This is a genomic window from Streptomonospora sp. PA3 (assembly GCF_009728995.1).
Lineage (GTDB): Bacteria > Actinomycetota > Actinomycetes > Streptosporangiales > Streptosporangiaceae > Streptomonospora.
The window spans coordinates 458415-515518 of the sequence record NZ_VTZW01000008.1 but is presented as its reverse complement, the minus strand read 5'-3'; the positions used below and the strand labels follow the sequence as shown (position 1 = coordinate 515518).

The following is a 57104-nucleotide window of genomic DNA, read 5'->3' as shown; positions in this document are numbered from 1 at the left end:
CGGTAGGATCCAACTTCACGCGCATATGCACGTGCAGAATCATGCGGCGTTTGCGCGTGCATCTCTGTCGTTCCGGCGGAGTGGAGCGGCCGATCGCACGTGCGCTCCCCGCCGGACCGCCGCTCGCTGAACGGCTCAGTCTCGCTTAAGGAGGATCACCATGACCGACCCGAAGCCCGCCGCCGGCCCCGATGAGCCGATTCGGCCTTCCTTCCTGGCCGGCGCCGTGCAGGTGCGGCTCGTCATCCTCGTCGTCATCGTCCTCACCGCCGGAGTCGCAGGCGCCGGGGTCTGCGGAGCGGCCAGACGGCGCTACGGGCGCGCGGGCTCGCGCGGGCGCCATCGGCGCTCATAGCCGGCGCCCGGCAGGGGCGGGTACGGCCCCGCGTTCGGAGCGGCGGAGAATTCCGATGGCGGCGTGTTCGAGCGGAAAACGATCATCCATGCTTCGCGAACCGATAGGACCGTCCGATGATCGTTTCGCGGGGCTGCTGATAATAGAGATGCGGAGAACGGTGGATACCGTTCTGCGTTCCCCGTCGTCTGATTCATGGCATTCCTGTGGCCGGGTGTGGGTAGACCTGCATGAATGCGGCCGTTTCCGGCCATTGATGCCATTCCGCTTTCGAGTTCGTCCCTGCCACCCCGTATATTTCGGTCCACGCGGTTGCACTGCGGTGTCCGTAACCCGCGCGGATGTCCGAGGCGGGGCAGGAGGGCGGAAGCATGTCGGCTCCCGGGCCAGACGGGACAAGCGACGGGACGCTCCTGGGGAGCCTGGAAAAGCTCCTGAAACGCGTCTACACGGTGGTCCATGAAGTGGCCGTCTTCACCCTGGTCCTCCTCGGCGGCGGGCTGCTCGACCTCCATGCCGACGGTTCCACGGAGTACGCGCCACTGCTGACGGGAGTAGGCGCCGGGGTGTTCCTCGTGTGGCTGCTGTCTGGCCTGTGGGCGTGGGCCCTGGCCGGTACACCGACCCCGGCCGCCAAAAAGTTGCGCACTCGTGCGTCGGAAACTCCTCCTACAGGCACGCCGTGGCAGCGGCTGCGCGCCTACATTCGGAGGTTCCGCGTCAGGGAGGAGACGTCGAAGCTGCAGAAGCGGCTGCGGTACGGGCTCGCCTCCTCCCTCGCCCTCGTTCTCCTGGCCGGCATCGCGTTCCAGACCTTCGCCGCTCCCTGCGACCCGCCCGCCGAGGTCGTCGTCGCCACCACCCCCGACGGAGAGCCCGCGGTCGAGGCCGCCGCTGCCGCGTTCGCCCACAAGCGCGCCGAGGACTCCGACGGGCTCGGGCGCGACTGCCGCTCGGTCCGGATGGTCGTCTACGCCGTCGCCGACGGCCAGCGCATGCGCGACGCGCTGGTGGGCGCCTGGGACACCGGCCTGGGGCCGCTGCCGCACGTGTGGATCCCCGGTTCCACGGCCGAGGCCCTGCTGGTGGAGGACGCCCTGGCGGAGCAGGGGCAGCAGGCGGCGTCCACCGTCTCGGCGCCGCCCGAGCCGCCGAGCGCGGGCGGCGGCTCCGGCTCGGCGGACGCGGCGGGCGCGCAGACCGGCGACACATCCCGGCCCCCCGTCATGCAGGTAACCGACATCGAGGTGGGGGAGTGGACCCGCCTGACACCGCTCGTCCTCGCGCTGCCCAGCGGTATGGCCGAACGGCTCACCGGGGGCGACGCCGACGAGGTGGAGATGGACGACCCCTACGCCCGCCTGCGCGAGGAGTTCGGCCGGGGAGTCCGCGTGGTCCGCACCGACCCCCGCGACTCCGTCTCCTCGATGCTGCACACCGCCTTCCTGTACCACAGCCGGGGCGCCATCACCCAGAACGGCGAGGTCGTCGACGAGGCCCGGGCCGCCCGGGTCGAGGCCGAGCTGGAGCTGGGCGCCGCCGCGCAGAGCGGGGGAGACCTCGTCTGCGAGGTCGCCCGCAGCGCCGGCGAGGGCGTCCCCGTCGCCGCGCTGACCACCGAGGCGGCCGTCTACGAGACGTTCGTCGCCGGTCGTTGGCGCACCACCTGCCCCGGCGAGGAGGACGCCCGCGACGAGATCGCCGCCCTGTACTCGCCCGAGCTGCCGGTGCTGGACCACCCCTTCGTGCGGATCTCGGGTGTGAGCGCGACCGTGGACGGGGGAGCGACCCGGCCGGTCACCGAGTCCGCCGCGGTCGACGGCGAGGTGGACCGCTTCGCGGACTTCCTCACCGGACTGCGCGACTCCCCCGACGCCTTCACCCCGCTGTTCCGCAACGACGACTCGCGGCCCACGCCGATCGGCGTCTACCAGGGCTACCGCGACGACCAGGGCAACGGCCGCGTCGCCGCGCGCCTGGACGACGCGCCCGAGACCATCCCCAACGCCCTGGGCGAACCGGGCGTGTGGAGCGCGAAGGCCGCGGCCGTGACCGAGCTCTACACCCGGGCCCAGGGCGGCACGGTGCTGCTCGCGCTCGACACCTCGACCTCGATGGACATCCCGCACCGCAAGTTCGCCACCGCCGTCGACGAGGCGGCCGAGCTGGCGGCGGCGGTGGGGACCGAGGACGCGCTGGGGCTCTGGGCGTTCCCCAAGGGGTCGGCTCCCTCGGCCGCCGACGCCGCCGCCGTCGTGGAGCTGGACCGGTCGGGCGGCGACGGCGACCGGTTCGCCGATGCGCTGGCGGGCCTCGCTCCGGTCAAGGAGTCCACGCCGCTGCGCTCGGTCATCGCCGACGGCGCCGATGCGCTGCAGGAGTGGTCGCAGGGCGCGGAGGCGGCGGGCGGCGACCGGCCGCCGCCCGCCCCCGTGCTCGTGGTGGTCACCGACGGAGTGGGCGAACCCGCGGACGGAGGGCTGGGCATCGCGGAGATGCGGCGGCGGCTGGACGGGACCGACGTGCGGGTGCGGGTGCTGGCCGTGGGCGACGAGACCCGCCGGTGGGGCCGTTCGGACCCCTGCGAGGTCGGCGGCATTCCCGAGCTGACCGAGCACGACCGCATCGAGTGCGTGCCGGCCGAGCTGGACAAGCCGGGCGAGGCGGCCGTGGGGCTGCTGGACGAGGCGCGGAGGGCGTGATGGCTGCACGAGGGGAGCCGCCGGCCGAGGACGGCGGGCGTGCGGAGAACGCCGGGCCGCCGGACGGCGACGCGCCGGCGGCCGCCGCACCGCGGGCGGAAACCGCGGCGCAGGGGAGCGGCGGGCGGCAGGAAGGCGGCGGTCAGCCACAGGCCAGCGGGAACCGGGACGGCGGCGAGCGCAACGACAGCAGAGGCAACGGCGCGGGCGGGAGCGGTTCCGTCACCGTCACCGGCTCCGATGCCGCTTCCGCCTCCGCCGGATCCGCCGACCGGCTGACGCGCCTGCTCCGCCTGGAGGGCCGCAAGGAGCGCGTCGCCGTCGCGACCGCGATCACCGCCGCGCTCGCTCTGGTCGCCGCCCTGCTGGCCACCGACGGGCTGGGCGCCGAGACCGAGACCATCACCCTGGTCACCGGCGAGGACGTCACGGGCGCCGGCCTGTACCAGCAGTTGGTCGACGAGTGGAACGCCACGCGGGAGGACGGCGAGGTGCGCGCCGAGCTCATCGAGATCTCCGGCGGCGCCGACCTGGTGCGCGCGGAGCTGCTGCGCTGGAGCCGGACCGACGGCTTCTCCTACGACATCCTCAACATCGACAACCAGTGGACGGCCGAGTTCGCGAGCAACGGCTGGATCGAGCCGCTGCCCGACGCGGCGGGCATGGACGGCGTGCTGGCCCCCTCCGCCGAGGCGGTCACCTACGACGGCACGCGCTGGGCCAAGCCCTTCATCGCCGACGTCGGACTGCTCTACTACCGCGCGGACCTGCTGGAGGAGGAAGAGCTGGTCGGCGGTTGGGCCGACGCGCTGGCGCTGCTGAGCGAGACCGCCCGCGCCGAGGACGTCGACTACGGCTACAGCGCCCAGTTCGCCCCTTACGAAGGGCTCACCGTCAACGCGCTGGAGATCACCTACGGCATGCGCGGCAGCGGCGGCGACGACGAGCCGCCGGTGGAGTTCTCCGGCGGCTCCGGACGCGCCGCGGTCGACCTGATGGCCGGCGCGCTGGCCGACGGCACCGTGCACCCGGGCGTGCTGGCCGACGGCGCCACCGAGTACGACAGCTTCCGCCACTTCGTCGACGGCGAGGTGGTGGCCATGCGCAGCTGGCCGGGCTGGTACGACCAGCTCGCCCGCGACCCGGCCGTGGAGCCCGCGGGCGCCGGCGCCCCCGCCTCCGAACCGGAGGAGGCGGGCGCCGCGGCCGACGCGGGCGAGGGCTCGGAGGTCATCGAGTTCGGGGTGGCGCCGCTGCCCAGCGAGAGCGTGCTGGGCGGGCAGAGCCTCGCGGTCAGCAGCCGGTCGGAGCACCCCGAGGCCGCCTGGGACCTCATCGCCCACCTGACCTCCGCCGACCAGCAGCGCCGCCTCTTCTACTGCGGCGGCTACCCGCCCGTGCTGGAGGCGGCCTACACCGGCCCGGTCGCGGGGGAGTGCCCCGAGGCCCTGACCCCGGAGAACGCCCCCGCCGCCCCCACCGTGGAGAGCCGCCGCGGCGAGGAGTACTCCCGCCTCCTGCTGGCGGAGGTCGGCAACGCCCACCACCGCCCCACCAGCCCCTACTACGCCCGCTACAGCAGCGTGCTCCACACCGAACTGAACAGGCTCCTGCGCGAGTCGGAGGGCGAACTCGCCGACGCCGACCTGGCGGGCCTGGGATCCCGCCTCACCGAGGCGCTGCAAGGCCGCTGACCGGCATCACAGCAGAGCCTCCAGCGCCTCCAACGCCGCATCGCGCATGCTCGACGGGGCGGTTCACCCGGGGCGGGGCCCCATCCGCTGACGGTGGGGCCGCAACGCAGTGTCTGGGGGTTCGCTCTCCCGATGGCCGGTTAGTCCTTTGCGTCAAGGAGGTGGCTGCCGATGAGCGACGATGCGCGGCGGGCCGCGGAATCCGACCGGGACGAGGATGTCGAGCGGTCCCTTTCGGGGCTGCGGTTGCTGGCCGAGGCGGGCACGGTGCTCGGGAGCAGTCTGGACCCCGAGGACGTGCTGCACCGGCTCGCCCGGCTGATGGTGCCCGCGCTGGCCGACTGGTGCGTGGCCAACTACGTGAGCGAGCACGTACGGCGAGTGGCCGTGGTGCACCGCGATCCGAACGTGGAGGCGCCGACCTCCCTTCTGGGGACGCTGCCCGACCCCGACCCACTTGCCTCGACCCCGCTCGAACGGATGCTGGCCGGAGAAGGGCCGCTGGTGTTCACCGAGACCTCCGAGGCCACCAGCGCCCTCGGCCGCGCCCACCGGGAGCTGACCGAGGCCCTGGGCACCTGCACCGAGATCCTGGTCCCACTGCGAGCGCGCAGGCGCGTGCTGGGCGGGCTGGTACTGGTGCGGACCACCCGGGACCGCCCCGTGACCGACGACGAACTGGTCCTGCTGGAGGACCTGGCACATCGCGCCGGGCTGGCCCTGGACAACGCCCGGCTCTACTCCGCCCAGCGCGACGCCGCGCAGAACTTCCAGCGCGCCCTGCTGCCCGACCTGCCGTTCCTGGAGCACGTCCAGCTCGCCGCCAGGTATGCGCCCGCCCAGGAGGGCGTCGAGGTCGGCGGCGACTGGTACGACGCCTTCATACTGCCCGACGGCGCGGTGACCCTCACCGTCGGCGACGTCAGCGGGCACGACCTGAGCGCCGCCGTGCAGATGTCCAAGCTGCAGAGCATGCTGCGCACGCTGGCCTGGGAGCACCAGGAGCCGCCGAGCGCGATCATGCGCCGCCTCGACGGGCTGCTGGAGTACTTCTCGGCGCACACGGCCACCGCCGTCTACGGCCGTCTCGAACGAGACTCCGCCGGCGGCCCGCTCGTGTTCCACTGGGCCAACGCAGGGCACTTCCCGCCGCTGCTGATCACCGCGGAGGGGACCACCCGGTTCCTGCCGCACGGGGAGGACGTCCTGCTGGGCGTCGGCGTCGACTGGGAGCGCGACGACGCCCGTGCGAAACTGCCTTCCGGAGCCACGCTGCTGCTCTACACCGACGGCCTGGTGGAGCGCCGCGGCGAGGACGTCGACCGCGGTATGGTCCGCCTGCGCCAGCAGGCCGCCCTGTTCGCGGGGGAGCCGCCGGCGGACCTCTGCGACGGCCTGCTCTCCCAGATGTCCGACTCCTCCGAGGACGACGTCGTCCTCCTCGCCGTGCGCGCCCCCTGATGCGGCGCCTTCATCCCACCGGCGCGGCACCCGGGGTGTCCGGGCGGCGCCGGCTCTGCGACTCGCCGGATGTGATGGTTTTAACGTGCTAAGCTCGGGGTCCCGATCCCCGGACGGCGGCCGTCCCGCCCGATGCGGGCCCCGACCGCGGACGGCCGGAGAAGAGGTAGGGTGCCGGACCAGCAGAGCCCAGGAGGGGCCGCCGAACCCAACCGGCGCCCCACTATGGGCGACGTCGCCGCCCGGGTGGGCGTATCCCGGCAGCTGGTGTCGCTGGTCATGCGCGATGCGGCCGGCCCCAGCGACGAGACGCGGCGCCGCGTGCGCGCGGCGGCCGAGGAGCTCGGCTACCGGCCGCACACCGCCGCGCAGCTGCTGCGCCGCTCCCGCAGCCGGCGGATCGGCGTGCTGTTCGACATGGACCAGCCGCACAACGTGGAACTCGTCGAGGGCCTCTACGCCTGCGCCCAGGACGTCGGCTACGGCATCACCCTCAGCGCCGACGTCCCCTGCCGCGAGGAGCGGCAGGCGATCGAGGAGCTGCTCGGGCTGCGCAGCGAGGCGCTGATCCTCACCGGCCCCTCCTCCGGCGCCTCACCCGAACTGGAGAAGGCCGCCGAGCAGGTCCCCGTCGTCCAGGTGAGCCGCAGCGCCCCGGTGCCGGGCGCCGACCTGGTGCGCACCGCCGAGGCGCCGGGCATGAGCCGGGCGATCGGCTACCTCGCCGACCTGGGACACCGCGACATCGTGCACGTCGACGGCGGCGCGGCGCTGGAGGCCGAGGAGCGCCGGCGCGGCTACCGCGACGCGATGCGCCGGCACGGGCTCGCCGCTCACGCCCGGGAGCTGCCCGGCGCGTTCACCGAGGAGTCGGGCGCCCGCGCCGCGCGCGAGCTGCTTGCCGGCGGCCCGCTGCCCACCGCGGTGGTCACCGCCAACGACCGCTGCGCCCGCGGGCTGCTCGACGTCTTCGTGCGCGCCGGCGTGCGCGTGCCCGACGACGTGTCGGTGATCGGCTACGACGACAGCAGGCTGGCCCATCTGTCGTTCCTGGATCTGACCTCGGTGCGCCAGGACCCCGCCCAGCTCGCCGAGCTGGCCGTGCAGGCGGTGATCGAACGCCTCGACGAAGGACGCGCCCGCGCCAAGGAGTTCGTCATCACCCCGACCCTGACGGTGCGGGGGACGTCCGGCCCGGCGCGGGCGGGGGAGTAGCGCGCCCCTGTGCGCGGATGCTGTGGCGGGCCGCGGCCGTCAGCCGATGCGCTCGCCGTAGACGTTCTCGACCGCCATCTCGACGAGCACCCTGCGGTCGGCGACCATGACCGAGCGGTACTCCTCCCAGTCCGGGTGCTCGCCGGCGGCCCGGCGGTAGTACTCGACCAGCGCCTCCACCTCGGGGCCCCGGGGATCGGTGCCGGGGCCGACCAGCCGCACCGTCCCCTCGGCGGTGGCCCACGCCCGGCCGTCGGCGCTGGTCACCTCCAGCGCGGCGCGCGGGTCGCGGCGCAGGTTCGCGGTCTTGGCGCGGCCTTCGGTCGTCGAGACGTAGAGGAGGCCGCCGGGCCGGTCGTAGAAGGGCGTGACCGGGGACAGCTGGGGCCGGCCGTCGGCCTTGATCGTCGCCAGGACGCCGAGGCGGCTCTCGGCGAGCAGGTCGTGCGGGCTGAATGCGGTGTCGGTCGTCATACTCGGCACCAATCGTGCTGCGGCGCGGGCTATTCCCGTCCTGTTCGGTCGGCCCAGGAGGGCCGGCCGCGGACGGCACGTATCGCATCGGTGGGTTCCTGGGAAGCGGCGCCGCTGTTGTTGTTGAACACGCCGATGTCCGGTTTTTGTGGTCGGTCACCGCAGGTGGTTGCGGCGATGGGGCTGGATTGCGCGTAGCGCTGTGTGCCGGCTTGCCGCCGAGCGGCGGTGCGCCTTTGCGTCGACGGCCTGCCGCCGGTGGCGCGGCTTCGCATGGCAGGTTGCGCGTGCGCTCGGCGGCAAGCTGCGCCCGCGCTTCGCGGGGCGCGCCCATTGCCGCAGCCTCGGTGGTGGCTGTCGTGGGTGGTGCTCGGTGGGTTCCTGGGAAGCGGCGCCGCTGTTGTTGTTGAACACGCCGACGTGCAGTTTGAGTGGTCGGTCACCGTAGGTGGTTGCGGCGATGGGGCTGGATTGCGCGTAGCGCTGTGTGCCGGCTTGCCGCCGAGCGGCGGTGCGCCTTTGCGTCGACGGCCTGCCGCCGGTGGCGCGGCTTCGCATGGCAGGTTGCGCGTGCGCTCGGCGGGCCCGTGACCGACATCATCGCCGCCTGGGCGAATCTCTTCGCCGTCGCTGTTGGCACGTGCTAGGTCGGCGTGGTTGTCTGGAACACGGACGTGGGATGACCCGCCGTATGCGGAGTCGGGGCGCGGTGCGGGCCCGCACCGCCGGCCGTCCCGGCCCGCCGTCCACGTGCATCCGACCAGCACCGCCCCCGCACACCCCACCTCCAGCCGGCGGCGCCACAGCCGCGCGAACCCGACGCCAGCGAAAGGCTTAGCCCACCCATGCGTCTCGCCCTGCTCGCCATGGCCCTCGGAGCCTTCGGCTTCGGCACCACCGAGTTCGTCATCATGGGCCTGCTGCCCGAGGTCTCCGCGGACCTGGACGTGTCGGTCTCGGCGGCCGGCAACCTCATCGCCGGCTACGCCATCGGCGTCGTCGTCGGCGCCCCGCTGCTCACGATCGTCAGCACCCGGCTGCCGCGCCGCACCGCCCTGGTGCTGTTCATGGGCGTCTTCGCCGTCGGCAACCTGCTCGCGGCCCTCGCCCCGGAGTTCGGCGCGGTACTCGGATTCCGGGTGCTCACCGGGCTGCCGCACGGCGCCTACTTCGGCGCCGCGGCCGTGGCCGCCGCGCAGCTCGCCGAACCGGGGCGGCGGGCGCGCAACGTCGCCCGCGTGTTCCTCGGCCTGACCATCGCCAACGTCGTCGGCGTGCCCGTGGGCACCTGGCTCGGCCAGGAGCTGGGCTGGCGCGCGACCTTCGGCGTCGTCGCCCTCATCGGGGTCGCGGCCATGGCGGGGATCGCGTTCTGCGTGCCCAAGCTGCCCAAGCCCCAGGGGGTGCGCCTGCGCCACGAACTGGCCGGGCTGGCCAACCGGCAGGTCGTCCTCGGCCTGCTGACGGTGGTGCTCGGCTGCTCCGGGGTGTTCGCGGTCTACACCTACATCGCGCCCACGATGAAGGAGCTGGCGGGCTACTCCGAGGCGGGCGTGACGGGCGTGCTGGCCCTGTTCGGGATCGGCATGACGGCGGGCTCGCTGATCGGCGGCCGGATCGCCGACCGCGCCCTGCGCCCCTCGGTCTACGGGACGCTGGCGTCCCTGGCGCTGGTGCTGCTGCTGTTCTCCTTCGCGGCGCGCAACCCCTGGACCGCGGCGATCGGCGTCGTCGCGCTGGGCGTGGCCACCTTCGCGACCTGCACGGTCATCCAGGTCTTCCTGATGGCCAAGGCCGCGCGCGCACCCACTCTGACCTCGGCGTCCAACCACGCCGCGTTCAACCTCGCCAACGCCATCGGGGCCTGGATCGGCGGCGCCGTCATCGGCGCGGGCTTCGGCTACACCGCGCCCGCCCTGGCCGGGGCGGCGATGGCCTTCGTCGGCGTGTCCATCGCCCTCGCGGCCGGCTACCTCGACCGCGCCCGCCCGCCGCACACCGCATCCGGGCAGCACCCGCAGCCGGCCGAGGCGCCAGCCGAGCCCGCCGGGATCGGAGCCGGCCCCGCCCGCTGACCGGGCCCTGCCGGGGCGGCCGCCGGAGGCTCAACCGAGGAGGTCTTCGACCGCGGCGCGCGCTTCCCGGGCCGGGGCGGTGTCCCCGGTGATGCCGGCGGTCACGACAGCCCCCTCGGCGAGGAGGAACACCGGCTCGACCGCCGGACTCCCGGTCGCGGCCACCCATCCCGCGATCTGGTCGTGGAAGGCCCGCTTGTGCGAGCGGACCTCGTCGAGAACCGCGGGAGAGGACGAGCCCAGTTCCCCGTAGGCGTTGATCCAGGCGCAGCCGCGGAATCCCGGTTGGGCGAACCACCGGCCGAGCCAGTCGAAGACCGCCAGGACCCTGGCGCGCGGGTCGTCGAACCGTTCCACATACTCGGTCAGGCTGCCCCGCCACCGCCGGTCGCGCCGCCGCAGCATCGCGACGACGAGGTCCTCCTTGGTTGCGAACAAGGAGTAGATCCGCTTCAGCGGCAGACCGGTGGTCGAACGGATCTCGTCCATCCCGACCGCCCGCACGCCCCGCTCGTAGAAGAGCGACTCCGCGGCGTCCAGCAGGACATCGCGGTCCTGACGGTGCTGCTCCGCGCTGATCGGGGCCGGCATCGGGGACTCCTTGACATCGAGAACGACCGTTCTCTAGCGTAGCCCCACTTGTCGAGAACGCCCGTTCTCCACCGTGGGAGGCTGCCATGCCCGAGTCCCGACCGCCTTGCCCGCCGTTCGACGAGCAGGCCGCGCTGCGCAAGGTCCAGGCCGCCGAGGACGCATGGAACACCCGCGACCCCGAGCGCGTCGCCCTGGCCTATACGCCCGACTCGGTCTGGCGGAACCGCGACCGCTTCATCGCCGGGCGCGAGGAGATCGTGGCGTTTCTGACCGCCAAATGGGAGCGGGAGCTGGACTATGCGCTGCGCAAGAGCCTGTGGAGCTTCCACGGCAACCGCATCGCCGTCCGCTTCCAGTACGAGTGCCACGACGCCGCCGGCCAGTGGTGGCGCAGCTACGGCAACGAACTCTGGGAGTTCGACGACAACGGCCTGATGCGGCGCCGGGAGGCGAGCATCAACGACGTCGCCATCACCGAAGGCGACCGGCGGATCTTCGGGCCGCGGCCCGAGAGCGAGCACGGCGTCGACATACCTCTGCGGTGAGCGGACGGCGCTGCGCCCTCCGCCGTTGGGCGCAGCAGTACCGCCGCGCCCACCTGCGCGGGCGTATCCGGAGGACACGGCCGACCGGATCGGCGATGGCCTCGCATGGTCGCCGGTGCCGCCGACCTCCGGTCGCCGACCGCGGCTGCGGCCGACGCGGTCGGGTCAGCCGCCCGGCATCATGGGCGGCTGCGGCTGCGGTTCGGGCACCTGGAAGTAGGCTCCACCCGAGACCAGGACCAGCAGGGCACCCACGGCGACGGTCGCGGAGGCCGCCCACCGCGCCCAGGGCCGGGTGGCGGAGTCGGCGAGCGCCAGGCTGACCAGCCCGGACGCCACGGCCAGGAGTGCGACCGCGCCCTCGGCGATCATCATCCCGCCGATCATGCCCTCCTGGCTCTGGGCCATGAGGCTCGGCACGATCTCGGTGAACCGCACGCCCGCCAGCAGTCCGCCGATGAGCATCAGGCCGATGATGGAGAAGGTCTCGGCGGAGACGATCCCGCCCGGTGCGGGTGCGAGGCCGTGCGCCTGTTCATCGGAGCCGGCGCCGTCGTCGTGCGCGTGGTATTCGCCCTCGGTGGGGCCGTGTTCGGGTTCGGCGAGGTCGGGTCCCGGAGCCGCGGACTGCTCAGGAGCAGCCGTCGTCGCGCCCCGGTCGTCCTCAGAGTTGGTAGTCATCACCTTCACCGTATGCGCCGCGAAGTGACGTGCGCGTAAGCGAGCCGCTACCGGACCGTGTTGTCCGGTCGTCGCGGCCCGGACGGCTGCGGCCAGAGGGATTGGCCGGAACGCGTGAAAAACCGCCACCGAAGCCGCGGCGACGGCTGCGCCTCGCGGTGACTCGCGCACCGCGGCCCAGGCCCCCTGCCGCACCCCGCCCGGCCGCCCGACCTGCCGGGCCCCGAAGACCGGCGGGGAATGTCTCACCCCCGTGGCACAGTCGTCACCGTCCGGCCGGGAACGGGCGGCCGGGCTTGTGGTGGGGCCTGTCGGCGGGGGACGGAACCGCCGGCAGGCCGCGCGTCGGATCCGGGCCCGTCCTCGCCGGCCGCCTACCCGACGTCCTTGGCGTCGCGGCGCACGGCCGCCTTGCGGCCCTTGATGGTGGTGTTCTTCAGCGCCGAGATGACGTCGTCGGCGGCCGCCTCGGGCACCTCGACCAGCGAGAACCGCTCGGCGATCTCGATGTGGCCGATGTCGCGGCCGCGCAGCTCCGACTCGCCGGTGATCGCGCCCACCAGGTCCTGCGGCCGCACCTTCGCGCCGCGGCCCGCGCCGATGAACAGCCTCGTCATGCCTCCGGCGGTCCTGCGCCCGCCGCGCTGCTGACCGTCGCGCTCGCCCCGCTGGGGGCGCTTGCCGCCGTCGCCGCGGGCGCGCCCCTTGTCCTTCTGCTCCGGCTTGATGCTGACCTCGGGGATCTCCTCCTCGTCCTCGACCGCGCCGGAGGCCTCGTGGGCGAGCTTGACCGCCGCCAGCGCCACCTCCATCACGTCGAACTCGTCGGCCAGCGTCTCGACCACCACCCGGAAGTGCTCGCGGTCGTCCTCGGCGTCGTCGTCGAGCAGCGACTCGCGCAGCGCCGCGCTGGTCAGCTCCAGGCGCCGCGCCCGGATGTCGGCGATGGTGGGGATCTTCTCGACCGTGATCGTGTAGTCGGTGGCCCGCCGGATGCTCTTGAGCATGCGGTGCTCGCGCGGCTCCACCAGCGTGATGGCGACCCCCTCGCGCCCCGCGCGGCCCACCCGTCCGATGCGGTGCACGTAGGAGTCCGGCGCCGAGGGGACGTTGTAGTTGACCACGTGCGAGAGGTGCTCGATGTCCAGGCCGCGGGCGGCGACGTCGGTGGCCACGACCAGGTCGGTGGTGCCGCTGCGCAGCCGCCCCAGCGTGCGGTCGCGCTGCTCCTGGCTCATCCCGCCGTGCAGCGCCTCGGCGCGGTGGCCGCGCCCGTTGAGCGCCTCGGTGAGCTGGTCGACCTCCTCGCGGGTGCGGCAGAAGACGATGGCGGCCGTGGGCGACTCCACGTCCAGCAGCCGCCCGATGGCGGCGGGCTTGTGCGCGCGGGGCACGACGTAGGCGGTCTGGCGCACCAGCGGCGCCTCGTCCACGTCGCGGGTCTCGCGGGCGATCTGGATGCGCACCGGGTCGGTGAGGTTGCCGCTGGCCATCCGCTCGATGCGCGGGGGCATGGTCGCCGAGAACAGCACGGTCTGGCAGTCGTCGGGGATCTCCTCCAGGATCGCCTCGATGTCCTCGGCGAAGCCCATGTCGAACATCTCGTCGGCCTCGTCCAGCACCGTCATTGTCAACCCGGCCAGGTCGAGCGTGCCCCGTCCCAGGTGGTCCAGCGCCCGCCCGGGGGTGGCCACGACCACGTCGACGCCGCGCTCCAGGCTGCGGATCTGGCGGCCGATGGGCTGCCCGCCGTAGACGGGCAGCACGCGCACGCCCAGATCGCGGCCGTAGCGGTGCACGGCCTCGCAGACCTGGACGGCCAGCTCGCGGGTGGGCACCAGCACCAGGGCCATCGGGGTCGAGCCCTCGGGCTGCTCGCCCTGCTCGGCCATGCGCTGCAGGATCGGCAGCGCGAAGGCGGCGGTCTTGCCGGTGCCCGTGGCCGCCTGGCCGAGCAGGTCGCGCCCCTCGACCAGGTGCGGGATGGCCTCGCGCTGGATGGGGGTGGGCTCCTCGTAGCCCAGCCGGGCGAGCGCGTCGAGAAGCTCCTCACGCAGCGGCAGTTCGGCGAAGCCGGGCGCGGCGTCGGTGGCGGGTGTGGCCATGGCGGGACTCCTCGTGCGGGACATACGGCGTGGACGGGGCTCGGGCGGCAGACGCCCCCAGGGGATTTTCCCACTTCCCCGACGTTGTGCGGACCTGGGACGGACGCGCGCAGCGGTGCGATCGCCCTCATCGCCCCGCTAACCGCGGCGGCGGCCGGCTACGCGTCGGAGGGATCGGACCGGGCTCCGGCGGGCAGGGCGGCGGCGCGGCAGAAGCGCAGGAACTCCTCGGCGCGGCGGTTCAGCCGCACCGCGCGCGGCCAGGCCAGCAGCACCGCCTCGGCGCGCACCGGCTCGGCGATCTCCTTGACGGCCACGCGGTACCCCTCGTAGGTGCGGTCGTTGGCGGGGCGCTGCACCAGGACCGAGTAGCCCATCCCGCGCCCCACCAGCGCGCGGGCGACCTCATAGCTGCTGGGCCGGTACCGCACGCGCGGCACCACCCCGAAGCCGTGCAGGAGCCCGAGCGCGTGGTGGGAGCTGGGCGCGGCGTCCAGCAGCACCATGGGCTCCTCGGCCACCTCGTGCAGCGACACGGCGGGGCGGTCGGCCAGCGGATGGCCGGCGGGCAGCAGGATGTGCGGGCGCACGGTGAACAGTTCGGCGCGCTCGATCTCCGGTAGCACGTCCATGCTGTAGATGACCGCCAGGTCCAGTTCGCCGCTGAGCAGCCGCCGCTGGAGCACGTCCTGGGTGTCTTCGGCGAAGTCCACGGTCAGCTCCGGGTGCAGCGCGGAGAACCCCTGCAGCAGCGGCGGCAGCAGCGTGGGGGCCAGGGTCACATAGCACCCCAGCGACAGCACCCCGGTCAGCGAGCCGGTGGCGGCGCCGGCCTCGCCCTCCAGGTCCTCGGCCTGGCGCAGCAGCTGCCGGGCGCGGTGCAGCACCTGGGTCCCGGTGGGGGTGAGCGTGATGCCGTGGGACTTGCGCCGCACGCACAGCTGCACCTTCAGCGCGCGCTCCAGGTCGTTGAGCGCCAGCGACACCGCCGGCTGGGAGATGTGCAGCCGCTGGGCGGCCTCGCTGATCGTGCCGGCCTCGGCGATGGCCACGAAGTAGGCGAGCTGGCGCAGGGAGAACCGCGGAGGGCTTATAAGTTCCGCCAATCTGTCTCCCAAGTTTCCCATGCTTTACCAATGCAGTGATCGCGATCACCCTAGAGGAGAAGCGGTGGTCCATCCCACACCGGGGTGCGTGCGCGGGGCCGCCCGCCGGTCCGGGTGCCCCGGCGCGCCGCCGCCTCCGCCGGTGTCCGATCGGCTCCAATCGGACCGTGCGCACCCGCCCGGGCCCGCCCGCCACCGCCGCGACCACGCCGACCGCACCGCCGCCGCAACCGCACAAGGAGACACCCGATGGCAGCCAAACCCTTCGCGTCCTCGGCCGACCTCGGCGAGAAGCAGCAGACCCTGGAGGTGCTCGCCGACGGCGTCTACGCGCTGACCGCCGAGGGCGACCCCAACATCGGCGCGATCGAGGGCGAGGACTTCCTGGTCTGCTTCGAGGCCCTCGCCACGCCCACCGCCGCCCGCGAATGGCTGGCGCGGCTGCGCGAGCACACCGACAAGCCCGTGCGCTACCTGGTGCTCTCCCACTACCACGCCGTGCGGGTGCTGGGCGCCAGCGCCTTCGGCGCCGACGTCATCGTGGCCCACGAGAAGACCCGCGACCTCATCGCCGAACGCGGCGAGGCCGACTGGGCCAGCGAGTTCGGCCGCATGCCGCGCCTGGCCAAGGACCCCGACTCGGTGCCCGGCCTGACCTGGCCCACCCTCACCTTCTCCGACCGCGCCGTCATCGAGCTCGGCGGCGACCGCGGGCAGCTGGTGCTGCAGTACCTGGGCCGCGGACACACCGAGGGCGACATCGTCGCCTGGCTGCCCAAGCACCGCATCCTCTTCGCCGGCGACCTGGTCGAGGCCGAGGCGGCGCTCTACACCGGCGACGCCTTCCACCGCGACTGGGCCGGCCCCACCCTCGACGGCGTCGCCGCGCTCGGCGCCGAAGCCCTCATCGGCGGGCGCGGCCCCGTGACGCACGGCCGCCCGGCGGTCGAGGCCGCGATCGCCCAGACCCGCGACTTCCTGCAGACGATGATCGACGAGGTCGGCGCCGTGCACGCGCGCGGCGGCACCCTCAAGGAGGCGTTCGCCGCCGCCCACGCCTCCCTCGTCGACGGCTACGGCCACTGGCCCATCTTCGAGCACTGCCTGCCCTTCGACGTCTCGCGGCTGTGGGACGAGCTGTCGGGGATCGAGCGCCCCGTCGTCTGGACCGCCGAACGCGACCGCGAGGTCTGGGACCGGCTGCAGGGCTGAGGACCCGGCCCCGACGCGAGCGAACGGAGGCGCCATGCCGACCCCACCCGTCCCGCCCCCTGCGGCACCCGCCGACTCCGGCGCCGATGCGGCCATGGATCCCGTGCTGGTGCTGGGCGCCGGCCCCGTGGGCCAGACCGCCGCGCTGCTGCTGGCGCGCTGGGGCCTGCCGGTGACCGTCGTCGACGCCCGGCCCCGGCGCGACGCCGTCGGATCCAAGGCCATCTGCCAGCAGCGCGACGTCCTCGACGTCTGGGCGCACCTGGGCGCCGGCGCGATCGCCGAGGAGGGGCTGACCTGGGACACCGCGCGCACCTTCTACCGCGACCGCGAGCTGTTCAGCGTCCGGCTGCGCGACCGCGGCGCCTCGCCGCTGCCGCCGTTCGTCAACCTCTCCCAGTCGCGCACCGAGCACATCCTCGACGAGCGCATGGCCGCCGCCGGACTGGGCGTGCGCTGGAACCACGAGGTCACCGCCATCGACCAGGACGCCTCGGGGGTGCGGGTGCGCTGCGCGACCCCCGCGGGCCCCGTCGAGCTGCGCGGCTCCTACGCGGTGGCGTGCCTGGGTGCGCACGGGCAGGTGGCGCGCGAGGCGGTGGGCTCGGGATTCCCCGGCGACAGCTTCGCCGACCGGTTCCTCATCTGCGACATCCGAGCCGACCTGCCCGGCTGGGAGCGCGAGCGGCGGTTCTACTTCGACCCCGAGTGGAACCCGGGCCGCCAGATCCTCATCCACCCCTGCCCCGACTCGGTCTACCGCATCGACTGGCAGGTGCCGCCCGACTTCGACCTGGAGCGCGAGCAGGCCCGCGGCGGCCTGGACCGGCGCATCCGCCAGATCATCGGCGAGCGCCCCTACGAGATCGTGTGGTGCTCGGTCTACCGCTTCCACACCCGCGTGGCCGAGACCATGGGCGCCGGTCGGGTGCTGCTGGCGGGCGACTGCGCGCACCTGGTGGCGCCCTTCGGCGCCCGCGGCCTCAACTCCGGGGTGCACGACGCAGAGAACGCGGCGTGGAAGATCGCCTTCACCGCCAAGGGGTGGGCCGGGCCGGAGCTGGTCGCGACCTACTCGCCGGAGCGGCTGGCCGCCGCGCACGACAACGCCGAGATCACCAGCGCCACCATGCGCTTCCTGGTGCCCCACACCGACAGCGAGCACGCCCACCGCACCCGCGTGCTGCAGAGCGCCCTGTCCGATCCGGCCGCCGCGGCCCAGGTCGACTCCGGCCGGCTGTTCGAGGCGTTCTACTACACCGACTCGGCGCTGACCACCCCCTGCCCGGGCCGCCCCTTCCCCGGCCGCCCGCCGCGCGGCGAGCCGCCGGTGCCCTGCCCGGGCGTGCTCGTGCCCGACGTCCCCGTCCGCGTGGAAGGGCGGCCCGAGACCACCCGGCTGCGCGCCCTCGCGCGCGAGGGGGTCACGCTGATCGCCTCCACCGCCCGCGGTGCCGAGAACGCCCGCGCCGCCGCGCAGCGCGCCACCCGCGCCCCCGTCACCGCGCTCGTACTGGAGCGGGCCGACACCGCCGGCGCGCTGGCCGCGGCGCTGGACGCCCGTCCGGGCGAGGTGTGGCTGCTGCGGCCAGACGCCCACATCGCCGCGGTCCTCGGCGAGGACGACCCGGCGGCCGTCGCCGCGGCCGTCGAGACCTGCCTGGGCGGCGCCGCACCCGCCGCCGGGTACATCCCGCAACCAGGAAAGGAGCAGGACGGTGGCGTACTACCGACAGGTGGGTGAGGTCCCGCCCACGCGGCACACCCAGCACCGCACACCCGAGGGCGGCCTCTACTACGAGGAGCTGATGGGCGAGGAGGGGTTCTCCTCGGACTCCTCCCTGCTCTACCACCGCAACATCCCTTCGGCGATCGCCGACGCCCGCCCCTGGCAGGTGCCCGACCAGACCCGCACGCCCAACGCACCGCTCATCCCGCGCCACCTGAAGCTGCACAGCCTCTTCGGCGAGGAGTGGAAGTCCGCCGACGCCGTCACCGGGCGCCGCCTGATCCTGGGCAACGACGACGTGCGCATCGGCTACGTGGTCGCCGGGCAGCCCTCGGAGCTGTACCGCAACGCCATCGGCGACGAGTGCGTGTACGTGGAGTCGGGCCGCGCAACCGTGGAGACCGTGTTCGGGGCGCTCCAGGTCGGCGAGGGCGACTACGTGATCGTGCCGCGCGCCACCACCCACCGGTGGGTGCCCGAGGGCGGCGAGCCGCTGCGCGCCTATGCGATCGAGGCCAACAGCCACATCAGCCCGCCCAAGCGCTACCTCTCCCGCTTCGGCCAGTTCCTGGAGCACGCCCCCTACTGCGAGCGCGACCTGCGCGGGCCGCAGGGGCCGCTGCTGGCCGAGGGCAGCGGCGTCGACGTGCTGATCAAGCACCGCGGCAGCGGCCCCGGCGGCGTGGCGGGCACCCGCTACACCTATCCGGCCCACCCCTTCGACGTGGTGGGCTGGGACGGCTGCCTCTACCCGTACGCCTTCAACGTGGCGAACTTCCAGCCGATAACCGGGCGCGTGCACCAGCCGCCGCCGGTGCACCAGGTCTTCGAGGGGCACAACTTCGTGATCTGCAACTTCGTGCCCCGCAAGGTCGACTACCACCCGCTGTCGATCCCGGTGCCCTACTACCACTCCAACGTCGACTCCGACGAGGTCATGTTCTACTGCGGCGGCGACTACGAGGCGCGCAAGGGCTCGGGGATCGGGCCGGGCTCGGTGTCGCTGCACCCGGGCGGGCACTCCCACGGCCCCCAGCCCGGCGCCTACGAGGCCAGCGTGGGCGTGCAGGAGTTCCACGAGCTGGCGGTCATGGTCGACACATTCCGCCCCCTGGAGCTGGGCGAGGGCGGGCAGGCCGCCGAGGACCCGGGTTACGCCTGGACGTGGGCCGGCGGCAGGGGGCAGCCGTGACGCCCTCCCCGCCGCCCGGAGCCGGGGGTGCGCGCCCCGCCCCGGGCGCGCCCTCCGCTGCGGCAGGGGCGGCCGTGCCCCCGCTGTTTGCCGCCCTGCTGGACGACGCCGCCCTGTTCCCGCCGGGCGAGGCGCCGATGGACGAGGCCGTCGTCGCGCACCTGCGCTATCGGTCGGGCCCGCAGGCGCCGCTGACCGGCCCGTTCGTCGTGGCGGCCGCCCGCCTGGCGGACCTGGGGGAGGCGCTGCGCGAGGCCGGCGCCGCGCGGCTGGAGGTGTCGGTGACCGTGCCCGCGGGCCCCGGCGGTGTGGGGCCGGCATTGGAGGAGGCGGCGCGCCTGCCCGGCCTCGACCCCGTCGCGGTGGAGGTCGCCGCCGGTACCGCCGACGACGGCGCGCAGGCCGCCGCGGGCGTGGCGCGCGCCGCCGCAGCGCTGGAGCAACACCTGCCCGAGCGCGCGGCCGGATTCGTCGAACTGCCGCGCGGCGCAGACCCGCGCCGGAGCCTGGACGCGCTCGCCGGCACCGCCTACCGGGCCAAGCTGCGCACCGGAGGCATGCGCGCCGACGCCTTCCCCGGCGAGGCGGAGCTGGCCGCGGCCCTGTGCGCGGCCGCCGAGCGCGGGCGGGGGTTCAAGTGCACCGCGGGACTGCACAACGCCGTCCGCCACACCGGCGCCGAGACCGGGTTCGAGCACCACGGGTTCCTCAACGTGCTGCTGGCGGTCCACGCCGTGCAGCAGGGCGCGGACGTGCGGGAGGCCGCCGCCGTGCTGGCGGACCGCGACGGCGCCCGGCTCGCCGCCCGGGCGGCCGCGCTGCCGGGCCAGGCGGCCCGCGCCGTCCGCGCGCTGTTCGCCTCCTTCGGCACCTGCAGTGTGCTGGAACCGCTGGGCGACCTCGCCGCGCTCGGCCTGCTCTCGCCCGCCGTGCTCGAATGACCCTCCGTTCCCCCGCCGCGCCGGCCGCCCCGCCGGGCGCGGCGCCGCCCGCCTCCCCGTGCCCCTCGACCGAGAGGATCCTGCTACCGTGCGCGTTCCCCAGACCTGGCTGGACATCTCCGCCGACGACCCCTTCGGCCCGGCCGCCCTGCCCTACGGCGTCTTCAGCACCGCCGACGGCCGCCCGCCGCGCGTCGGCGTCGCCGTGGGCCCGTGGGTGCTGGACCTGGCGGCGGCCGCCTACGCACTCGACGCGCCCTTCGCCGAGGCGGCCGACGCGGCCGTGCTCAACCCGCTGATGGCGGCGGGACCGCAGACCTGGCGGCGGGTGCGCTCGACGCTGACGGCATGGCTGAGCGACCCCGCCTACGAGGACGTGCTGCGCCCGCACCTGGTCGAGCGGTCGGGGGTGCGCCTGCACCTGCCCTTCGAAGTGGGCGATTACGTCGACTTCTACTCCTCCGAGCACCACGCGGCCAACGTCGGACGCATACTGCGGCCCGGCCAGCCGCCGCTGACCCCCAACTGGAAGCACCTGCCCATCGGCTACCACGGCCGGTCGGGGACCGTGGTCGTCTCCGGCACCGAGGTCGTGCGGCCCATGGGCCAGCGCCGCCCGCCGTCGGCGCAGGAGCCGGAGTTCGGGCCGTCGGCGCGGCTGGACATCGAGGCCGAGGTCGGGTTCGTCGTGGGGCCGCCGAAGCCGCCGGGCGGCCGGGTGGCGGTGGCCGACTTCGCCGAGCGCGTCTTCGGCGTCTTCCTCGTCAACGACTGGTCCGCGCGCGACCTCCAGGCCTGGGAGAACGCGCCGCTGGGCCCGTTTCTGAGCAAGTCCTTCGCCACGTCGGTCTCGCCGTGGGTGGTGCCGCTGGACGCCCTGGAGGCCGCGCGGGTGCAGCCGCCCGAGCGCGACCCCGAGCCGCTGGAGTACCTGCGCGACGCCGAAGGCGAGCCGTGGGGGCTGGACCTGCGGCTGGAGGTGCGGATCAACGGCCACATCGTCTCGCGGCCGCCCTTCAGGACCATGTACTGGACGCCGGCCCAGCAGTTGGCGCACCTGACCGTCAACGGCGCATCGCTGCGCACCGGCGACATGTACGCGTCGGGGACCGTCAGCGGCCCCGGCGCCGACGAGCGCGGCTCGCTCATCGAGCTGTCGTGGAACGGCGCCGAGCCGCTGGAGCTGCCCGACGGCAGCACCCGCACGTTCCTGCAGGACGGCGACACCGCCGCCATCACGGCGACCGCGCCGGGGCCGGGCGGCGCCGTGATCGGGTTCGGCGAGGTCTCCGGCCGCGTCCTGCCCGCCCAGGGCTGAATCCCGGGAAACGCGGCGGGGCCGGGGCGCGTGCGCTCGGCGCCGCGCCCCGGCCCTCGTCGGCGACCGGGGTCAGCCCAGGTCGTAGACGCGGACGTAGTCGATCTTCATCCGCTGGGGGAACTGCGTGCCGGCGTCGGGGGCCCCGGGCCAGGAGCCGCCCACGGCCACGTTCAGGATCATGAAGAACGGGTGGTCGTAGACCCAGGGGTTGCCGCGCGTGTCGGCGGGGGTGAAGGTCTGGTAGGCCACGCCGTCGACGAACCAGGTGATGCTCTGCGGGCTCCACTCGACCGCGAAGGTGTGGAAGGTGTCGGCGAACGCCCAGCCCTGCGGGTGGTAGTAGGAGCCGGTGATGGGGTTGCCGCCGGAGTATCCGGGGCCGTGCAGCGACCCGTGCACGTCGGCGGGCTTGCTGCCGATGTTCTCCATGATGTCGATCTCGCCGCAGGCGGGCCAGCCGACCTGGCCGATGTCGTTGCCCAGCATCCAGAACGCGGGCCAGATCCCCTGGCCGGTGGGGATCTGGATGCGGGCCTCGAACCGGCCGTAGGCGTGCTCGAACTTGCCGGCGGTGTTCATCCGGCCCGAGGTGTACTGGCACCGGCCGTAGTGGCACTGGTAGTCGCCGGGGTTGCCCTTGCGGGCGGTGATGACCATGTTGCCGTTGCCGTCGTGGGCGAGGTTGTCGCGGCGGTTGGTGTAGTACTGCAGCTCTCCGTTGCCGCCGCCGTCGCCGTTGACCTCGACGTTCCATTTCGCGGAGTCCGGCGCGGTGCCGGCGGGCCGGTTGAACTCGTCGCGCCAGATCAGCGTGGCCGCGTTGGCGGCCGCGGCGGAGTTCCCGGCGGCGGCGTTCTGGGCCGCGGCGGGCCGGGCCGCGGCGGTTCCGGCGCCCTCGGGGGTGTTCAGGGCGAACAGCCCGGCCGCGGCCGTGGCGGCGGCGCAGGCGACGGCCGCCGCGCTCAGCAGGCGGCCGCGCCGGCGCCGGTTCGGGCGGGGGGTTCGGATACTCATCGGCAAACCGATCCGGGCACCGGCAGGCCCGCGCGCGGCCGCGAGGCCGCAGCGGGGTGACACGGGCCGGCCGGCGCCCTTGTCGACAGGGGGCAGGGGGCGGCCCGCTCCGATAGGGGAGCGATCCGCTCGCCAAGACGCGGACCGGCGCGGAGCGGGCCTGACGTGCACATCACTGAAATGCACGCGAATGTCACCCTATGTAGTTGAAAAGGAACCTTACTAAAGCGGGAGGTACCCCGCAAGGGGGAATCGGGAGCGGCGGGGAGAGGAGTCCTTCGCGAACCACTCCGGGCCGGGCGCCACAAAGGTTGCGGCAATGGGGCGGGTTGCTCGAAGCGCCGCGCTACGCGAACCGCACCCGTGGCCGCGACTCCCAGCCGTAATGCCCGCGGGTTCCTTGATGGCCCTGCGTGCTGCGGACGCACACAGGGCTTGTCAGGCGCTCGGGCGCATGCCCGCGCAGGCGACCTCGGCGAGGCGGCGCTTGGCGGCTCCGTCGTCGCCGGGATGGGAGGCCCGGGAGAGGCAGCCCAGCAGGAGCGCCATGACGTCCTCGGTCTCCAGGTCGGCGCGTACGGCTCCGGCCTCCTGGGCGCCGGCCAGCAGGCGGCTGAGCGCTCCGACGACGTCGTAATCGGGATCGGCGGCGATGGCGGCCTTGTCGAAGTCCGCGCCGCTCAGCGCGTCGCTGAGCCCGCGGTCCATCGCCCCTTCCTGTACCACGAAGGCGAAGTAGGCGAAGAACGCCTCGCCGGGCTCCTCGCTTTCGATGAGCGCCCGGGCGCGCTGCACGTACCGGCGCAGGCGCTTGAGCAGGATCGCCTGGAACAGGTCCTGCTTGGTGGGGAAGTGGCGGCTGACGGTACCGGTGCCCACGCCCGCGCGGCGCGCGATCTCGTGGACGGGCACCGACAGCCCTTCGGCGGCGAAGACCTCCTGGGCCACCTGCAGCACCCGCTCGCGGTTGCGCCGCGCGTCAGCGCGCAGCCGCCGCTCCTCCGGCTCCTTCGGTGCGGTGCTTTCGTGCTCGGTACCCATGCGCTCGATCCGCTCTGTGCTGCCCCGGTCCGGCCTCCGGCCGGCAGGCTCCGGCGATGGCCCAGGATAGCGCGCCGGAGGCCCCCTCTCAGGAGGCGAGCCCAGGACCCGGCGGGGCGCGGTGCCTGTCGCCGCCACCGCCGACATCGCCGATCGGATCTGCGCCTGAGGCCCTCTCCGCGGGCCGGAGGAGCCGGGGCGGCCGCGCCGGTCGCGGCCGCCCTCGTTTGCCGCGGCCGTCAGCTTCCCGGGCGCCAGGTGCCCTGGGCCACCTGGGGGACGAAGGCGCGCAGGCGCTCGGCCTCCTGGGTGCCGTCCAGGTCGATGCGGCGGCCCTCCTGCGCCGAGAGGTAGGCGGCCATGAGCAGCCGCGTCACCTGCAGGCCGTCGTCCAGGCCCTCGTCGGGCGCGCGGCCCTCCAGGAACCGGGTGACCATGTGCCGGTTCTCCTCGGTGTAGCCGTAAGCGCCCGCCTCGTCGGGCAGGACCGGCATCAGCCCGCCCTCGGCGTTCTGCTTCTCCACCAGGTCCTCGCCCGGGCGGCCGGCGATCTCCCGGCTGAGGAACACCTTCGCCTCGGTGTCGAGGCTGTTGACCTGCATGGCGTACTCCGGCCCCAGCAGCTCGAAGCTCAACCGCAGCCCCGCGCCGACGTAGCTCCAGGACGTGGTGCCCTCGGCCACGACCTCGTCGCCGTCGCCGTTGCGGAAGACGATGGTCGAGCGCGCGTAGTCCTCCGCGGGCCGGCTGCGGTAGTCCACCTCGGATCCGTAGCGGCGCACCAGCTCGTCGGCGTAGGCGGGCCGCGCCCACTTCAGGCAGGCGATCGTGGCGTCCACGCTCACCGGCGTCAGCCACTCCGAGGCCGGAACCCCCGGCGGGGTCAGCAGGTAGCGCCCGGCCTCGACGCTGTGGCACATCATGTCGTTGAGGACGCCGCCGCCCTGCTTGTCGCCCTGCCAGAACCAGCCGTTGTGGGGCCCGCTGTGCTCCTCGGCGCACCGGGCCAGGTAGGGCGATCCCGCCGCACGGGCGCCGCGCGACCACACCAGGTCGTGGGCCCGCGTCACCCCCGGAGCGAACACCTGGTTCTCCAGGTAGCCGTGCAGCAGGCCGGCGTCCTTCACCAGCCGGATGACCTCCTCGGCCTCGGCGACGGTGCGGCCCAGCGGCTTCTCCACCGCGATGCCGCGCAGCGACGCGCGCCCCGAGGCGACCTCCTCGGTGATGGCGCGCACGGTCTCGACCCGGACGTGGTTGGGGGTGGTCACCCAGACCGCGTCCACGGCCGGGTCGCGCACCATCTCGCGGATGTCGGCGTAGGCGGCGGGGTCGCCGACGCGCTGTTCGCGCGCGAGGTCGCAGATCCGGTGCACCGCCGACTCGGTGCGTCCGCAGACCGCGGTCACGTCGGCGTCGCGCACGCCGCGGAACGCGCGCGTGTGGAAGTCGGCGATGAATCCGCTGCCGACGATTCCGACTCCGAGCCGGTCGCTCGCCTGTGCACTCACGTTGGTCTCTCCAAATCCGTGGAAGGGTGCCGCGGGTGATCGCCGATCACTGCCGCAGCCGCTTCTGCCTGCCGTAGGCGGTCAGGACGATGATGAGCACCACGCCGTAGATGATCTGGCGGGGTGCGTCGCCCCACTCGCCGCCGCCGATCTGCATGATCCGCAGCAGGGAGTCGAGGACGGTCAGCAGGATCGCGCCGATGACGGTGCCCAGGTAGCCGCCGACTCCGCCCACCAGCGCGGTGCCGCCGATCACGGCCGCCGCGACGCTGTTGAGCATGTAGTCGGTGCCCAGGCTGGTGTAGACGTTCTCGGCGTAGCCGAGCAGCAGCAGTCCGCCCACCCCCGCGAACAGCGACGACAGCACATAGGCCGCGAACTTCACCGCGGCGGTGTTGACACCGGACAGGTAGGCGGTGGTCGGGTTGGCGCCCACCGCATAGAGCCGCCAGCCGAACGGGCTGCGCCGCAGCAGCCAGACGACCAGGACGGCCAGCCCCAGCCACAGCCACAGCACGCCCGGGATGCCGGCGACGGTGTCGCCCTTGACCAGCGTGCGCAGCAGCGGCGCCGCCGATCCCTCGGGCCGGCCGCCGGTGTAGAGCCGGATGAACCCGGCCACCACCGCGATCATGCCCAGCGTCATCACCAGCGGCGGAACCCGGAACACCAGCACACCCACCGCGTTGACGACGCCGACCACGCAGCACGCGCCCAGCGCCACCAGCACGGCGGCCAGGAACCCGTCGTCGGAGCCGTCCATGAACCGCGAGGCGACGATGGCGGCCAGCGTGGCCGTGGCGCCCACCGACAGGTCGATGCCCTCGCCGCCGGCGATGATGACCAGGGTCTGGCCGATCGCGATCACGCCCAGGAAGGACGCCACGGTCATCAGCGTCAGGAACTGGTCCCAGCTGGCGAAGGCGGGGGAGACCAGCGCCGCCACCGCCCACAGCAGCACGGCGACCGACCCCGAGATCACCACCGGGTCGCGCAGCAGGCGGCGCAGCCTCGACTGCCGCGCCGGGGCGGGCGCCTGCGCAGGCGGTTCGGGCGTGCCGGGCGCGGCCGGCTCCGCGGTCGAGACGTTCATGCCGTCGTTCCCCTTCCTCGCGCGGACGCCGGCCGCCCCGCGCCGCTGCGGGCGGTCAGCAGCCCGGCCAGCGCGATCGCGGCGATGATGATGCAGCCGTAGACGAACTCCCGGGCGTCGGTGGGCACCCCGGCGAAGAACACCAGGCTCTGGATCAGCGACAGCACGATCGCGCCCACCAGCGCACCGCCGACCCCGCCCGAGCCGCCGCGCAGCCGGGTGCCGCCGATGACCAGCGCCGCGATAGAGCCCAGGGTCAACTCGGTGCCCAGCGTCGGATCGCCGGCGCCGGAGTCGGCCAGCAGGGCGATCCCGGCCAGGGCGGCCACGGTGCCGCCCGCCACGTAGGAGAAGACCCGCACGGCCGAGACCGGCACGGCCGAGGTGTAGGCGGCGTCGGCGTTGCCCCCGACGGCGTAGAGGTACTGGCCGAAGCGGTGCCGGCGCAGCAGCCGCCAGGCCAGCCACAGGGCCAGCAGCAGCACCGCGGGGATGGGCACATACAGCGCCAGCACCATGCCGAAGACCTGCGTCAGCGCCGGCGAGGCGGTCCCGCCGGGCTGCGGCAGCACCAGCAGCGCCAGCCCGCCGAAGACCGAGCTGGTGGCGAACGTCGCCACGATCGGCTGCAGCCGCAGCCCGGCCACGACCAGGCCGTTGACCAGGCCGCAGGCGGCCCCGGTCGCCAGCCCCGCGGCCAGGGCCAAGGGCAGCCGGGAGTTGTCGCCGTCCATCAGCACCACCGACACGGCCGAGGCCAGCGTCACGATCGTGCCGATGGACAGGTCGATGCCGCCGCCCAGGACGATGATCGTCTGCGCGGCGGCGATGGTGGCCACCGGCAGGAACGTGGCGAAGCTCGCGCTCAGCGAGTAGGGCGAGAAGAAGTTGGGTTGCAGCAGCACCGACGCCCCGACGGTCAGCACCAGCAGCGCCGCGACGGCCAGGGTGGGCATGCGGGCCGACAGCACCGACTGCGCGGCCTGCGCCACCGGCCCGGGGCCGGCCGGCGCCGGCAGCCCGGCGGGGGAGCGGGTTGGTGTGGGGGTACTCATCGCCTTCCTCGGATCCGGATCGGCCGCGTGCGGCACGGCGCTGGGCACGTTTCTCTCGGAGCGGCGCCGCGCGCCGAAGCGCGACCCGGAAACGCGAGGCGCCCTCCGGGAACGGCCCGCGGGCCGGTCACCGCGGAGACCGCGGCAACGGGGCGCGGACGTGCGCAGCGCTGCGCGCCGGCGTCCGGCCGGGTGCGGGAAGCCGTTTCCCGCACACCCGGCCCGGGCGGGCCGGCCCCGCGCGGTGTGTCCGAAGGGGCGGTGCGCGGTGCGAAGGCCCGTTCCCGGGGTGCGGCGTGGGTTCTGCGGCACGGCGGCGTCGGCGCCGTTCGGGCTGCCGCGGGCGGCGGTGCCGGCCGGTGCGCCGGGGCGCTCACGCCGCCCCGCCCGTGTCGGCGGAGGCGGAGGCCTGGTGGGGGCCGCCCGCGGAACCGGGCGAGGGGGACCGCCCGGCGCCGCCGTCCGTCCCGCGCGCCGGGTCCGAGCCGCCGCCCTCGCCGCCGGTCTCGTCGGCGGGCCTCCCGCCGGAGTCCGCACCCCCCGAGCCCGCGCCCCCGGCGGCGCCGTCGGAGGCTTCGGCGGCTTCCGCCCGCCGGGCCTGGGCCCCGGTCGCGGGCTCGGGCAGGGCCGCGCCGTTCTCGCCGGCGACGTGCATGGCGCTGGCGATGAGCGTGTCCTCGGTGAGCCGCTCGCCGGCGACCTCGTCGACGACGCGCCCCTCGAACAGCACCAGCACCCGGTCGCAGACCTCGACCAGCTCCCGGTCGTCACTGGAGCCCAGCACCACGGCCGCGCCGGCCGCCGCCAGCTCCGCGACCACGGCGAACATCTCGGCCTTGGCGCCCACGTCGATCCCCTTGGCGGGGTCGTCCATCAGCACCACCGCCGGCTCGGTGGGGAACCACTTGCCCACGACGATCTTCTGCTGGTTTCCGCCCGAGAGCGTGGAGACCGGGTCGTCCAGCGAGCCGTAGCGGGTGCCGATGCGCTCGGCGACGGCGCGGGCCGCCTCCGCCTCGCGCCGTTTGGATAGGCCGACGCCCAGCCTGGCCCGCCGCCCCACCGACGGCAGCGAGAAGTTCTCCACGATCGGGCGGCCCAGCGCGAGCCCCTGCACGCCCCGGTTGCCGGGAACGTAGGCGAAGCCCGCCCGCACGGCCTGCTTGGGTGAGCGGGGGTGGACCGGACGGCCGCCGAGCCGCACGGTGCCGCCGGCGCGCCGGCGCGCACCGAAGAGCACGGCCAGCAGCTCCGACTGCCCCTGGCCCTGCAGCCCGCCCAGGCCCAGCACCTCGCCGGGGCGGACCTCGAAGGACACCCGGTCGATCCGCTCGCCGCTCAGGTCGGCGACCTCCAGCAGCGGCGCGGCCCCGGCGCGGCCGGCTTCTGCGGCGCCCGGCGCCTCGGCGCCGTCCCGCGCGCTGGATCCGCGAGCGGCGCCGAGGCCGGCGCCTCCGGCCGGGCCCGCGCCGGCCGCCGCACCGCCCGGGTGCGCGGCGACCGGCGCCGGGCCGCCGGACATCAGCTCCACCAGCTCGCTTTCGGCGGTGTCGCTGACGGTCACCGTGGTGACGTCCCGCCCGTTGCGCATGATCGTGGCGCGGTCGCACACCGCTCGGATCTCGGCCAACCGGTGGGTGATGAACAGCACGAGCACGCCCTGCTCGCGCAGTTCGGCCACCACGTCGAAGAGCACCCGGACCTGCGCCCGGCGCAGCGACGCGGTCGCCTCGTCCAGCACCAGCACCCGCGGGTCGCGCACCAGCGCCTTGCAGATCTCCACGACCTGGCGTTCGCCGGGATCCAGGTCGCCGACCCGCTCCTGGGCGGGCACCCGGCCGCCGAAGGCCGGGGCGAAGCGCTCCAGCCACGGCAGCGCGCGGCTGCGGGCCGCGCGGCGGTCGCGCAACCCGAACCGGGTCGGCTCCACGCCCAGCACCAGGTTGTCCAGGACCGTGAAGTCCTCGATCAGAGACAGCTCCTGGTAGACCGCGCTGACCCCGGCGGCCAGCGTGTCGCGGGGGCCGCGGGACCGCAGCCGGCGGCCCTCCAGCAGCACCTCTCCGGCGTCGGGGCGCACCACACCGGTCAGCACCTTCAGCAGCGTCGACTTGCCCGAGCCGTTGGGGCCCAGGACGGCGTGCACACTGCCCGCCTCGGCGTCGAAGTCGGCGCCGGCCAGGGCGATTACGCCGCCGTAGCGCTTGCGCACGCCGCTCATCCGCAGCAACGGCGGTGTCTCCACAGCTGCCTCCCTGCTCCTCGCCCGGGGCCGAGCGCGGCCCGGCCCCGGGGCGGCGCTACTGGTTGAAGTAGCCGTCGGCTTCCTCGGGCGTGATGTTGTGGTCGAGGGCGTAGGCGTCGGGCTTGTCCTCGACCTCGGCGAAGCGCTCGTCGAAGTTCTCGTCGGTGACCGTCTCGGGGATCGGCAGGTACAGGGTGTTGCCGTCCTCGATGGCGCCGTCCTTGAACTCCTGGCCCTGCAGCATCCGCACCACCACGTGCAGCGCCGAGACCGAGACCGACGGCGGGTTGGGCACGCCGATGCTGGAGAAGTCCTCGTCGGACTCGCGGAGCCTGTTCCACTCCTTCATGAAGCCCACGCGGGCCTCGCCCGTGATGGCCACCTCGGTCTCCAGGCCCTCGGCCTGCAGCGCCTGCAGGGCGCCCAGCGCCATGCCGTCCTGCACGAAGACGCCGTCCACATCGGGGTTGCTGGCCAGCAGGTCGCGGGTGACGGTCTGGCCCTGGCTCTGGGACCACTCGGCGAAGTCGCGGGCCACGACCTCCACGCCCGCCTCGTCGAAGACCGCCTGGGCGCCCGACCAGCGGGCCTCGTTGGCCGGGTGGCCGTCGATGCCGTTGACCGCGATGATCCGGCCGCCGTCGCCGACCTCGCCGGCCAGCCACTCCGCCGAGATCGAGGCCCACTCGGCCTGGTCGATGACCACGTTGGTGACGTGCTCGGACTCCACCGCCTGGTCGATGGCCACGATCTCGATGCCCTGGTCGGCCGCCTCGGCGAAGACCTGGTCCAGCGCCGTGGGGGAGTTGGGGTTGACGATGATCGCGTCCACGTCGGAGCGGATGAGGTTGCGGATCTGCTGGATCTGGCCGTTGACGTCGACGTCGGCGCTCTCGATCACCAGCTCGTCGACGACTCCCTCGGACTTGTAGTCGGCGAAGGAGTCCTGGAGCACGGAGATCATCTGCTCGCGCCACTCGCTGCCGATGAAGCCGTTGCTGACACCGATGGTGAAGGGGCCTTCGGACTCGCCGCCCCCGTCGTCGGTGGCCTGCGGGGTGCTGCACGCGGTCGCGGCGAGCACGATACCCGCCGCGGCGAGCGCGCCGAGGGCGTGGGAGCCGAAGCGCCGACGCGGATTCCAACCCATGGTGGGCCTCCATGTACCTGAAAAGCGTGAAAAAGGGGGATCGGATGGTCGGGATGGGCGGGTTCGGATGGGGTGGACGGGGGACGGGCGAGCGGGCGGTGGCTACCGCGCCGCCGCGGTGGCGCCGGCCGCCTGGGCGGCGGCCAGGGCCCTGTCGATCTGCTCGGGCGCCAGGACGTGGTCGATGGCCAGGCGGCCGGCGCCCAGCGCGCCGCCGGCCTCGCCGGTGCCGGTGGGGACGACGGTGAGCCGGTGGGTGGCCAGCGGCAGCGACCGCTGGTAGATGGCCTCCCGGACGCCCGCCAGCAGCGGCTCGTGGGCCGCGGCCATGACACCGCCTACGACGATGGCCTCGGGGTTGAAGAAGTTGACGAGCCCGGCCAGCACGTCGCCGATGTCGCGACCGGCCTCGCGGACCAGGCGCACCGCCAGCGGGTCGCCGCTGTTGACGAGCTCGACGACGGCGCGTCCGTCCGCGGCGGGCGCCCCGGCCTCGGTCAGCCGCGCGGCCAGCGCGGCGCCCCCGGCCACGGCCTCCAGGCAGCCGGTGTTGCCGCAGCGGCACGGGGCGGCGTCGGAACCGGGCACCCGGATGTGCCCGATGTCGCCGGCGCTGCCCTGGGCGCCGCGGTGCAGCCGCCCGCCGGCGATGATGCCGCAGCCGATGCCGGTGCCGACCTTGACGAAGAGCAGGTTGTCGGCGGGGGTGCGGCCGTGGCGGACCTCGCCGAGTGCCAGCGCGTTGACGTCGTTGTCGACGAGCACCTCCAGCGGGTAGCGCGAGGTGAAGTACTCGGGGACGGGGTATTCGTGCCAGCCGGGCATGATCGGCGGGTTGACCGGCCGCCCGGTGGCGAACTCCACGGGTCCGGGGACGCCGATGCCGATGGCCTTGACCGCGGCCAGCGGGCGCCCGGCCGCGGCGATCAGCTCGTGCATGCGGTCGTCGATGTGGCGCAGCACGAGGTCGGGCCCCTCGGTGATGTGCAGGGGGTCCTCCCGGTCGGCGAGGAGAGCGCCGCCGATGTCCATCAGCGCGACCCGGCAGTGCGTGGCGCCCAGGTCGACGCCGAGGACGCAGTTGTCGTCGGTGTTCAACCGCAGCACCCGCGGCGGCCGCCCGCCGGTGGAGGCGCCGCTCTCCCGCTCCTCGACGATCCCGTGCGCGATGAGCGTGTCGACGCGTTGGGCGACGGTCGAGCGCGCCATACCGGTGAGCCGGGCCAACTCGGCCCGGGTGTCGGCATCGCCCCTGCTGATGAGGCCGAGCACATCGCCCGGAGAGTTCACGGGTTCTCCGTTTCCCTGCTGATCGTCGAAGCACGCGACCCACTGTGAGCCGGATCATGAAGGTACGGCGCCTTGTGTCGGGCGTCAATACCCCTTCTGCCGATATTCGTCAGAAGTAGTCGACAATCGACCGAGAGTCATGCAGAAGCGGCCGCACCGCCAACCGATCATCCGACCCTCGCCCCCCGCGGACACCCCGGCCCGCCGCGCGCGCTCAGTCGGCGGGGTCGGCCGGCCACGGGCCCAGGTCCGGCAGCCGGCCGGAGGTGGCCTGCAGGGGACCGTCGGCGCGGCGGCCGGCCATCCACGCCGCCAGGTCGCGTACGGCCCCCGATACCTCGACCGGTGCGCCGGTTCCCCACTCCCGGCGGAATCCGGTGTCGGTCGCCCGCAGGGCCAGGCGGATCTCCGCGGGTGCGCGGGCGGACAGGAAGTCCAGGGCGTGCAGGGCGAACGGCAGCGGCCAGTCGCGGGGCCGGTAGCCTGCCGCGAGGTCGACCGCGTGGATCTCGGCCTCCCGCCACCGCGCCAGGGCGCAGCCTAGAACCCGATCCGGCCGAGCGGCATCCCTTCTGCACACACCGCCGCGCGCGCTCAGACGGGCTGGGGAGGGTAGAGGGCCGCGGTGGTGCCCGGGGACCAGAGGGTCGACACCGGGGGCCGGTCGGCGGGGGGTAGGCCGGCGGCGGGGAGGAGGTCGCCCTCGTAGTGCAGGAGATCGGCGCGGAAGAGCGGCCAGGGCGGGTGTGCGACGGGTAGCCAGTGGGTCGCGCCGAGGTGGGTGGTGTGCAGGCCCCAGCGGGCGGTGAGGAACAGCTCCAGCCCGGAGGGTTCGGCGATCGCGGCGCCGGGGCGGACCGACCAGCGCCCCGTCGCGGGGCCGCGGGGGAGGCGGCGGCGGACCGCGCCCGCCGCGCCTGCGGGGCCGCGGCGCAGCGACACGTCCGACCAGATGTAGGGCACTCCGGTCAGGACGCGGGCGGCGAGCACGCTCGGCAGCGCGTCGGCGTCCATGGTCACGAAGACCACGCCGCGGCGGCCGTCGCGGTCGAGGGAGTACAGCCGCACGTTGACCTCGTTGAACGACCCCGTGGGCACGATCCCGAAGGCGCGCGGGGCCGCGACGCGGAAGGCGACCAGGCCGACGTAGGTCCGCCCCTCCCACACGTCGGGCCGGGTGCCCTTGGGCAGGAGATGTGCCACGGTGCCGGGCTCGGCGGCCCAGTGCAGGAACACCACGTCGCGCCAGTGCTGGATGAGCGGTGCGGGGACCGGGCGCGCCGGGGCGCGCTCCGGCGGCGGCCCGTCATTCGATCCGAGGCGCGAACCCTGCTCCACGGCCCACCTCCACCAGCCGACCGGACGCCGGCAGCGCCCGCCGCATCAGCCTACCGAGCGACTCGCGGACCGGCGGGGCATCGTCGGCGACTCCGGCCGGCCGCGGTCGGCAACCCGGCGCGGCGCCGCACGGCAGCCGGGGCCCGTTACCGCGGTACGGTACCGGCCTCCGGGAGGCTCCAGACCAGGGCGTCGAACTCCACGGTCGGGCCGTATACGTCGGGGATGTCCGTCACCTGGAGGCGGGCGAGTCGCCCTTCATCGGTCCGCAGGCACAGGACGGCGCCGGGCTCGACCGGCGCCGAGGACGTGCCGGCGGCGTCGGCCGCCTCGGCGCAGTCCGCATGCTCGGGAAGCCCGCCGCTGTCGTCCCACACCGATACCGACCCGCCCAGCGCGTTGAGGCTGTAGTCGCCGCCGACCCCGGACGTGCTGACGTCGGACTCGCCGGAAGCTGCGGCAGGGGGACCGGCGTCGAGGTCCTTGCCGCCGCCGTCGAGCAGCAGCGCACCCTGCCACTGGACGCCGGGCGCAGCCGGCCGTGCCGTTCCGTTCGAAGCCGCCGGGGCGGTCGGGTCCGGGGGACCGGCGGCGGCGTCCGTATCGGACGAGTCCTCGTCCTCGGCATGTCCGCCAGGCGTGGGGGTGGTGGCGGGCGGCGGCTCGGCGGCGTTGTCGGCGGATGCGCTCAGATAGGTGAACAGGCCGGTGATCAGAGCGGCCGCGACCGTTCCCAGAACAAGGATCCATTCTTTCGGGTGCGCCCGGAACCAGCCTTTGGCGTCGCCGATCCCTGCGCCGGGGTCTGCGGATTCCCGGTTGGGCTGGTCCCTGGTCACTGCCGCATCAACGCCCTCATGCCGTTATCCGGAATCGGTACCGCAGAGAATACATCGGGTCCCTCGCGACGGCCGGGCGCCTGGGAAGCGGTGCCCCCGCGAGGTCACCCCCGGGCCTCCTCCAGCACCTTCTGCGCGTCGCGGTCGAAGGTCCAGCGGCACAGCAGCATGCACACTCCGCCCAGCAGCTTCGGCACGGTCAGGATGAGGAACGCGGTGCGCAGCGACCCCGTGGCGTCGGAGGCGATGCCCACCGCCAGCGGACCCAGCGCGGTGCCCAGGGTGAGCAGGAAGTTCAGCACCGCGAAGCCCAGCCCGCGCGAGTGGGCGCCCACCACGTCGGCGACCGAGGCCATGACGCAGGGGATGGCCAGCGCACCGAGGAACGACGAGCACAGCAGCAGCACGGCGAAGGGCGTCAGCGACTCCGCCAGCAGCGCCGCCACCAGGACGAGCGCGCCCAGCACCGTACCCGCGGCGGCGAGCACGACGCGCCCGCCGCGGATCGAGCCGTGCGCGCGCCGGCCCAGCCACGCCCCCGCCAGCGTGCCGCTGATGACGCCCAGCACCGAGACACCGCCGGAGATCGGCCCCGCCACCGCGGTTCCCACGTCGTAGGCGCGGGTGATGAAGGTGGTCATCCAGTAGGCCGTGCCCAGCAGCCCCGTGGTCAGCAGCATCAGGCCGACCGACAGCAGCCCCAGGGTGGGGATGGCGGCGACCCGGCGGAGCTGGCGGCCGAAGGGCGGTGCGCTCGCGGCCGCCTCCTCGGGGGCCGGCGCGTCGGCCGGACCCGGATCGGCGTCCGGGCGGGGTCCGGGCGGCGCGGCGCCGCCCGGGTCGGCGGAAGGCGCGTCGGCAGGGTGAGGGGCCGGCTTCGCGTCGGCGCCGCGGGCGAGGAGCCGGTCGAGGTGGCCGCGCGCCGGCTCGGCCAGCCGCCAGCAGATCACGGCGACGAGCACGCCGGGCACGGCCATGATCACGAACGTGGCCCGCCAGCCGACGAGTTCGCCCAGGACACCGGCGAGGACGGTGCCGATCCCGCCCAGGTAGGTGGTCATGCGGGTCCAGCCGTAGACCTTGGGCCGACTGACCGGCGGATAGTAGTCGGCGAGCAGGCTGTTGGCGGCGGGGTTGTCGACCTGTTCGGCGCCGGCCAGCAGCACCCGCATCGCGTAGAACATGGCGAATCCGGCCGCCAGCCCCGAGCCCAGCGTGGCCAGCGCCCAGCACAGCACCACGATCGCGATGATGCGGGTGCGGTTGCGGCGGTCGGTGAGGTAGCCGGCGGGAATGGCCATCAGCGCCGAGGCGATCGCGGCGGCGGTCGGAATGCTGCCGCCCACGGTGTCGCTGAAGCCCCACTCCGCCTGGATCAGGGGCAGCATCCCCGCCAGCAGCGACGCCTCGATGCGGTCCACCAGGCCCACCAGGAACAGTACGACCAGGGGCGCCCAGCCGTAGGGGGCCGTGTCGGTCGCGCTGACCGCGCCCCCGCGCGGCTCGCCCAGTCTGCGGCGTGTCCTCGGTCGCGTGGTCGGGGAGGCGGCCATGGCGCTCCGTTCTTAGAACCGAGTTCTAGTAACGGATTTCAGGGTGCCATGGGTCACACTCCGAAGCCAGCCCCCCGGGCCCGCGGATCCCGCGGACGGCGCCCCGCCGGGCATGGGGGTACCGGCGGGGCGCGGCGCCGGCGCGGGCGGAGGACGTCAGGCGTAGGGGTCGAACGCGATGCCCGAAGGCGCGGCTTCGGCCAGGTCGGCCTCGAAGTTCCCGTCCTTGAGCGCCAACCGGGCGCTGCCGAAGTCGGCCGCGACCAGCTTCTCGCGGATGCCAGAAGGAAAATTGTTCCAGCTGACCAGGTCGGGGTACTGCCACGTGCCGGCGTGGTTCTCCGGCGGGTCGTCGTGGCCGGCGGCGAACCGGAACGCGTGGGTGCTCCACCCGTCCTTGTGATAGACGATCTTGGCGTGGGTGCCCTCCCAGCGGACCTCCGAGGCGGCGCGGGTGGCGTAGTCGCCGTGGGCCGAGGCCGAGACGTAGCGCGCCGCGCCGTCCTTCACCCACACGATGACGTGCTCCAGGTCGTGGCGGTGCCCGCAGCAGCCCGGCATGGTCTGGTCCTTCTCGAAGTAGAGGGCGTACATGTAGGCGCACCAGCCGCTGGGGTCGCACTTGGCGCGCGAGTAGGAGTTGGTGTTGTCCAGGTCCCAGCTGTCCCGGCAGCTGCCGTTGAGGGCGCCCGAGGTGTTCAGCCCGCCGGCGACGGTTCCGTCCGGACCGATGGCGGGCGTGGGATAGCAGCCGTCGGTGTCGTAGTCGAAGGCGGGCTGCCACCTGCCGTCGGGAGGGGTGACGCTGGAAGGCAGCGCCGCCGGCGGGTCTGCGAACGCCGGGGATGCGGGCAGGACCAGCGCCAGCACCGCTGCGCCGGCCAGGGCGCGCCAGGCGGCTCCGCCTCCCGGCCGGACGCGCCGGGTGCGCGCCGGAGCGGAGGGCGCGCTACCGGGAGCGGGGGCGGAGGAATGCGGCGGTCGTGGGGCGCGGGTTTTCCGGACAGGGGAGGAAAGGGCGGAGAGCACGCGTGCTCCGCCCCTGCGCATGATTCTCATTCAGCGGGGCTTTCTGCTCTGCGCGGGGTGCGCCGGCGAATTCGCCGGCGGCTCGGGGGCTTTTCGGGATCGGGAGAAGGGGATTCTCGGGATGCCCGTTCGGGGGTCGGCGCCGTGTGCGGATCGGGGCCGCGCGGATTCCGTTCGCGATGGCGCCGCAAACGTAGCGGAGCGCCGGTGGTTACGGCAAGGGGTCGATCGATTGCGTTCCGTGTCATTCCCCGCCGCGTCAGGGAGATTTCACGGGCGGGCCGCTCCTTTCCGGAAAACCGGTACGGCCGGACGCGGAATGCCCGGCCGGCGATGCGTTCAGCGCGACCGGCATCCGGGGCGCCCGACCGCGCCCGGTGGACCGGTCCGAATCGGGGGCGCTCGCCGACATCGCCGCTCGGTCGGCGGGGTAGGCCAGTGGGCGTCCGGTATGTGACATAGCTCATGCTCTTGGGGGAGTCATGGCTGAGAACAGGGGAGTCGTCTACGCAGGGCCCGGCCGCGTCGACGTCGTCGACTTGGACTACCCGGAGTTCGTCCTCAAGGACGGCCCCGGCGTGAACCCCGCCAACGTGGGGCGCAAGGTCGACCACGGCGTCATCGTCAAGGTCGTGGCCACCAACATCTGCGGCAGCGACCAGCACATGGTCCGCGGCCGCACCACGGCGCCCGCCGGGCTCGTGCTCGGCCACGAGATCACCGGGGAGATCGTGGAGAAGGGGCGCGACGTCGAGTTCCTCGATGTCGGCGACCTGGTCTCGGTGCCCTTCAACATCGCCTGCGGCCGGTGCCGCAACTGCAAGGCCCGCCGCACCGGCATCTGCCTCACCGTCAACCCCGATCGCCCCGGCTCCGCCTACGGCTACGTCGACATGGGCGGCTGGGTCGGCGGCCAGGCCCGCTACGTCTTGGTGCCCTACGCCGACTTCAACGTGCTGCGCTTTCCCGACAAGCAGCAGGCCATGGACAAGATCCTTGATCTCACGATGCTCAGCGACATCTTCCCGACCGGCTTCCACGGCTGCGTCACCGCGCAGGTGGGGGTGGGATCCACCGTCTACATCGCCGGTGCCGGCCCGGTCGGGCTCGCCGCGGCGGCCTCGGCGCGCCTGCTCGGCGCCGCCGTCGTGATCGTCGCCGACCTCAACGAGCAGCGCCTGCAGCAGGCGCGCTCCATCGGCTGCGAGACCGTGGACGTCTCCAAGCAGGACCCGCGCGACCGGATCCAGGAGCTGCTGGGCGTTCCCGAGGTCGACTGCGGCGTCGACGCGGTCGGCTTCGAGGCGCGCGGCCACGGCGCGGACGCCGGCGAGGCCCCGGCGACCGTGCTCAACACGATGATGGACGTCACCGCCGCCGGCGGGTCGCTCGGCATCCCCGGCCTGTATGTCACCGGCGACCCCGGCGCCCCCGACGAGGCCGCCAAGCAGGGGTCGCTGTCCATCCGCTTCGGCCTGGGCTGGGCCAAGTCGCACGCCTTCTTCACCGGCCAGTGCCCGGTGATGAAGTACCACCGCCAGCTGATGATGGCGATCCTGCACGACCGGGTGCAGATCGCCAAGGCGGTCAACGCCACCCCGATCGGCCTGGAGGACGCCCCGCGCGGCTACCAGGAGTTCGACGAGGGCGCCGCCCGCAAGTACGTCCTGGACCCGCACGGCATGCTGGGCGCGGCCTGAGCCGTCGCCCCGCCGGCCGGCCGCATGCCGCGCGGCCGGCCGGCGGCGGGCCCGTGCCGCACGCCCGGGTGCCCCCGCGCCTCGCCCCGGGGACCGCGCTACCTTTGACCGCAACCTCCGCGACCGGAACGAGGAGCCCCCGACGATGACGTCTCCGCCGGCACCGCCGCGCCCCCGCGCACAGCGCAAGCAGGACACCCTGGCCAGGCTCGGCGCCGACGTCGACGCCTGGGTGGCCACCGCCGGCGGCACCGGCGGCACGCCCTACCTGGTGCCGCTGTCCTTCCTGTGGGACGGGGAGACGCTGCTGCTCGCCACCCCGGCCCAGAGCCCCACCGGGCGCAACATGGGCGCCTCGGGCCGGGTCCGGATCGCGGTCGGGCCCACCCGCGACGTCGTCCTCATCGAGGGGGCGGCCGAGCCCCTGTCCACCGCGGAGCTGCCCGCGCAGACCCTCGACGCGTTCGCGGCCAAGACCGGGTTCGACCCGCGTGAAGAGGCGGGCTTCCGGTACTACCGGGTCCGCCCCGAGCGGATCCAGGCCTGGCGCGAGGTCGAGGAACTGGCCGAACGCGACCTGATGAGCGGCGGCCGCTGGCTGGTGTGACCGCCGGCCGTCACCGGGGACGGGTGCGCAGCATGTTCAGCACGACCGCGCGGAAGACCGTCCTGCCGTGCTGGTTGGACAACTCCACGCGGGTGCGCAGCAGGCCCCGGTCGGGTTTGGAGGCCGAAGGCCGGCTCTCCAGCACCTCCGCCCGCAGCGCCAGCGTGTCGCCCGGCCGCACAGGCTCGATCCAGCGCAGTTCGTCCACACCCGGGCCGCCCAGGCTGGCCTTCGGCGAGAGGTAGCCCTCGACATACAGCCGCATCATCAGCGACGCGGTGTGCCATCCGCTGGCGATCAGCCCGCCGAAGGGGCCCCCGGCGGCGGCGTGCGCGTCGACGTGGAACGACTGGGGATCGAAGCGGCGCGCGAACTCCACGACCTCGTCCTCGTCCACCGCGGTCGTGCCGCAGTCGACGACCTCGCCGACCGTGTAGTCCTCCAGATACCGCTCCTGGAACGGGACCGCGGGTGTGCCCCCGCCGGATTGCGCGCCCACTGCCCGGCCTCCGCTTCCTCCGCCGCACCGACGCCCGCCACGGTAGCGCAGGGCGCACCGCCGGCCGGTGCCGGGCCGCGGGCCCGGGGCGGTCAGCGCTCGCGTCGGCCGGAGTCGGCCAGGATGCGCGCGGCCGCGTCGTAGAGGCCCTCGCCCGCGGCCTCGGCCGCGCGCAGCAGCTCGCCGAAGGCGGCGGCGCGGTCGGCGCCGTTCCGGGCCATCAGCACCCCGACCGCCTGATCGACCTCAAAGCTGTGCCGGATCGCCGTCCGCAGCCCCTGGGCGGCGTCAAAGGTGTCGATGCAGACCGCGGCCTCCACCGTCCGGCCGACGATCTCGGCGAACTCGGCGGCCTCGCGGCGGCACGTGTCGCCGAGACCGCCGATCCGACAGGAGTAGAGGTTGAGCACCCCGTGGCCGCCCTTCAACGGCAGGGCCAGCACCGAGCGCAGCCCGAGGGCGGTGACGATGCTCGGGTAGTCGCCCCACCTCGTCTCGGCCGCCAGGTCGCGGGACTCGACCTCCGCCTCCTCGGCGAGGGCCTCCAGGCACGGACCGGTGCCCAGCGTGTACTCCGACTCGTCGTTGACCGCCGCGAGTTCGGCGGAATAGGAGAGGGTCACCGGGCGGCCGTCGCGGACCACGGTGATCCCGCAGCCGTCGGCGTCTCCGAGAGCGCGGACGATGACCTCGGTCAGATCGGCGAGCGTCGTGAAGGGCGCATCCGGCATGGTGCCTGCTTCCGCGGTGTTCGGTGTTCGTGCGGTCTGTCGAGTCACCGGATCCGAAAGCGCGAACTGCGCGGGCTGCCCTGACGGCCGATACACGGCACCACCCACCATAGCCCCTCGGCACTCGGCCGGCCCCGGTGCCCGGCGGGGCGGACCGCATATCCTGCGGTTCGCCGGGAAGCCGGATACAGCAGAGCACGGTGTCAGCGATAATGGGGCGCTGTCCGTGCCCCCCACGAGCAGGAGAGGGAAGGAACCATGCGCACACCGCGACCGCCCGCGCCGCCTGCGCTGCGCGCCCCCTCCGCCCCCCTGCCCGCGGCGGGCCGACCGACGACCGCCGGCGTCCTGGGCGCACCGGCAGAGAGAGGGGAGGCGGCATCCGCCGGTGGAGTCTGAGCGCCCGCCTCGCGTCTGGGGCCTGCTGGCCGAGGAGGCGCGCAGCCTCGGGGAGGGCATGTCGGTCGACATGGTGTGCACCGCGGCCGGCCGCGTCCTGGCCGTCGACGGCGCCGCCGTGACACTGATCGCCACCGAGACCGCCCGCGAGATCGCCGGGGCAGCGGGGGAGTTCAGCCGGCGGTTGGAGGAACTGCAGTTCATGCTCGGCGAGGGACCCGGCCTGGAGTCGTTCGGCACGGGGGCGCCGGTCCTGGCCTCCGAACTGGTCGCCGCCTGCGGCCGGTGGCCGGCGTTCGCGCCCGCGGCGGTCGAACTGGGGGTCGGCTCGGTCTTCGCCTTCCCGCTGCGGTTCGACGCGGTCGCCATCGGCACGCTGGAGGCCTACCGCCATGTGCCGCGTCCGCTCACCGCGGAGCAGACCGGCGACGCGCTCGTGCTGGCCGACACCGCCGCCCTGCTGCTGCTGGAGTCCCACCGCAAGGAGGAGCGCGCCGCGCCCCGGTCCGCCGCCGAGCTCGCGCAGGACTACCACACCGAGGTCTACCAGGCCACCGGCATGCTCTCGGTCCAGTTGCAGACCAGCCTGAGGGACGCGCTGGCCCGGTTGCGCGGCCACGCCTTCGCCAACGACCTCCCCATCTCCACGGTCGCCCGCGAGATCCTCGCGGGGCGGCTCAGACTCGACGAGGGCGGCGCCGACGCTTGAGGCGCCGTGGTGCGATCCTGCTGCGGTGACCGTGCTCGTGCTGCGCTGCGGGCGGTCGGCGTAAGGGCGCCGGCGGCCGATTGCGGCATCGGCACCCCCGCCGGCCGGGTGGAGTCGTCGCCGCCGGCGGGCGCCTCGCCGACACCCCGGCCCGGCGCACCGAGCGCTGCGCCGAGCCTGTCGGGGCCTTGCCGCGGCGATCACGGTCCCCTCCGGCCGGGCGCCCGGCGCCCTCGTCAGACCGCCGACCAGCCGTTGTCGACGGGCAGAACGGCGCCGCTGATGGCCCCGGCGGCGTCGGAGGCGAGGAACACGATCGCGGCGGCGAGCTCGTCGGCCGCGGAGATGCGGCCGATGTTGCCGCCGTAGCCGCCGAGCACGGTGGGCCCGTGCGGAGCCGTGGGGGTGCCGACGTCGATGTTGGTGGCTGTGCCGCCGGGGGCGACGGCGTTGGCCCGGACGCCGTGGTCGCGGTACATGACCGCGGTCGACTTCACCAGGCCCACGACGCCGTGCTTGGCGGCGGTGTAGGCGGTCCCGGCGGCGCTGCCGCGCAGAGACGCCTCCGAGGCGGTGAACACGATCGAGCCCGCGCCGCGCTGCAGCATGTGCGGCAGCACCGCGCGGGTGAGCAGGAACGGCGCGGTCAGGTTGACGCGGATCAGCCGCTCCCAGACCGTGTCACTGACGTCGGCCGTGGCCGACATGTCGTCCATGATCCCGGCGTTGTTGACCAGGACGTCGATGCCGCCGAGGCGGTCGGCGGCGGTGGCGGCGACCTCGTCGGCGACCTCCTGGCGGCTGAGGTCGCCGGCGACGACCTCGGCGGTGCCGCCGCGGGCGCGGATCTCCTCGGCCGCCTCGTCGGCGGTGCCGGCGTTGAGGTCGGCGATGAGGACCCGGGCCCCCTCGGCCGCCAGGCGGAGGGCCGTGGCCCGGCCGATGCCCGAGCCTCCTCCGGTGACGATCGCGTTCCTGCCGTTCAGCCCCGACTCGGCCATGGTGCTTCCTTCCCTCGGTGTGCTGGGGCGCCGCAGCCGCGGCCGCCTCCGCCATGCTATTTATTCTTGTCGCGGAAGGACATTTAGTCGCTCGGTGACACGCGGCGCTTAGTATGGTGGCCTGGCCGGGGCGCCGCGGGCGCGAAGGGAGCAGTGAGCGAGTATGGCCGCCGACTCCGCACGCACCGCGGGCCGGGGCCGCCCGCCGATGTCCGAGCGCCGCAAGGCACTCGTCCGCATGGAGATCGCCCGCGCCGCACTCGCCCTGTTCGTCGAGAAGGGCGTCGCCGGCACCACGGGCGAGGACATCGCCCATCAGCTGGGGATCTCCACCCGCACCCTGTGGCGCTACTTCCCCAGCAAGGAGAGCTGCGTGCGGCCGCTGCTCACCACCGGTCTGGACGCCATGGCCCAGCGGTTGCGGTCCTGCCCGCGCGGCGTCGCGCTGCTGGACCACCTGGAGCGGGAGGGCGCCTTCGACGAGGACGACCGCCTGGCCGCCGGGCCCGTGGCCGACCTGATCGCCATGACCGCCCGCGAACCCGCGCTCAAGGCCGTCTGGTTGGAGGTCCACCACGCGGCCGAGTCCGTGTTCGCCGAGATCATCGCCGAGCGCACCGGCGCCGCGCCCGGCGACCTGGCCGTGCGGGTGCAGGCCGCCGCCCTCAACGCCGCCCTCCGCCTGGCGGCCGAGGAGGGGGCCCGCCACCGCCTGACCGCGGGTTTGGACGGGCCGCCCGGCGGCGTGGGCGCCCTTGTCCGCAAGGCCATCGCGGCCGCGGCGGAAGGGCTGCCCGCCTTCCGGTCCGCCCCGGCGGCGGAACCGCGCGGATAGGCCGTGTTCAAGGACGGCGGGGGCGTGGCTTTCCAGGAACCCTCCGGGTACCACCTGGCGCGGCCACCGTCGAGGCTGCGGCAATGGGCGCGTCTCGCGTAGCGCGGTCCGCCCGCCCGTCAGCCCGCCGCCACCCCGACGGAGACGCTTCGCGTCGCAGTATTTCTTTGCCGCCGAGCGCACGCGGTACCTGCCGGGTGGAGCTGTGCCACCGGTGGCCGGCGACGGGCGGGATTCGCGCAATCCAGCCCATTGCCGCGGCCTCCGTGGTGACCGACCACTCAAACACGACGCAGCGGCAGAGCCGTCGCCCCGGAACCGCGCGGATCCCCCGGGCGTCGGAGCCGGGGAAGCACGGCCGCGGACCGCGGCACCCGGAACCGGGGGACAATGGATTCATGAGCACGAGCGAGCGCGGACTCCGCGGCGGCTTTCCCGCCTGGGCACTGCCCGTCCGCCTGCGGATCGAGGCCCGCGACGCCCACCGCTGGGTCTCCTACCTGGCGCTGGGCGGGCTCGCGGCGGGGGCCGCGATGGCCGTGTTCGGCATGCCGCCCGTCGACCTGCACGCCCCGACGCACTACATGGGCATCATGAGCCCCACCTGCGGCGCCACCCGCGCGGTCGAGGCGGCCATGAGCGGCGACCCGGCCATGTCCCTGCGCTACAACCCGCTGGGGCTGGTGCTCGTGGCCGGTGCGGTCGCCGCACTGGCGCGCCTGGCCGCGGGCCTGCTCACCCGGCGCTGGGTCAACGTCCGCATCGCCTCCGGGTGGTCGGTCGGCATCATCGGCGGTGCGCTGCTGATCGCCCTGTGGGTGAACCAGCAGCTCAACGCCGACCTGCTGCAGACCTCGCCCGCCGACGCCACGCCCCTGGCCACGCTGGCGGTGTACGGCCTGGGCGCCACCGCCGCGGCCGTGGTCGCGGTGGTCACCACGCGGCGGCCGCGCCGCACCGCGGACCGCGGCGGCCGGGCACCGCAGCGCTGAGGCCGCCGCGCGCCCGCGCCGGCCTCAGGGGGTGTCCCCGCGCCCGCGCTTGACCACGAAACCGGCTCCGACCAGGCCGATGCCCAGAATCAGGTGCAGCCAGTTGTCGGGTGCGTTGACCGGCACGAAGTTGGCCGCGGAGTCCGGGGGGACCACCATCCCGTAGATCCACAGCCCCAGGTACAGCACGCCGCTGACGAGCAGGTAGGCGCGGGCCATGGCCGGCAGGAACGCCGCCGCCAGCCCGGCGGCGCCGAACACCAGGTGCACGATGTTGTGCAGCACCGACACCTGGAACAGCCCCAGCAGCATCGCGTGGGAGTCGGGGCCCGCCCACTCCAGGGTGCCGTACTGGCCGGTCGTGATCGGGACGAATCCCAGGACGCCCACGAGGAGGAAGACCCCTCCCACCAGGCCCGCGACGACCCGCGCGGCACCGCGCGTCGCATCGGGCACCGTGGCCTGCGTTGGCCGGCTCATACTCGCCCTCCTTCGGCTGCGCGGGGGCCGCCCGCGGCCGAGCGGCCCGCCCCGGTGGTCGCCGGGCCGCTACCCGGCCGTCCGCCGCCTAACCGGCGCCCGGGGGCGCCCGACGCGCGCGCAAGGCGCGGATCCGCGGCCCAAAACCGCGGCTCCCGCCCGGAGAGGGGCCGGGCGGGAGCCGCGGGGCGGTGTGCGGGGGCGCGAGAGGGAACGCCACGCCCCCGCACACCGCGGGAGGGGTCCTGGACCCGGGTGCCTAACGCACCGGGCGCACGTCCTCGCCCAGGCGGTCGATCTCGGCCTGGGTGCCCCAGAACTTCACCAGGATCTCGCGCCGCGGTGGCGGTCCGAGGTAGGTGCCCAGCAGGAACAGGGCCAGCGCGACGGCCGACGACGTGGCGATGGGGAACATGCCCAGCGCCAGTTCGGGCGCCCAGTTGTTGACGAGCGTGTACCAGGCGATGCCGCCCGCCATCCCCAGGCCGGCGCCCAGCGCGTTGGCGCGCTTCCAGTAGAGCCCCAGCACCAGAGGGAAGAAGAACGCCACCTCCAGGCCGCCGATGGCGTAGATGACCAGCAGCTCCAGGTACGCGGGCGGGTTGAGGGCCAGCACCAGCACCACCGCCGTCAGCACCAGCGTGGTCACCGAGGACATCGCCGACGTGCGCCCGTCGCTGATGCGCGGGTTGACGTAGGTGACGTAGAGGTCGCGGATGATGGTGCCGCTGACCACCAGGATCATCGCGTCGACCGTGGACATCACCGCCGCCATCGGCGCGGCGAACAGGACCCCGGCCACGCCGGAGGGCAGCACCTCCACGATGGTGGTGGGCAGCGCCAGGTCGCCCACCTCCATGTCGGGCTGATAGAAGCGCGCCATCATGCCCATCGTCAGGAAACCCAGGGTGATGATCGTCATCACCAGCGGGCCGACCTTCATCGCGGTGTGCACCGCGCGCGAGTCGCGGTAGCTCATCGCCCGGACCGCCAGGTGCGGCAGAACGCCGAACATCAGCCCCAGCTGCAGCGAGTAGGAGGCGATCATCTGCGGGGTGAACCCGGCCGGCCCCGGCAGCGTGAACAGCTCCGGTGCGGTGCTCATGACCTGCTCGTTGACCGGGCCCATGCCCCCGGCCGCGGTGAGCAGCGCGATCCACACGACCACGGCCCCCACGAGCATGATCACGCCCTGCAGCACGTCGCTCATCGCGTCGGCGAGGAATCCGCCGAAGGTCGTGTAGATCGCGATCAGCGCCGCCAGGCAGATCAGCAGAACGGTGTAGTCGGCGCCGGTGGCCGCCTCAAGCAGTCGGGTCCCGCCGACGAACTGCGGCACCATGTAGGCGGTCAGGAACACCACGATGCCCAGCGAGCTGACGATCACCACGATCGGGCTCTCATAGCGGTGCCGCAGCATGTCCACGATCGACAGCGCCCCCAGCTTGCGCCCGACGATGGCGAACTTCTTGCCCAGCACCGCCAGCGCGATGAAGGCGGTGGGCACCTGGAACACCGAGACCAGGATCCAGCCGTAGCCCTCGCCGTAGACCAGTCCGGGACCGCCGATGAAGGTGCCCGCGCTGGCTCCGCTCGCCAGCAGCGTGAACATCAGCAGCATCCAGCCCAGCGAGCGGCCGCCCATGTAGTAGTGCTCGGTCTTGCGGCCTTCGGCGACCGCCTGGCGGCGGCGGAAGGTCCACCAGGCGATCACCAGCAGCAGGGCGGCGTAGAGCAGAATCGGGATGAGGACGCCCCAGCGCATGGTCGGCTACCTTTCTTCCGGCTCGTCGGCGGAGCCGTCGGCGGAGAGGGGGATGTCGGTGAAGTAGCGGTGGACGAGGACGAAGGCGATACCGGAGAACGCGAAGGCCACCACCGGTACCGACCAGAAGAACCATGCGGGGAAACCCAGCACGAAGGTCAGCTCATCGGCCTCTTTGCCGCCGCCCAGCAGCCAGGCCGTCGCGGTGACGGCGACGGTGAACGCCACCCAGTAGGCCAGCGCGATGGCGAGTTCCCGCGTGGCCGTGCGGTAGCGCGGATCCTCCTCGAAGTCGGTTTCGCGGAGTGGGGATCGGGTGTCGGGCATTGCGTGATCACATCCTTCAAGGCCCCGGAAGCGGGTGCGCGGCCAGGCCGCCCACCAGCGCCGTGACCAGTGGAATCCGGTGCAGGGTCGCCTCGACGTCCACCCATTCGTGGATCGCGTGCGGGCCCCCGCCGACCGCACCGAGTCCGTCGAGAGTCGGGACGCCAAGAGCCGCGCAGAGGTTGGCGTCGGAGATGCCGCCCACCGCCGCCGAGCCGGGCGGCTCCTGGCCCAGTTCGCGGGCGTGCCGGGCCGCCCGGGCCAGCAGTTCGGCCGCCGCGCCGTCCTCCATCGGCGGCCGGTTCTCGCCCCCCTCCACCTCGACCTCGACCCCCGTCGAGGCGGCGGCGAGGCCGCGGATGCGCTCGTCCACGCGCCGCTGGTCGGCGGCGCTGCCGGCGCGCACGTCCAGATGCAGCTCGGCGCGGTCGGGCACGGTGTTGACGGTCTGGCCGGCGCGCGCCAGCGTGGGTGTGACGGTCAGCCCGCGGTCCGGCGCGTTCAGCCGCACCGCCTCCCCGACGAGCTCGGCCATCCGGACCAGGGCGTTGCTGCCCTTCTGCGGCTCCAGCCCGGCGTGGGCCGAGCGGCCCCGGCAGTGGAGGGTGTAGATCGACCACCCCTTGCGGGCGCGTTTGAGCGCGCCGCCTTCGGCCGCCCCCTCCAGCACGAGCACCGCCTGGGCCGCCAGCGCCTCGGCCTCGATCAGCTCCCGGCTGGCCGCCGAGCCAACCTCCTCGTCGCCGGTGACCAGCAGCGTGACCGGGACGCCCGGGTCCAGCCGCGCAACGGCGTAGAGCCCCACGAGCAGGCCCGCCTTCATGTCGAAGACCCCCGGGCCGCAGGCCCGGCCGCCCTGCACGGTGAACGGCCGCTCCTGGGCCGTGCCCACCGGCCACACGGTGTCGCGGTGGCCCAGCAGCAGCACCCGGCCGGGCGCATGCGGGTCGCCCCGCCGCCAGACCAGTGCCGAGGGGCCGCCCGGCAGCGGCAAGCGCTCCGGGGCCGCGCCGGTGATCCGCTCGCCGGCCTCGGCCAGGTGGTCCCCGCACGCCTCGACCGCGGGCAGGTCGGCTGAAGGCGACTCCGCGTCGACCAGCGCGCGCAGTTCGGCGGTGAACCCCTCGACCATGGACGGTGCCTCCTTCGTATGACGTGGCAGCCAGTCTCGGCGAGTGATCATCTCGCTGTAATGATCCGCTGGTATGAAGAACCGCACGGAACTTGTCGTCTGCGACAAGGACTCCCCGAGGAGGGCACCGTGACCGGTCCGATGCTGAGCACCGTCATCGACGCGATGGGCATGAGCGTGCTGTCGGTGTGGGTCGATCCCCCAGACCCCACTGTGCGCTGCAACGACGTGGTGATCCACGATTCCGCCGCCGAGTTCGCCGCCGGCCCCGGCGACCTGCTGCTGGCCGTGGGGGCCGACGCCGATGGAGCCCCGGCCCTGCTGGAGGAGGCCGGCAGGCACGGCGTGGCGGCGGTGGTCGTGCGCGGCACGGCCGAGATGCGCGAGCGCCTGAGCGGCCCCGCCCGCCACACCGGCGTGGCGCTGCTGGGCCTGGCGCCGGGCACCGGCTGGGCGCAGTTCTCCGGGCAGCTGCGCGGGCTGCTCACCACCACCGGCGCCGAACTGGACGCCGAGTCCTCCGGGCCGCCCTCCCGCGAGCTGGCGGCCTTCGCCAACGCGCTGTGCGAATCGATCGGCGGCTCGGTGCTGATCTTCAACCCGCAGCAGGAGGTGCTCGCCTCCTCCCGCCTCGCCGACACCGACGACGCCATGCGCCGCCAGGCCGTCCTCGACCAGCGCGGACCCTCCTGGTACCGGGCACGGCTGCGCGAACACGGCGTCTACCGGCAGCTGTGGCGCAGCGGCGACGTCGTGGACATCCCCGCCGTGCCCGAGCAGGGCGTGAGTCGCCGCATGGCCGTCGCCGTGCGCTCGGGCGACGAGATCCTCGGGTCGATCTGGGTGGCCGAGCGGGGCCGCCCTCTGCCCGAGGACGCCGCGGTCGTCCTGCGCCGCGCGGCCGCCTCGGCCGGCCAGTACCTCTCCCGCCTGGGGGTGCGCACCCAGACCCGCCGCCGCGCCACCGAGTCCGTCGCCCGCAGGCTGCTGGCCGGGGCCGCCGACGACGAGGCGCTGGAGTGGCTCGACATCGACCGCGGCCGTCCCGCGGCCGTGCTCAGCTGCGTCTTCGCCGACGGCCGGCCGCACGACGCGCGCGCCTTCGCCGACCTGCTCAGCGTGCACCTGCCCGCGCTGGGCTGCGCCGCCGTGCCGGTGCCCTCCCGCGGGCGCGTCGACGTGCTGCTGTGCGAGCTGGACGCCGACGACCCCGCCGAGTGGGTCGGCGCCGCCTGCGAGGTGGTCTCCCGCGCCGCCGGTGCGGCCGACTGCCCCGTCCTGGGCGCGCTGGGCACCGTCGTCTCCGACGCCGACGACGTCCCCGACTCCCTCGCCGAGGCCGACCTGGTCCTGCGGGTGCTGCGCAGCCGCGGGACCGCCCACACCTGCGTGGTGCGGCCCGAGGACGTGCGCGCGGCCGCGGGCGTGCTCGTGCTGACCGACGCGGTGGCCGCCGACCCCCGCTTCTCCTGCGGCCCAGTGCCCGACCTGCTCGAATACGACCGCAGGCACCACACCGACTACGCCGCCAGCCTGGCCGCCTACCTCGACGCCTTCGGCGACGTGATCGCCGCCTCGCGCGCGCTGCACGTCCACCCCAACACACTGCGCTACCGCCTGCGCCGGCTGGGGCCCATCAGCGGGATCGACCTGGACGACCCCGAGGAGCGGCTGGTCGCCGCGCTGTGCCTGCGCAGCTCCGGTTTGGTGCAGCGGACAAGGGAGGCGGCGGAAGTTCAGAGCAGGGCATGAGTCCCCGGGCGGCCCTCCGCCTCCATACTGGCCGGCATGATCATCCGATGTGAGCCCGCGGCGCCCGCCCCGGCGGCCGGCCGCCCCGGCGGCCCGCGCGCCGCGCAGGCCCGGCGCGGGCCCGCCCATCGGTGGGGGGACCGCGCATGAGCCCGGCCGCCGCACACTCCAAGCAGGTCGCGCACCGCGCCATCGAAGAGCGCGCCGACGACATCGCCGCCCTCAGCGAGGAGCTGATGCTCCGCCCGGAGCCCGGCTACGCCGAGCACGCCACCGCCGCGCGCTTCACCTCCTGGCTGCAGCAGCTGGGCCTGTCCCCGCGCACCGGCCTGGCCGGCACCGGGGTCAAGGCCGTGCTCGAAGGCCGCGGCCCCGGCCCGCGCATCGCGCTCGTCGGCGAACTCGACGCCCTCACCCTGCCCGCTCACCCGCTGGCCGACCCCGCCACCGGGGCGGCCCACGCCTGCGGCCACCACGCCCAGCTCGCGGCGGTGGCCGGCGCCGCGCTCGGGTTGCGCGAGGTCATGGCCGAACTCGACGGGTCGGTCGCGCTGATCGCCGCGCCGGCCGAGGAACTGGGCGACGTCGACCGGGCCGTCGACGCCGCGGCCCGGCGCACGGACTCCGGTAGCGGCGACGCAGGCGGCCAGGGCCCCGAGTTCCCCGTCGGCAAGGCCGAACTGCTGCGCATCGGCGCCTTCGACGACGTCGACATGGCCGTGCTCGTGCACACCGGGCGCGGCGGCGGCCCGCGCTTCTCCGTCGGCGACACCCTCAACGGCTCCTGCGTCGTGCGGGCCCGGTTCGGCGGCCGCTCCGCCCACGCCGGGTCGAGTCCCTGGCTTGGCGTCAACGCCCTCAAAGCCGCCGCCATGGCCGCCCACGGCCTCGACGCCCAGCGCGAGACCTTCCCCGACAGCGACCACGTGCGGCTCAACTACCTGGTCTCCGGCGGCGAGGGCGGCCTGGGCTCCGTGCCGCCGGCGGCCGCGCTGCACACCATGGTCCGCGCCGGAAACGCCGAGGCGCTCCAGCGCGCCGTGCACGTGGTCGCCCGCACGATGCGCGCCGGCGCGCTCGCGCTCGGCGCCCGCGTGGAGACCGACACCCTGGCCGCCTACCTGCCGCTGCGCTCGGCGCCGGGGCTCGACGACGTCGTGGAACGCAACGCCCACTCGGTCGTCGGCACAGCCGAGACCGCCCGCGGCCGCCACCTCGGCGCCTGCACCGACATGGGCGACCTCGGCCACGTCATGCCGGTGTCGCACCCCTACAGCGGAGGCGCCGCCGGCGACCACCACAGCACCGACTACCGGGTGCACGACCACCGCGCGGCCGCGGTCGAGCCCGCGCTCTACCTGGCGGGCACGGTCGTGGACCTGCTCGGCGACGGCGCCGCGGCGGCCCGCCGCGTGCTGGCCGAGTCGCCGCCGCGCATGCCGATACCGCAGTACCTGGCCCTGCGCCGGGGCATGAACCGCCGCGAGACCTGGGAGGAACGTTGAGTCGCACAGTGCTGGTCACCGGAGCCGCGGGAGGGATCGGCGCGGCCGTCGCGCGCCGGTTCCTGGACGAGGGGGCGTTCGTCGTGCTCAGCGACGCCGACGAGGCGCGGTGCACGGCCGCGGCGGCCGACCTCGGCGCTCCCGACCGCGTCACCGCGGTCGCGTCCGACGTCGCCGACCCCGAGTCCGCGCGCGCCTGCGTGCGCACGGCCGCCGAACGCACCGGCGGACTGGACGTGCTGGTCAACGCGGCCGGCGTCTACCCCAGCCGGCCGCTGCTGGAGATGACCGACGCCGAATGGCGGGGGGTGCTCGCCACCAACCTCGACGGGCCCTTCGCGCTGTCCACCGAGTTCGCCCGCGCCCGGGTCGCGGCGGGCCGGCCGGGCGACATCGTCAACATCACCTCCGGCGCCGGCGAGCGGGCGCGGCGGGGCGCCGCGCACTACTGCACCTCCAAGGCCGGCCTGACGATGCTCACGAAGGCGCTCGCGCTGGAGTTCGCCGAGCACCGCATCCGCGCCAACGCGGTCTCGCCCGGGTTCGTCGAGGTCGGCAGCGACGTCAACCCGCTCAGCGCCGACTACGTGCGCGCCGTGGAGGCCGGGCGGCCCTGGCCCCGGCCCGGCGTGCCCGACGACGTCGCCTCGGCCGTGGCCTACCTGTGCTCCGCGGGAGCGGAGTGGATCACCGGCACGACCATCACCGTCGACGGGGGAGTGGGGGCCGGCAACGCCGCGCTCCCCCTGGCCTGAGAGGAGCGCGCGATGCCGCACGGACACGTCTGCCTCACCTTCGACTTCGACGCGCTCTCGGTCTGGGTCGACCGCGGCCAGCTCTCGGCGACCCCGCGCTCGCGCGGGGAGTTCGGCGCGGTGGCCGTCCCCCGCCTGCTGGACGTGCTCGCGCGCCGCGGCCTGGCGGCCACCTGGTTCGTCCCCGGCCACACCGCCCGTACCTACCCGGAGCTGTGCCGCCGGATCCGCGACCACGGCCACGAACTGGCCCTGCACGGCTACGCCCACGAGAACGTCGCCGCTCTGGCCGAGGACGCCGAGCGGGCGGTGCTGGACCGCTCGATCGAGGCGCTGCGGGAGGTGGCCGGCGTCGAGCCGAGGGGGTTCCGCGCGCCGGCCTGGGACCTGTCGGAGAACACCGTCGCCCTGCTCGACGAGCGCGGTCTGCGCTACGACAGCAGCATGATGGGCCACGACTACGCGCCCTACCGGTGCCGCACCGGCGACCGGGTCGACGCCGACGGCACCGCGTGGGGCGAACCCACCGAGCTGATCGAGGTGCCCGTCAGCTGGACCCTCGACGACCTTCCCCACCTGGAGTTCCTGACCTCGCCGGCGCGCACCCTGCCCGGTCTGGGCGACGCCGCCCGGATGTTCGCCGACTGGGAGCTGGACCTGCGCTACATGCTGCGCGAAACCGAGCAGGGCGTGCTCACCGTGACCTTCCACCCCCAGGTGATCGGCCGCGGACACCGGCTGCTGCGCCTGGAGGAGTGGCTGGACCGCATCGCCGCCTACGGCGTGGAGTTCAGCACCGTCGGCGCCGTCGCCGATCTCGTGGCCGGCGGCGCCGACCTGGGCCGCCCCAAGGAGCAGGCCGGGTAGGGCCTCTGCCGCGGCCCCCGCCCGGCCGGGCGGGGGCGCCTCCTTCCTGTGGGGCGGGCGTCAGCGGCCCACCGCATAGCCCTGCATGCCGCGCGGGTTGGCCGCCGCGGAGAGCACACCGGTCTCGGGGTCGCGCGCGACCGCGCTCAGCCGCCCCTCCGACCACGCGTCACCCACCGTCACGTCGTGGCCCCGCCGGCGCAGCTCGGCCACGGCCGCCTCGCCCAGCCGCGACTCCACGGTGAGGCTGCCCGGCCGCCACGTGCGCGGGTAGAACGAGCCGGGGAAGCTCTCGGTGTGCCAGTTCGGCGCGTCGATGGCGCCCTGCAGGTCCAGCCCGCCCCGGACCTGCTCGCGCAGCGCAACGGCCAGGAAGAAGTGCAGGCTCCACTGGTCCTGCTGATCGCCGCCGGGAGTGCCGAAGGCCATCACCGGTTCGCCGGAGCGGAGCGCGAGCGAGGGCGTCAGCGTGGTGCGGGGCCGGCGGCCGGGGGTCAGCGAATTGGGCAGGCCCGGTTCGAGCCAGGTCATCTGCAGCCGGGTGCCCAGCGGGAAGCCGAGGGCGGGCACCACGGGGTTGGAGTGCAGCCAGCCGCCGCTGGGCGTGGCGGCGACCATGTTGCCGTGCCGGTCGACGACGTCGAGGTGGCAGGTGTCGCCGCGGGTCGCGCCGTCGCGGGCCACGGTCGGCTCCCCGGCTCCCGCGGCGAGTGGCGCGTCGGCGGTGCGCTCCAGCGCATGCCTGCTCAGGCGCGGCGTGCGGCCGCCCGGGCTGCCCGGCCGCAGTTCACGGGAGGCGTGCTCGCCGACGAGGGCCCGGCGGGCGTCGTTGTAGGCCGCCGACAGCAGGTGGCCGACGGGGACGTCGGCGGCGTCGCCGTACCAGGCCTCGCGGTCGGCCATGGCCAGCTTGGTGCCCTCGGTCAGGGTGTGCACGTACTCGGGGGTGCCGTAGTCGAGGCCGGCGGGCAGCAGCGCGAGCTGCTGCAGGAACACCGGGCCCTGGCTCCACGGTCCGGCCTTGCACACCGTCCAGCCGTTCCAGTCGTAGGAGAGCGGCTCCTCGTAGGAGGCGGCGAAGCGGGCCATGTCCTCGCCGGCCAGCACTCCGGCGTGCCGCCGGCCGGAGGAGTCCATGACGGCGCGGGCGGCGAAGGCGGCCAGCTCCTCGGCGACGAACCCCTCCCGCCAGACCCGGCGGGCCGCCTCGATCTGGGCGTCGCGGTCGGCGCCCGCCGCCTCCGCCTCCCGCAGGATGCGCCGCCAGGTGGCCGCCAGAGCGGGGTTGCGCACCAGCGCTCCCGGCCGGGGGGAGCGGCCGCCGGGCAGGTACAGCTCGGCGGAGGTGGGCCACTCGGTCTCGAACAGCTCGCGCACGGTCTCGACGGTCTCGCCGACGCGCTCCACGGCCGGGTGCCCCCGTTCGGCGTAGCCGATCGCATAGGAGAGGACGTCGGCGAGGCGCTTGGTGCCGTGGTCGCGCAGGAGGAGCATCCAGGCGTCGAACGCGCCGGGCACGGCCGCGGCCAGCGGCCCGGTACCGGGCACCAGCTCCAGCCCCAGACCGGTGTAGTGGTCGATGGTCGCCCCGGCCGGCGCGGGGCCCTGGCCGCACAGCACCAGCGGGCGGCCGCCGGCGGGAGCCAGGATGATCGGCACCTCGCCTGCGGGCCCGTTCAGGTGCGGCTCGACGACCTGCAGCACGAACCCCGCGGCGACCGCGGCGTCGAAGGCGTTGCCGCCGTCCTCCAGCACGGCCATAGCGGTGCCGGAGGCCAGCCAGTGGGTGGAGGACGCCATACCGAAGGTGCCCTGCAGGGTCGGTCGGGTGGTGAACACGGGGGCGGGACTCCTTGGCACATCGGGGGCGGCCGGACGGGGCGGCCGGACGGGGGCGGTTGGACGGGGGCGCCAGGCGGCGCGGACCCGCAAGGCCCGACGATCCGATGTTAAAGCGCCCCCGGGCGGGGGCGGTCCCGGCCGGGCTCTCCGATCCGCCGGTGGCACGCACTCAGCCATGCCGGGTCGAAGGCCGGGTGTTCCTTTGCGGAACTGCTCTAAAAGCTAATGGGGGCGGCGAGGGCGGAGGGGCGGTGGGCGGCCGGGCTGGGTGATCACCGGTTGCCGAGGGCGGGTGGCGGGTCGCCCGACGGGGCGGCGAGGGCGGCGCGGGGTTGAGCCTGCGCGGATCGGTTCGGGTGGGCGCCGGTGGCCCACCCCGACGAGGCGGCGACGGCCGGTGGGGGGCGGGGCCGGGCGGTCGCCGGTTGCCGAGGGCGGGTGGCGGGTCGCCCGACGGGGCGGCGAGGGCGGCGGTGGGCTTGGCCCGCGCGGATCGGTTCGGGTGCCCGCCGGTGGCCCGCCCGACGAGGCGGCGACGACGGGCGGATGGCTCGGCCCGCGCCCATCGGCCCCGGTGCCCGTCGGTGCGGCAGGCGACGGTGGCGGCGAGGGCGGTGGTGGGGCGGCCTACGTCGGGTTTAAGGAGTCGGTCACCACAGGAGGTTGCGGCAATGGGGCTGTGATGCGCGAAGCGCGGTGCGCCAGCTTGCCGCCGAGCGCACGGCGCACCCTTGTTTCGGAGGCCCGCCACCGGTGGTGCGGCTCCACCTGGGACGGGCTGCGTGCGCTCGGCGGCAAGCTGTGACCGCGCTTCGCGAGGCGCACCCATTGCCGCAGCCCCGATGGTGGCCGCCCCGGGTGGTTCCCGGTGGGTTCCTGGACGGCAGCCCCCGCCGTCCTGGGACACGGCCCGGGCGGGGACGTTTCAGGCATTTCACTCCGGGTGGGGCCACGATGCCCGCCGATGGCGCGCGGTGGGGCTGCGCGGCGCACCGGAACCCCAGGGTTTCCGGGATGCGGAAGGAATCCGGGGTGGTTTGCCCGGAATGCCCGGCCGTGGCGGGGGGTGGTGGCGGCCGGGGTGCCACGAGGTGCGCGTTTGGAGCGGTTTTGACGCCGATTCCGCGCCAAACGCCATGATCATCGCCGATCCCGGCCGCGCGGGCCGCTCCGGCGACCCCGCATACCGGACATCGCGGGAGGATTCGACGCCGCGGACGGCCCGCCGCGCGGCCGGAGGCCGCCCCCGCGAACATTCGGTGATTATCGTCGCCCACCCGCCGCGGCATATGCCCCCGATGCCCGATTCCGCGCCCGGTATCGGCCGCGCCCGGCGGGTGCGCGGCCACCGACCGCGCGGTTTCTGGCGGCGATCTTGTACCTGTGGTCACGTGTGATCGCTAACAATGACTAAAAGTACAAGATCGTTTCCTGGGAGTTAGATCAAATCGGGCATTCGGGGTTCCGGGCGAGGTGCGGCGGGCGGACGGGGCTGGGTCGAAACCCGACCGGCGCGCCGCCGCCCCCGTCGCCCACCGCGACCGACATCCTTCCGAACCGATGACCGCGAGCCGCACCCACCACCGTCCTCGCTGCCCTCGTCGCGAGGGTCACCGGCGGGCACCGGGACCGATCTGCGCGGGCGCAACCCTCCGCTTTCCTCGCTGCCTCGTCGGGTGATTAACCGGCGGGCACCGGGACCGATCTGCGCGGGTTGTGCCCCGTGCCGCCCTCGCCGCCCTCGTCGGGTGATCAACCGGCGGGCACCCGGACCGATCTCCGCAGGCTGTGCCCCGCGCTGCCCTCGCCGACCCGTCGCTTACCGGTACCGGCGTACACCCGAACCGATCCCCGCAGGCGGAAGTGCTGCCCTCGCCGCAACGGCGGCGGACCTACTCCTCTGCCCTGGGCAGCAGGGAGCCCAGCGGCCCCAGGTCCAGATTGAGGTCCGAGGCGGTCAGGCCGTAGCGGTCGCGCAGCTCGGTCATGCGCTCCTCCAGCAGCATCAGCGTCATGCCGATGCGCTCCTCCTGGTCCTCGGTGAGGTCGCCGACCTCCACGCGGCGCAGCGCCTGGCGCTCCATGAGCTGGCGGACCAGCTCCACCACGGTCAGCACCAGCTTGATCAGGTCGCGTTCGACCGTGTCGGGCTCGGTGGCGATGCGGTGGCGCAGACTCTCGGTCTGGGCGCGGCGCCGCGGGCCGGCCGGCCCCTCGGGGGCAGCCGATCGCTCGGGACCGGCCGCGGTGCCGTCCAGCACCTCCTGCAGCCTCTCCAGCGGGGCGGCCCGGTCGGCACCCCCTTCGCCGACGCCGCCGATGTCGCGGACGAACCCCCGCGACTCCCCGCCGGCCCCGGCGCGCCCGGCGCCGTCGTCGTCTTCGGCCATGCTGACTCCCTTCCGCGCTGCGGCCGCCCGGCCGCGCCCGCGCCCTCAGTCGGCCCTGATCCAGCCCGAGAGCGGATGGCCGTGCTCCCACGGCGAGGGGACGTTCTCGTTGACCGAGGACACCAGCGCGCGCAGCGAGATGCGGACCAGGTCGACGTCGGCGATGGAGACGGTGAGGTCGCCGCTGATCACGACCCCCTTGGCCAGCACCCGGTCGAGGAGGTCGACCAGCGAGATGTCGCGGTTGGCCAGCGGG

General features: G+C 74.3%; 49 protein-coding genes (1 of these 49 only partly in view). 21 read left to right on the top strand and 28 right to left on the bottom strand.

The features are described from left to right. Positions 1 to 160 precede the first annotated feature (160 nt). From FZ103_RS08140 to FZ103_RS08120, 5 genes are all read left to right on the top strand, one after another. Entirely contained in the window at positions 161 to 355 is a 195-nt protein-coding gene (locus tag FZ103_RS08140) for a hypothetical protein (protein ID WP_155999970.1), read from the top strand. A gap of 371 nt (positions 356 to 726) precedes the next feature. Further along, positions 727 to 3057 carry a hypothetical protein gene (locus FZ103_RS08135; protein ID WP_155999969.1) on the top strand — a complete coding sequence of 777 codons (2331 nt, stop codon included), beginning with the start codon at positions 727 to 729 and terminating at the stop codon, positions 3055 to 3057. Then, a complete protein-coding gene (locus FZ103_RS08130; RefSeq protein WP_155999968.1) occupies positions 3057 to 4751 on the top strand; it encodes an extracellular solute-binding protein in 1695 nt (564 codons plus the stop codon). The genes FZ103_RS08135 and FZ103_RS08130 overlap by 1 nt, the downstream gene beginning before the upstream one ends. A gap of 171 nt (positions 4752 to 4922) precedes the next feature. Further along, positions 4923 to 6212, top strand: coding sequence for a PP2C family protein-serine/threonine phosphatase (locus FZ103_RS08125; protein ID WP_155999967.1), 1290 nt, complete (start codon positions 4923 to 4925; stop codon positions 6210 to 6212). A gap of 171 nt (positions 6213 to 6383) precedes the next feature. Continuing rightward, positions 6384 to 7427: a LacI family DNA-binding transcriptional regulator gene (locus FZ103_RS08120; protein WP_343233433.1), complete on the top strand. Its 1044-nt coding sequence runs from the start codon at positions 6384 to 6386 to the stop codon at positions 7425 to 7427. Positions 7428 to 7466: 39 nt separating this feature from the next. On the opposite strand, the gene FZ103_RS08115 is transcribed toward FZ103_RS08120, so the two are convergent. Continuing rightward, entirely contained in the window at positions 7467 to 7901 is a 435-nt protein-coding gene (locus FZ103_RS08115) for a PPOX class F420-dependent oxidoreductase (RefSeq protein WP_155999966.1), read from the bottom strand. Positions 7902 to 8746: 845 nt separating this feature from the next. Between FZ103_RS08115 and FZ103_RS08110 the strand changes: the two genes are divergently transcribed. Next, entirely contained in the window at positions 8747 to 9976 is a 1230-nt protein-coding gene (locus FZ103_RS08110) for an MFS transporter (protein ID WP_155999965.1), read from the top strand. Positions 9977 to 10006: 30 nt separating this feature from the next. On the opposite strand, the gene FZ103_RS08105 is transcribed toward FZ103_RS08110, so the two are convergent. Continuing rightward, positions 10007 to 10567, bottom strand: a complete 561-nt coding sequence (locus FZ103_RS08105) for a TetR/AcrR family transcriptional regulator (protein WP_155999964.1) — start codon at positions 10565 to 10567, stop codon at positions 10007 to 10009. Positions 10568 to 10653: 86 nt separating this feature from the next. Between FZ103_RS08105 and FZ103_RS08100 the strand changes: the two genes are divergently transcribed. Next, positions 10654 to 11115: a nuclear transport factor 2 family protein gene (locus FZ103_RS08100; RefSeq protein ID WP_155999963.1), complete on the top strand. Its 462-nt coding sequence runs from the start codon at positions 10654 to 10656 to the stop codon at positions 11113 to 11115. Positions 11116 to 11280: 165 nt separating this feature from the next. Here FZ103_RS08100 and FZ103_RS08095 read toward each other — a convergent pair whose 3' ends face one another. The 3 genes from FZ103_RS08095 to FZ103_RS08085 form a co-directional block, all read right to left on the bottom strand. Next, complete coding sequence (locus FZ103_RS08095) at positions 11281 to 11796, bottom strand: hypothetical protein (protein ID WP_155999962.1); 516 nt, start codon at positions 11794 to 11796, stop codon at positions 11281 to 11283. A gap of 374 nt (positions 11797 to 12170) precedes the next feature. Next, positions 12171 to 13901, bottom strand: coding sequence for a DEAD/DEAH box helicase (locus FZ103_RS08090; protein WP_222936584.1), 1731 nt, complete (start codon positions 13899 to 13901; stop codon positions 12171 to 12173). A gap of 158 nt (positions 13902 to 14059) precedes the next feature. Further along, complete coding sequence (locus FZ103_RS08085; protein WP_255429806.1) at positions 14060 to 15019, bottom strand: LysR family transcriptional regulator; 960 nt, start codon at positions 15017 to 15019, stop codon at positions 14060 to 14062. 237 nt (positions 15020 to 15256) lie between these two features. On the opposite strand from FZ103_RS08085, the gene FZ103_RS08080 reads away from it, so the two are divergent. The 5 genes from FZ103_RS08080 (at position 15257) to fahA (ending at position 21399) form a co-directional block, all read left to right on the top strand. After that, positions 15257 to 16219: an MBL fold metallo-hydrolase gene (locus tag FZ103_RS08080; RefSeq protein ID WP_155999960.1), complete on the top strand. Its 963-nt coding sequence runs from the start codon at positions 15257 to 15259 to the stop codon at positions 16217 to 16219. A 34-nt stretch (positions 16220 to 16253) separates the two neighbouring features. Beyond that, the gene (locus FZ103_RS08075) at positions 16254 to 17963 is read left to right on the top strand and encodes an FAD-dependent monooxygenase (RefSeq protein ID WP_155999959.1); all 1710 of its coding nucleotides are present in this window, start codon (positions 16254 to 16256) and stop codon (positions 17961 to 17963) included. Beyond that, positions 17938 to 19140: a cupin domain-containing protein gene (locus tag FZ103_RS08070; RefSeq protein ID WP_186355987.1), complete on the top strand. Its 1203-nt coding sequence runs from the start codon at positions 17938 to 17940 to the stop codon at positions 19138 to 19140. Before FZ103_RS08075 ends, FZ103_RS08070 begins: the two co-directional genes overlap by 26 nt. Before the next feature lie 74 nt (positions 19141 to 19214). Further along, complete coding sequence (locus tag FZ103_RS08065) at positions 19215 to 20081, top strand: hypothetical protein (RefSeq protein WP_186355986.1); 867 nt, start codon at positions 19215 to 19217, stop codon at positions 20079 to 20081. Between the two features lie 88 nt (positions 20082 to 20169). After that, positions 20170 to 21399, top strand: a complete 1230-nt coding sequence (fahA, locus tag FZ103_RS08060; RefSeq protein WP_186355985.1) for a fumarylacetoacetase — start codon at positions 20170 to 20172, stop codon at positions 21397 to 21399. A 72-nt stretch (positions 21400 to 21471) separates the two neighbouring features. Here the strand turns inward: fahA and FZ103_RS08055 are convergent, their stop codons facing one another. From FZ103_RS08055 to FZ103_RS07995, 13 genes are all read right to left on the bottom strand, one after another. Beyond that, a complete protein-coding gene (locus tag FZ103_RS08055) occupies positions 21472 to 22416 on the bottom strand; it encodes a family 16 glycosylhydrolase (RefSeq protein ID WP_155999958.1) in 945 nt (314 codons plus the stop codon). Positions 22417 to 22854: 438 nt separating this feature from the next. Next, positions 22855 to 23457, bottom strand: a complete 603-nt coding sequence (locus FZ103_RS08050) for a TetR/AcrR family transcriptional regulator (protein WP_186355984.1) — start codon at positions 23455 to 23457, stop codon at positions 22855 to 22857. Positions 23458 to 23696: 239 nt separating this feature from the next. Further along, complete coding sequence (locus FZ103_RS08045) at positions 23697 to 24968, bottom strand: Gfo/Idh/MocA family protein (RefSeq protein ID WP_186355983.1); 1272 nt, start codon at positions 24966 to 24968, stop codon at positions 23697 to 23699. Positions 24969 to 25014: 46 nt separating this feature from the next. Further along, a complete protein-coding gene (locus FZ103_RS08040; RefSeq protein ID WP_155999957.1) occupies positions 25015 to 26061 on the bottom strand; it encodes an ABC transporter permease in 1047 nt (348 codons plus the stop codon). After that, complete coding sequence (locus FZ103_RS08035) at positions 26058 to 27116, bottom strand: ABC transporter permease (RefSeq protein ID WP_155999956.1); 1059 nt, start codon at positions 27114 to 27116, stop codon at positions 26058 to 26060. The genes FZ103_RS08040 and FZ103_RS08035 overlap by 4 nt, the downstream gene beginning before the upstream one ends. 373 nt (positions 27117 to 27489) lie before the next feature. After that, positions 27490 to 29361, bottom strand: a complete 1872-nt coding sequence (locus tag FZ103_RS08030; protein ID WP_343233432.1) for a sugar ABC transporter ATP-binding protein — start codon at positions 29359 to 29361, stop codon at positions 27490 to 27492. A gap of 55 nt (positions 29362 to 29416) precedes the next feature. Then, the gene (locus tag FZ103_RS08025) at positions 29417 to 30511 is read right to left on the bottom strand and encodes an ABC transporter substrate-binding protein (protein WP_155999955.1); all 1095 of its coding nucleotides are present in this window, start codon (positions 30509 to 30511) and stop codon (positions 29417 to 29419) included. Between the two features lie 102 nt (positions 30512 to 30613). After that, positions 30614 to 31801, bottom strand: coding sequence for an ROK family transcriptional regulator (locus FZ103_RS08020; RefSeq protein ID WP_186355982.1), 1188 nt, complete (start codon positions 31799 to 31801; stop codon positions 30614 to 30616). A gap of 214 nt (positions 31802 to 32015) precedes the next feature. Next, the gene (locus FZ103_RS08015; RefSeq protein ID WP_186355981.1) at positions 32016 to 32381 is read right to left on the bottom strand and encodes a hypothetical protein; all 366 of its coding nucleotides are present in this window, start codon (positions 32379 to 32381) and stop codon (positions 32016 to 32018) included. A gap of 14 nt (positions 32382 to 32395) precedes the next feature. Then, the gene (locus FZ103_RS08010; RefSeq protein WP_343233431.1) at positions 32396 to 33139 is read right to left on the bottom strand and encodes a DUF2071 domain-containing protein; all 744 of its coding nucleotides are present in this window, start codon (positions 33137 to 33139) and stop codon (positions 32396 to 32398) included. Between the two features lie 146 nt (positions 33140 to 33285). After that, the gene (locus FZ103_RS08005) at positions 33286 to 33978 is read right to left on the bottom strand and encodes a hypothetical protein (RefSeq protein ID WP_155999954.1); all 693 of its coding nucleotides are present in this window, start codon (positions 33976 to 33978) and stop codon (positions 33286 to 33288) included. Positions 33979 to 34082: 104 nt separating this feature from the next. Further along, positions 34083 to 35531 carry an MFS transporter gene (locus FZ103_RS08000; RefSeq protein WP_155999953.1) on the bottom strand — a complete coding sequence of 483 codons (1449 nt, stop codon included), beginning with the start codon at positions 35529 to 35531 and terminating at the stop codon, positions 34083 to 34085. 156 nt (positions 35532 to 35687) lie between these two features. Continuing rightward, positions 35688 to 36401 (bottom strand): NPP1 family protein, encoded by a 714-nt coding sequence (locus FZ103_RS07995; RefSeq protein WP_343233430.1) that lies wholly within the window; start codon positions 36399 to 36401, stop codon positions 35688 to 35690. A 641-nt stretch (positions 36402 to 37042) separates the two neighbouring features. On the opposite strand from FZ103_RS07995, the gene fdhA reads away from it, so the two are divergent. Further along, positions 37043 to 38260 carry a formaldehyde dehydrogenase, glutathione-independent gene (fdhA, locus tag FZ103_RS07990; protein WP_155999951.1) on the top strand — a complete coding sequence of 406 codons (1218 nt, stop codon included), beginning with the start codon at positions 37043 to 37045 and terminating at the stop codon, positions 38258 to 38260. A 145-nt stretch (positions 38261 to 38405) separates the two neighbouring features. Continuing rightward, on the top strand, positions 38406 to 38867 hold the full coding sequence (locus FZ103_RS07985) for a pyridoxamine 5'-phosphate oxidase family protein (protein ID WP_155999950.1): 462 nt from the start codon (positions 38406 to 38408) through the stop codon (positions 38865 to 38867). Between the two features lie 10 nt (positions 38868 to 38877). Here FZ103_RS07985 and FZ103_RS07980 read toward each other — a convergent pair whose 3' ends face one another. After that, the gene (locus FZ103_RS07980; protein WP_186355979.1) at positions 38878 to 39366 is read right to left on the bottom strand and encodes a MaoC family dehydratase; all 489 of its coding nucleotides are present in this window, start codon (positions 39364 to 39366) and stop codon (positions 38878 to 38880) included. Between the two features lie 92 nt (positions 39367 to 39458). Next, positions 39459 to 40097: a GAF and ANTAR domain-containing protein gene (locus FZ103_RS24830; RefSeq protein WP_186355978.1), complete on the bottom strand. Its 639-nt coding sequence runs from the start codon at positions 40095 to 40097 to the stop codon at positions 39459 to 39461. Positions 40098 to 40485: 388 nt separating this feature from the next. Between FZ103_RS24830 and FZ103_RS07970 the strand changes: the two genes are divergently transcribed. Next, a complete protein-coding gene (locus tag FZ103_RS07970) occupies positions 40486 to 41205 on the top strand; it encodes a GAF domain-containing protein (RefSeq protein ID WP_186355977.1) in 720 nt (239 codons plus the stop codon). A gap of 236 nt (positions 41206 to 41441) precedes the next feature. On the opposite strand, the gene FZ103_RS07965 is transcribed toward FZ103_RS07970, so the two are convergent. Beyond that, positions 41442 to 42206, bottom strand: a complete 765-nt coding sequence (locus tag FZ103_RS07965; RefSeq protein WP_155999946.1) for an SDR family NAD(P)-dependent oxidoreductase — start codon at positions 42204 to 42206, stop codon at positions 41442 to 41444. A gap of 208 nt (positions 42207 to 42414) precedes the next feature. On the opposite strand from FZ103_RS07965, the gene FZ103_RS07960 reads away from it, so the two are divergent. Then, positions 42415 to 43041 carry a TetR/AcrR family transcriptional regulator gene (locus FZ103_RS07960; RefSeq protein WP_156000108.1) on the top strand — a complete coding sequence of 209 codons (627 nt, stop codon included), beginning with the start codon at positions 42415 to 42417 and terminating at the stop codon, positions 43039 to 43041. Between the two features lie 398 nt (positions 43042 to 43439). Continuing rightward, complete coding sequence (locus FZ103_RS07955; RefSeq protein ID WP_155999945.1) at positions 43440 to 44033, top strand: DUF2752 domain-containing protein; 594 nt, start codon at positions 43440 to 43442, stop codon at positions 44031 to 44033. A 24-nt stretch (positions 44034 to 44057) separates the two neighbouring features. On the opposite strand, the gene FZ103_RS07950 is transcribed toward FZ103_RS07955, so the two are convergent. From FZ103_RS07950 to FZ103_RS07935, 4 genes are all read right to left on the bottom strand, one after another. Next, a complete protein-coding gene (locus tag FZ103_RS07950) occupies positions 44058 to 44513 on the bottom strand; it encodes a DUF4383 domain-containing protein (RefSeq protein WP_155999944.1) in 456 nt (151 codons plus the stop codon). A gap of 259 nt (positions 44514 to 44772) precedes the next feature. Continuing rightward, on the bottom strand, positions 44773 to 46278 hold the full coding sequence (gene panF / locus FZ103_RS07945; RefSeq protein WP_155999943.1) for a sodium/pantothenate symporter: 1506 nt from the start codon (positions 46276 to 46278) through the stop codon (positions 44773 to 44775). Positions 46279 to 46284: 6 nt separating this feature from the next. Continuing rightward, positions 46285 to 46605 carry a YhdT family protein gene (locus FZ103_RS07940; protein ID WP_155999942.1) on the bottom strand — a complete coding sequence of 107 codons (321 nt, stop codon included), beginning with the start codon at positions 46603 to 46605 and terminating at the stop codon, positions 46285 to 46287. 16 nt (positions 46606 to 46621) lie between these two features. Beyond that, positions 46622 to 47737, bottom strand: coding sequence for a M20/M25/M40 family metallo-hydrolase (locus FZ103_RS07935; RefSeq protein ID WP_155999941.1), 1116 nt, complete (start codon positions 47735 to 47737; stop codon positions 46622 to 46624). Between the two features lie 129 nt (positions 47738 to 47866). On the opposite strand from FZ103_RS07935, the gene FZ103_RS26000 reads away from it, so the two are divergent. The 4 genes from FZ103_RS26000 (at position 47867) to FZ103_RS07915 (ending at position 52616) form a co-directional block, all read left to right on the top strand. After that, positions 47867 to 49489: a helix-turn-helix domain-containing protein gene (locus FZ103_RS26000; RefSeq protein WP_155999940.1), complete on the top strand. Its 1623-nt coding sequence runs from the start codon at positions 47867 to 47869 to the stop codon at positions 49487 to 49489. Between the two features lie 146 nt (positions 49490 to 49635). After that, the gene (locus tag FZ103_RS07925; protein WP_155999939.1) at positions 49636 to 50994 is read left to right on the top strand and encodes a M20/M25/M40 family metallo-hydrolase; all 1359 of its coding nucleotides are present in this window, start codon (positions 49636 to 49638) and stop codon (positions 50992 to 50994) included. Further along, on the top strand, positions 50991 to 51749 hold the full coding sequence (locus tag FZ103_RS07920) for an SDR family NAD(P)-dependent oxidoreductase (RefSeq protein WP_155999938.1): 759 nt from the start codon (positions 50991 to 50993) through the stop codon (positions 51747 to 51749). Before FZ103_RS07925 ends, FZ103_RS07920 begins: the two co-directional genes overlap by 4 nt. Before the next feature lie 12 nt (positions 51750 to 51761). After that, positions 51762 to 52616 (top strand): polysaccharide deacetylase, encoded by an 855-nt coding sequence (locus FZ103_RS07915; RefSeq protein WP_155999937.1) that lies wholly within the window; start codon positions 51762 to 51764, stop codon positions 52614 to 52616. Between the two features lie 60 nt (positions 52617 to 52676). Here the strand turns inward: FZ103_RS07915 and FZ103_RS07910 are convergent, their stop codons facing one another. From FZ103_RS07910 to FZ103_RS07900, 3 genes are all read right to left on the bottom strand, one after another. After that, positions 52677 to 54455 (bottom strand): gamma-glutamyltransferase, encoded by a 1779-nt coding sequence (locus FZ103_RS07910; protein ID WP_186355976.1) that lies wholly within the window; start codon positions 54453 to 54455, stop codon positions 52677 to 52679. Between the two features lie 1895 nt (positions 54456 to 56350). After that, positions 56351 to 56848, bottom strand: a complete 498-nt coding sequence (locus FZ103_RS25120; protein ID WP_222936581.1) for a gas vesicle protein K — start codon at positions 56846 to 56848, stop codon at positions 56351 to 56353. Between the two features lie 45 nt (positions 56849 to 56893). Next, a protein-coding gene (locus FZ103_RS07900) for a gas vesicle protein (RefSeq protein WP_394350084.1) crosses the window boundary here: on the bottom strand, positions 56894 to 57104 show its 3' portion. Its footprint extends 86 nt past the window's final position; 211 of the gene's 297 nt are visible here — the last part of the coding sequence; its start codon lies off the right edge, out of view — the gene reads right to left on this strand; its stop codon occupies positions 56894 to 56896.

Excerpts from the sequence above, each read along its gene's own strand:
- FZ103_RS08140 (WP_155999970.1), top strand. The coding sequence starts at position 161 with ATGACCGACCCGAAGCCCGCCGCCGGCCCCGATGAGCCGATTCGGCCT.
- FZ103_RS08135 (WP_155999969.1), top strand. The coding sequence starts at position 727 with ATGTCGGCTCCCGGGCCAGACGGGACAAGCGACGGGACGCTCCTGGGG.
- FZ103_RS08130 (WP_155999968.1), top strand. The coding sequence starts at position 3,057 with ATGGCTGCACGAGGGGAGCCGCCGGCCGAGGACGGCGGGCGTGCGGAG.
- FZ103_RS08125 (WP_155999967.1), top strand. The coding sequence starts at position 4,923 with ATGAGCGACGATGCGCGGCGGGCCGCGGAATCCGACCGGGACGAGGAT.
- FZ103_RS08115 (WP_155999966.1), bottom strand. The coding sequence starts at position 7,901 with ATGACGACCGACACCGCATTCAGCCCGCACGACCTGCTCGCCGAGAGC.
- FZ103_RS08110 (WP_155999965.1), top strand. The coding sequence starts at position 8,747 with ATGCGTCTCGCCCTGCTCGCCATGGCCCTCGGAGCCTTCGGCTTCGGC.
- FZ103_RS08105 (WP_155999964.1), bottom strand. The coding sequence starts at position 10,567 with ATGCCGGCCCCGATCAGCGCGGAGCAGCACCGTCAGGACCGCGATGTC.
- FZ103_RS08100 (WP_155999963.1), top strand. The coding sequence starts at position 10,654 with ATGCCCGAGTCCCGACCGCCTTGCCCGCCGTTCGACGAGCAGGCCGCG.
- FZ103_RS08095 (WP_155999962.1), bottom strand. The coding sequence starts at position 11,796 with ATGACTACCAACTCTGAGGACGACCGGGGCGCGACGACGGCTGCTCCT.
- FZ103_RS08090 (WP_222936584.1), bottom strand. The coding sequence starts at position 13,901 with ATGGCCACACCCGCCACCGACGCCGCGCCCGGCTTCGCCGAACTGCCG.
- FZ103_RS08080 (WP_155999960.1), top strand. The coding sequence starts at position 15,257 with ATGGCAGCCAAACCCTTCGCGTCCTCGGCCGACCTCGGCGAGAAGCAG.
- FZ103_RS08075 (WP_155999959.1), top strand. The coding sequence starts at position 16,254 with ATGCCGACCCCACCCGTCCCGCCCCCTGCGGCACCCGCCGACTCCGGC.
- FZ103_RS08055 (WP_155999958.1), bottom strand. The coding sequence starts at position 22,416 with ATGAGTATCCGAACCCCCCGCCCGAACCGGCGCCGGCGCGGCCGCCTG.
- FZ103_RS08050 (WP_186355984.1), bottom strand. The coding sequence starts at position 23,457 with ATGGGTACCGAGCACGAAAGCACCGCACCGAAGGAGCCGGAGGAGCGG.
- FZ103_RS08040 (WP_155999957.1), bottom strand. The coding sequence starts at position 26,061 with ATGAACGTCTCGACCGCGGAGCCGGCCGCGCCCGGCACGCCCGAACCG.
- FZ103_RS08035 (WP_155999956.1), bottom strand. The coding sequence starts at position 27,116 with ATGAGTACCCCCACACCAACCCGCTCCCCCGCCGGGCTGCCGGCGCCG.
- FZ103_RS08025 (WP_155999955.1), bottom strand. The coding sequence starts at position 30,511 with ATGGGTTGGAATCCGCGTCGGCGCTTCGGCTCCCACGCCCTCGGCGCG.
- FZ103_RS08000 (WP_155999953.1), bottom strand. The coding sequence starts at position 35,531 with ATGGCCGCCTCCCCGACCACGCGACCGAGGACACGCCGCAGACTGGGC.
- fdhA (WP_155999951.1), top strand. The coding sequence starts at position 37,043 with ATGGCTGAGAACAGGGGAGTCGTCTACGCAGGGCCCGGCCGCGTCGAC.
- FZ103_RS07985 (WP_155999950.1), top strand. The coding sequence starts at position 38,406 with ATGACGTCTCCGCCGGCACCGCCGCGCCCCCGCGCACAGCGCAAGCAG.
- FZ103_RS24830 (WP_186355978.1), bottom strand. The coding sequence starts at position 40,097 with ATGCCGGATGCGCCCTTCACGACGCTCGCCGATCTGACCGAGGTCATC.
- FZ103_RS07965 (WP_155999946.1), bottom strand. The coding sequence starts at position 42,206 with ATGGCCGAGTCGGGGCTGAACGGCAGGAACGCGATCGTCACCGGAGGA.
- FZ103_RS07960 (WP_156000108.1), top strand. The coding sequence starts at position 42,415 with ATGTCCGAGCGCCGCAAGGCACTCGTCCGCATGGAGATCGCCCGCGCC.
- FZ103_RS07955 (WP_155999945.1), top strand. The coding sequence starts at position 43,440 with ATGAGCACGAGCGAGCGCGGACTCCGCGGCGGCTTTCCCGCCTGGGCA.
- FZ103_RS07950 (WP_155999944.1), bottom strand. The coding sequence starts at position 44,513 with ATGAGCCGGCCAACGCAGGCCACGGTGCCCGATGCGACGCGCGGTGCC.
- panF (WP_155999943.1), bottom strand. The coding sequence starts at position 46,278 with ATGCGCTGGGGCGTCCTCATCCCGATTCTGCTCTACGCCGCCCTGCTG.
- FZ103_RS07940 (WP_155999942.1), bottom strand. The coding sequence starts at position 46,605 with ATGCCCGACACCCGATCCCCACTCCGCGAAACCGACTTCGAGGAGGAT.
- FZ103_RS07935 (WP_155999941.1), bottom strand. The coding sequence starts at position 47,737 with ATGGTCGAGGGGTTCACCGCCGAACTGCGCGCGCTGGTCGACGCGGAG.
- FZ103_RS07925 (WP_155999939.1), top strand. The coding sequence starts at position 49,636 with ATGAGCCCGGCCGCCGCACACTCCAAGCAGGTCGCGCACCGCGCCATC.
- FZ103_RS07915 (WP_155999937.1), top strand. The coding sequence starts at position 51,762 with ATGCCGCACGGACACGTCTGCCTCACCTTCGACTTCGACGCGCTCTCG.
- FZ103_RS25120 (WP_222936581.1), bottom strand. The coding sequence starts at position 56,848 with ATGGCCGAAGACGACGACGGCGCCGGGCGCGCCGGGGCCGGCGGGGAG.